The sequence below is a fragment of the Streptomyces sp. NPDC090127 genome (assembly GCF_044746945.1).
Classification (GTDB): Bacteria; Actinomycetota; Actinomycetes; order Streptomycetales; family Streptomycetaceae; genus Streptomyces.
Genome location: NZ_JBIVDE010000001.1, coordinates 861,262 through 916,598 on the forward strand (window position 1 = coordinate 861,262; position 55,337 = coordinate 916,598).

The 55,337-nt window shown below is 72.4% G+C and carries 54 protein-coding genes and 1 pseudogene; 24 read left to right on the forward strand and 31 right to left on the reverse strand.

The window, feature by feature from the left end:
• Window positions 1–169: 169 nt before the first annotated feature.
• Window positions 170–535, reverse strand: a complete 366-nt coding sequence (locus tag ACIPPS_RS03770) for a hypothetical protein (protein ID WP_401426389.1) — start codon at window positions 533–535, stop codon at window positions 170–172.
• 112 nt (window positions 536–647) lie between these two features.
• Between ACIPPS_RS03770 and ACIPPS_RS03775 the strand changes: the two genes are divergently transcribed.
• Window positions 648–1,643: an endonuclease domain-containing protein gene (locus tag ACIPPS_RS03775; RefSeq protein WP_401426391.1), complete on the forward strand. Its 996-nt coding sequence runs from the start codon at window positions 648–650 to the stop codon at window positions 1,641–1,643.
• 71 nt (window positions 1,644–1,714) lie between these two features.
• On the opposite strand, the gene ACIPPS_RS03780 is transcribed toward ACIPPS_RS03775, so the two are convergent.
• The 14 genes and pseudogenes from ACIPPS_RS03780 to ACIPPS_RS03845 all read right to left on the reverse strand — a co-directional run bounded on the left by ACIPPS_RS03780 (window position 1,715) and on the right by ACIPPS_RS03845 (window position 12,437).
• A complete protein-coding gene (locus tag ACIPPS_RS03780; protein ID WP_401426393.1) occupies window positions 1,715–2,326 on the reverse strand; it encodes an OmpA family protein in 612 nt (203 codons plus the stop codon).
• An 11-nt stretch (window positions 2,327–2,337) separates the two neighbouring features.
• Entirely contained in the window at window positions 2,338–2,877 is a 540-nt protein-coding gene (locus ACIPPS_RS03785; protein WP_401426395.1) for a hypothetical protein, read from the reverse strand.
• Between the two features lie 62 nt (window positions 2,878–2,939).
• Window positions 2,940–3,575 (reverse strand): annotated as a pseudogene (locus ACIPPS_RS03790) (pilus assembly protein TadG-related protein); the annotation flags it as partial.
• Between the two features lie 38 nt (window positions 3,576–3,613).
• Window positions 3,614–3,826, reverse strand: coding sequence for a Flp family type IVb pilin (locus tag ACIPPS_RS03795; RefSeq protein WP_401427199.1), 213 nt, complete (start codon window positions 3,824–3,826; stop codon window positions 3,614–3,616).
• Window positions 3,827–3,952: 126 nt separating this feature from the next.
• Entirely contained in the window at window positions 3,953–4,666 is a 714-nt protein-coding gene (locus tag ACIPPS_RS03800; RefSeq protein ID WP_401426398.1) for a response regulator, read from the reverse strand.
• A complete protein-coding gene (locus ACIPPS_RS03805) occupies window positions 4,663–4,836 on the reverse strand; it encodes a hypothetical protein (protein ID WP_401426401.1) in 174 nt (57 codons plus the stop codon). The genes ACIPPS_RS03800 and ACIPPS_RS03805 overlap by 4 nt, the downstream gene beginning before the upstream one ends.
• Window positions 4,837–4,857: 21 nt before the next feature.
• Complete coding sequence (locus ACIPPS_RS03810; RefSeq protein ID WP_401426403.1) at window positions 4,858–5,745, reverse strand: DUF5936 domain-containing protein; 888 nt, start codon at window positions 5,743–5,745, stop codon at window positions 4,858–4,860.
• Between the two features lie 10 nt (window positions 5,746–5,755).
• Entirely contained in the window at window positions 5,756–6,697 is a 942-nt protein-coding gene (locus tag ACIPPS_RS03815) for a type II secretion system F family protein (protein WP_401426405.1), read from the reverse strand.
• Between the two features lie 70 nt (window positions 6,698–6,767).
• Window positions 6,768–8,111, reverse strand: coding sequence for a CpaF family protein (locus ACIPPS_RS03820; RefSeq protein ID WP_401426408.1), 1,344 nt, complete (start codon window positions 8,109–8,111; stop codon window positions 6,768–6,770).
• A gap of 3 nt (window positions 8,112–8,114) precedes the next feature.
• On the reverse strand, window positions 8,115–8,774 hold the full coding sequence (locus tag ACIPPS_RS03825; protein ID WP_401426410.1) for a TadE family protein: 660 nt from the start codon (window positions 8,772–8,774) through the stop codon (window positions 8,115–8,117).
• Entirely contained in the window at window positions 8,771–9,169 is a 399-nt protein-coding gene (locus tag ACIPPS_RS03830) for a TadE/TadG family type IV pilus assembly protein (RefSeq protein WP_401426413.1), read from the reverse strand. Before ACIPPS_RS03830 ends, ACIPPS_RS03825 begins: the two co-directional genes overlap by 4 nt.
• 3 nt (window positions 9,170–9,172) lie before the next feature.
• Window positions 9,173–10,423, reverse strand: a complete 1,251-nt coding sequence (locus tag ACIPPS_RS03835) for a CpaE family protein (protein ID WP_401426415.1) — start codon at window positions 10,421–10,423, stop codon at window positions 9,173–9,175.
• Between the two features lie 7 nt (window positions 10,424–10,430).
• Complete coding sequence (cpaB, locus tag ACIPPS_RS03840; RefSeq protein ID WP_401426417.1) at window positions 10,431–11,135, reverse strand: Flp pilus assembly protein CpaB; 705 nt, start codon at window positions 11,133–11,135, stop codon at window positions 10,431–10,433.
• 33 nt (window positions 11,136–11,168) lie between these two features.
• The gene (locus ACIPPS_RS03845; RefSeq protein WP_401426420.1) at window positions 11,169–12,437 is read right to left on the reverse strand and encodes a hypothetical protein; all 1,269 of its coding nucleotides are present in this window, start codon (window positions 12,435–12,437) and stop codon (window positions 11,169–11,171) included.
• 423 nt (window positions 12,438–12,860) lie between these two features.
• Here ACIPPS_RS03845 and ACIPPS_RS03850 point away from each other — a divergent pair, with 423 nt between their 5' ends.
• Window positions 12,861–14,561, forward strand: a complete 1,701-nt coding sequence (locus tag ACIPPS_RS03850; RefSeq protein ID WP_401426423.1) for a chitinase — start codon at window positions 12,861–12,863, stop codon at window positions 14,559–14,561.
• A 185-nt stretch (window positions 14,562–14,746) separates the two neighbouring features.
• Here the strand turns inward: ACIPPS_RS03850 and ACIPPS_RS03855 are convergent, their stop codons facing one another.
• Complete coding sequence (locus tag ACIPPS_RS03855; RefSeq protein WP_401426425.1) at window positions 14,747–16,030, reverse strand: Nramp family divalent metal transporter; 1,284 nt, start codon at window positions 16,028–16,030, stop codon at window positions 14,747–14,749.
• A 189-nt stretch (window positions 16,031–16,219) separates the two neighbouring features.
• On the opposite strand from ACIPPS_RS03855, the gene ACIPPS_RS03860 reads away from it, so the two are divergent.
• Window positions 16,220–17,599, forward strand: a complete 1,380-nt coding sequence (locus tag ACIPPS_RS03860; protein WP_401426427.1) for a M14 family metallopeptidase — start codon at window positions 16,220–16,222, stop codon at window positions 17,597–17,599.
• A 97-nt stretch (window positions 17,600–17,696) separates the two neighbouring features.
• Here ACIPPS_RS03860 and ACIPPS_RS03865 read toward each other — a convergent pair whose 3' ends face one another.
• The 4 genes from ACIPPS_RS03865 to ACIPPS_RS03880 all read right to left on the reverse strand — a co-directional run bounded on the left by ACIPPS_RS03865 (window position 17,697) and on the right by ACIPPS_RS03880 (window position 21,590).
• The gene (locus tag ACIPPS_RS03865) at window positions 17,697–19,163 is read right to left on the reverse strand and encodes a GntP family permease (protein WP_401426429.1); all 1,467 of its coding nucleotides are present in this window, start codon (window positions 19,161–19,163) and stop codon (window positions 17,697–17,699) included.
• A gap of 98 nt (window positions 19,164–19,261) precedes the next feature.
• On the reverse strand, window positions 19,262–19,672 hold the full coding sequence (locus ACIPPS_RS03870; RefSeq protein WP_401426431.1) for a RidA family protein: 411 nt from the start codon (window positions 19,670–19,672) through the stop codon (window positions 19,262–19,264).
• On the reverse strand, window positions 19,669–20,430 hold the full coding sequence (locus ACIPPS_RS03875) for an IclR family transcriptional regulator (RefSeq protein ID WP_401426433.1): 762 nt from the start codon (window positions 20,428–20,430) through the stop codon (window positions 19,669–19,671). The genes ACIPPS_RS03870 and ACIPPS_RS03875 overlap by 4 nt, the downstream gene beginning before the upstream one ends.
• Entirely contained in the window at window positions 20,427–21,590 is a 1,164-nt protein-coding gene (locus ACIPPS_RS03880) for a sugar kinase (RefSeq protein WP_401427201.1), read from the reverse strand. The genes ACIPPS_RS03875 and ACIPPS_RS03880 overlap by 4 nt, the downstream gene beginning before the upstream one ends.
• A gap of 202 nt (window positions 21,591–21,792) precedes the next feature.
• Here ACIPPS_RS03880 and ACIPPS_RS03885 point away from each other — a divergent pair, with 202 nt between their 5' ends.
• Both ACIPPS_RS03885 and ACIPPS_RS03890 read left to right on the forward strand, forming a co-directional pair.
• Window positions 21,793–23,151 (forward strand): alanine racemase, encoded by a 1,359-nt coding sequence (locus tag ACIPPS_RS03885; protein WP_401426435.1) that lies wholly within the window; start codon window positions 21,793–21,795, stop codon window positions 23,149–23,151.
• Window positions 23,152–23,165: 14 nt separating this feature from the next.
• Window positions 23,166–24,770, forward strand: coding sequence for an amidohydrolase family protein (locus ACIPPS_RS03890; RefSeq protein ID WP_401426438.1), 1,605 nt, complete (start codon window positions 23,166–23,168; stop codon window positions 24,768–24,770).
• Between the two features lie 148 nt (window positions 24,771–24,918).
• Here the strand turns inward: ACIPPS_RS03890 and mptB are convergent, their stop codons facing one another.
• Window positions 24,919–26,490 carry a polyprenol phosphomannose-dependent alpha 1,6 mannosyltransferase MptB gene (gene mptB, locus ACIPPS_RS03895; protein ID WP_401426440.1) on the reverse strand — a complete coding sequence of 524 codons (1,572 nt, stop codon included), beginning with the start codon at window positions 26,488–26,490 and terminating at the stop codon, window positions 24,919–24,921.
• 98 nt (window positions 26,491–26,588) lie between these two features.
• Between mptB and ACIPPS_RS03900 the strand changes: the two genes are divergently transcribed.
• The 7 genes from ACIPPS_RS03900 (at window position 26,589) to ACIPPS_RS03930 (ending at window position 33,994) form a co-directional block, all read left to right on the forward strand.
• Complete coding sequence (locus ACIPPS_RS03900) at window positions 26,589–27,800, forward strand: pyridoxal phosphate-dependent aminotransferase (protein ID WP_401426443.1); 1,212 nt, start codon at window positions 26,589–26,591, stop codon at window positions 27,798–27,800.
• A gap of 115 nt (window positions 27,801–27,915) precedes the next feature.
• Window positions 27,916–28,311 carry a hypothetical protein gene (locus ACIPPS_RS03905; RefSeq protein WP_401426446.1) on the forward strand — a complete coding sequence of 132 codons (396 nt, stop codon included), beginning with the start codon at window positions 27,916–27,918 and terminating at the stop codon, window positions 28,309–28,311.
• A gap of 144 nt (window positions 28,312–28,455) precedes the next feature.
• Window positions 28,456–29,574 (forward strand): hypothetical protein, encoded by a 1,119-nt coding sequence (locus ACIPPS_RS03910; protein ID WP_401426448.1) that lies wholly within the window; start codon window positions 28,456–28,458, stop codon window positions 29,572–29,574.
• The gene (locus tag ACIPPS_RS03915; RefSeq protein WP_401426451.1) at window positions 29,571–30,749 is read left to right on the forward strand and encodes a toxic anion resistance protein; all 1,179 of its coding nucleotides are present in this window, start codon (window positions 29,571–29,573) and stop codon (window positions 30,747–30,749) included. The genes ACIPPS_RS03910 and ACIPPS_RS03915 overlap by 4 nt, the downstream gene beginning before the upstream one ends.
• Entirely contained in the window at window positions 30,746–32,389 is a 1,644-nt protein-coding gene (locus tag ACIPPS_RS03920; protein WP_401426453.1) for a substrate-binding domain-containing protein, read from the forward strand. The genes ACIPPS_RS03915 and ACIPPS_RS03920 overlap by 4 nt, the downstream gene beginning before the upstream one ends.
• Complete coding sequence (locus tag ACIPPS_RS03925) at window positions 32,376–32,969, forward strand: hypothetical protein (RefSeq protein ID WP_401426454.1); 594 nt, start codon at window positions 32,376–32,378, stop codon at window positions 32,967–32,969. The genes ACIPPS_RS03920 and ACIPPS_RS03925 overlap by 14 nt, the downstream gene beginning before the upstream one ends.
• 101 nt (window positions 32,970–33,070) lie before the next feature.
• Entirely contained in the window at window positions 33,071–33,994 is a 924-nt protein-coding gene (locus tag ACIPPS_RS03930; RefSeq protein ID WP_401426455.1) for a poly-gamma-glutamate hydrolase family protein, read from the forward strand.
• Window positions 33,995–34,129: 135 nt separating this feature from the next.
• Here the strand turns inward: ACIPPS_RS03930 and ACIPPS_RS03935 are convergent, their stop codons facing one another.
• The gene (locus tag ACIPPS_RS03935) at window positions 34,130–35,956 is read right to left on the reverse strand and encodes a phosphoenolpyruvate carboxykinase (GTP) (RefSeq protein ID WP_401426457.1); all 1,827 of its coding nucleotides are present in this window, start codon (window positions 35,954–35,956) and stop codon (window positions 34,130–34,132) included.
• Window positions 35,957–36,151: 195 nt separating this feature from the next.
• Between ACIPPS_RS03935 and ACIPPS_RS03940 the strand changes: the two genes are divergently transcribed.
• Window positions 36,152–36,823, forward strand: a complete 672-nt coding sequence (locus ACIPPS_RS03940; RefSeq protein ID WP_401426459.1) for a hemolysin III family protein — start codon at window positions 36,152–36,154, stop codon at window positions 36,821–36,823.
• Between the two features lie 22 nt (window positions 36,824–36,845).
• Here the strand turns inward: ACIPPS_RS03940 and ACIPPS_RS03945 are convergent, their stop codons facing one another.
• The 3 genes from ACIPPS_RS03945 to ACIPPS_RS03955 are packed head-to-tail and all read right to left on the reverse strand — an operon-like array spanning window position 36,846 to window position 39,077.
• On the reverse strand, window positions 36,846–37,874 hold the full coding sequence (locus ACIPPS_RS03945; RefSeq protein WP_401426461.1) for a glycoside hydrolase family 26 protein: 1,029 nt from the start codon (window positions 37,872–37,874) through the stop codon (window positions 36,846–36,848).
• A 1-nt stretch (window position 37,875) separates the two neighbouring features.
• The gene (locus ACIPPS_RS03950) at window positions 37,876–38,544 is read right to left on the reverse strand and encodes a vitamin K epoxide reductase family protein (RefSeq protein ID WP_401426464.1); all 669 of its coding nucleotides are present in this window, start codon (window positions 38,542–38,544) and stop codon (window positions 37,876–37,878) included.
• Window positions 38,545–38,573: 29 nt separating this feature from the next.
• Window positions 38,574–39,077: a DUF5949 family protein gene (locus ACIPPS_RS03955; RefSeq protein ID WP_401426467.1), complete on the reverse strand. Its 504-nt coding sequence runs from the start codon at window positions 39,075–39,077 to the stop codon at window positions 38,574–38,576.
• 150 nt (window positions 39,078–39,227) lie between these two features.
• On the opposite strand from ACIPPS_RS03955, the gene ACIPPS_RS03960 reads away from it, so the two are divergent.
• Both ACIPPS_RS03960 and ACIPPS_RS03965 read left to right on the forward strand, forming a co-directional pair.
• Complete coding sequence (locus ACIPPS_RS03960; protein WP_401426469.1) at window positions 39,228–39,626, forward strand: tyrosinase family oxidase copper chaperone; 399 nt, start codon at window positions 39,228–39,230, stop codon at window positions 39,624–39,626.
• Window positions 39,610–40,476, forward strand: coding sequence for a tyrosinase family protein (locus ACIPPS_RS03965; RefSeq protein ID WP_401426472.1), 867 nt, complete (start codon window positions 39,610–39,612; stop codon window positions 40,474–40,476). The genes ACIPPS_RS03960 and ACIPPS_RS03965 overlap by 17 nt, the downstream gene beginning before the upstream one ends.
• A gap of 55 nt (window positions 40,477–40,531) precedes the next feature.
• Here the strand turns inward: ACIPPS_RS03965 and ACIPPS_RS03970 are convergent, their stop codons facing one another.
• From ACIPPS_RS03970 to ACIPPS_RS03995, 6 genes are all read right to left on the reverse strand, one after another.
• Complete coding sequence (locus ACIPPS_RS03970) at window positions 40,532–40,813, reverse strand: chaplin (RefSeq protein WP_401426474.1); 282 nt, start codon at window positions 40,811–40,813, stop codon at window positions 40,532–40,534.
• Between the two features lie 289 nt (window positions 40,814–41,102).
• Window positions 41,103–41,576 carry a hypothetical protein gene (locus tag ACIPPS_RS03975; RefSeq protein WP_401426476.1) on the reverse strand — a complete coding sequence of 158 codons (474 nt, stop codon included), beginning with the start codon at window positions 41,574–41,576 and terminating at the stop codon, window positions 41,103–41,105.
• Between the two features lie 201 nt (window positions 41,577–41,777).
• Entirely contained in the window at window positions 41,778–42,725 is a 948-nt protein-coding gene (locus ACIPPS_RS03980; protein ID WP_401426478.1) for an LPXTG cell wall anchor domain-containing protein, read from the reverse strand.
• 392 nt (window positions 42,726–43,117) lie between these two features.
• Window positions 43,118–43,381: a hypothetical protein gene (locus tag ACIPPS_RS03985; RefSeq protein ID WP_401426480.1), complete on the reverse strand. Its 264-nt coding sequence runs from the start codon at window positions 43,379–43,381 to the stop codon at window positions 43,118–43,120.
• A gap of 248 nt (window positions 43,382–43,629) precedes the next feature.
• Window positions 43,630–44,253 carry a hypothetical protein gene (locus tag ACIPPS_RS03990; protein WP_401426482.1) on the reverse strand — a complete coding sequence of 208 codons (624 nt, stop codon included), beginning with the start codon at window positions 44,251–44,253 and terminating at the stop codon, window positions 43,630–43,632.
• Between the two features lie 258 nt (window positions 44,254–44,511).
• Window positions 44,512–44,751 (reverse strand): chaplin, encoded by a 240-nt coding sequence (locus ACIPPS_RS03995; protein WP_401426484.1) that lies wholly within the window; start codon window positions 44,749–44,751, stop codon window positions 44,512–44,514.
• A 535-nt stretch (window positions 44,752–45,286) separates the two neighbouring features.
• Here ACIPPS_RS03995 and ACIPPS_RS04000 point away from each other — a divergent pair.
• The 9 genes from ACIPPS_RS04000 to ACIPPS_RS04040 are packed head-to-tail and all read left to right on the forward strand — an operon-like array spanning window position 45,287 to window position 55,189.
• The gene (locus ACIPPS_RS04000; RefSeq protein ID WP_401426486.1) at window positions 45,287–45,598 is read left to right on the forward strand and encodes a hypothetical protein; all 312 of its coding nucleotides are present in this window, start codon (window positions 45,287–45,289) and stop codon (window positions 45,596–45,598) included.
• Window position 45,599: 1 nt separating this feature from the next.
• Window positions 45,600–46,757: a glycosyltransferase gene (locus ACIPPS_RS04005; protein WP_401426489.1), complete on the forward strand. Its 1,158-nt coding sequence runs from the start codon at window positions 45,600–45,602 to the stop codon at window positions 46,755–46,757.
• A complete protein-coding gene (locus ACIPPS_RS04010; protein WP_401426491.1) occupies window positions 46,754–48,193 on the forward strand; it encodes a sugar transferase in 1,440 nt (479 codons plus the stop codon). Before ACIPPS_RS04005 ends, ACIPPS_RS04010 begins: the two co-directional genes overlap by 4 nt.
• Window positions 48,194–48,195: 2 nt before the next feature.
• A complete protein-coding gene (locus ACIPPS_RS04015; protein ID WP_401427203.1) occupies window positions 48,196–49,500 on the forward strand; it encodes an O-antigen ligase family protein in 1,305 nt (434 codons plus the stop codon).
• A complete protein-coding gene (gene murJ / locus ACIPPS_RS04020) occupies window positions 49,493–51,526 on the forward strand; it encodes a murein biosynthesis integral membrane protein MurJ (RefSeq protein ID WP_401426494.1) in 2,034 nt (677 codons plus the stop codon). Before ACIPPS_RS04015 ends, murJ begins: the two co-directional genes overlap by 8 nt.
• Window positions 51,423–52,211, forward strand: coding sequence for a polysaccharide deacetylase family protein (locus ACIPPS_RS04025; RefSeq protein ID WP_401426496.1), 789 nt, complete (start codon window positions 51,423–51,425; stop codon window positions 52,209–52,211). The genes murJ and ACIPPS_RS04025 overlap by 104 nt, the downstream gene beginning before the upstream one ends.
• Window positions 52,208–53,341: a glycosyltransferase gene (locus tag ACIPPS_RS04030; RefSeq protein WP_401426499.1), complete on the forward strand. Its 1,134-nt coding sequence runs from the start codon at window positions 52,208–52,210 to the stop codon at window positions 53,339–53,341. Before ACIPPS_RS04025 ends, ACIPPS_RS04030 begins: the two co-directional genes overlap by 4 nt.
• Window positions 53,342–53,357: 16 nt before the next feature.
• Window positions 53,358–54,038 carry a lipopolysaccharide biosynthesis protein gene (locus tag ACIPPS_RS04035; protein WP_401426502.1) on the forward strand — a complete coding sequence of 227 codons (681 nt, stop codon included), beginning with the start codon at window positions 53,358–53,360 and terminating at the stop codon, window positions 54,036–54,038.
• Between the two features lie 11 nt (window positions 54,039–54,049).
• Window positions 54,050–55,189, forward strand: a complete 1,140-nt coding sequence (locus tag ACIPPS_RS04040; protein ID WP_401426505.1) for a GNAT family N-acetyltransferase — start codon at window positions 54,050–54,052, stop codon at window positions 55,187–55,189.
• Window positions 55,190–55,337: the final 148 nt, after the last annotated feature.

The window sequence follows — 55,337 nt, forward strand, 5'->3', positions numbered from 1 at the left end:
CGTGGGCCCGGGGGGAGCGAGGGCCCGGGGGGAGCGAGGGCCCGGGGGGAGCGAGGGCCCGGGGGGAGCGAGGGCCCGGGGGGAGCGAGGGCCCGGGGGGAGCGAGGGCCCGGGGAGAGGATGGGTCGGGGAGAGGATGGGTCGGGGGGGATGGGTCGGGAAGGGCGCCTCAGCCGCCGGGGCGGATGCGGACGAACCTCGCGGTCATGACCGGGCCGAGCTCCTGGACGATGGCGTGCCCGGGCTCGTGCGGGTACGGCAGGTCGTTGAGGAACGAGGTGACGATCACCTCGTCGACGCCGAGGTCGCCACGCGCGCTCTGCTCCTCCAGGAAGGCGAGCGTCCGGCGCCAGTCGGCGGCCGTCGGGTCCTCGCCGAGGAAGGACCGCACGGTGTTCTGGACGACGTCCCAGAAGAAGACGTGCGGCAGGACGCCACCCTGACAGAAGACGTGGTTCTCGTAGGCGCCCCGGAACTCGGGGATGTGCGACACGAGGTCGCTGACCAGCCGCACGCTGGGAGATGTCGTCGTCATCCGTAGTCCATTCCGGAACAGGCCCCGCGCCCGTTCGCACCAGGATGGGGCATGAAGGCATGAGTTATCCACAGGGGGTGCGAACCTTCGCCCGTTCGTGGATCGTTGAGCCATGGCGGAGGAGACGGAGGAGTTGGCGAGGGTCGCCCGGGGCGGGGTGCTCCTCACGGGGTGGGCGTACGAAGCGGGATGGCCACCGGGCCGCGTCGGGAGACGGCTGCGCACGGAGGGCTGGACACCAATCTGCCGGGGCGCGTGGGCGGCCCCCGGCAAGGACGTGGACTGGCGCGTCCGCGCCAGGGCGCACCAGCTGATGCACCCGACGTGGGTGTGCAGCCACGGCACGGCGGCGGCACTCCACCGCATCGAGGTACTGGGGACGGGGGCGCGGGGGGAGGGGGTGGGGGCGGGGGCGGGGCCCCCGGAGGGGCGGGGTGTGCCGGAGGTGCTGGACTTCACCGTGCGCCGTCCGCTGTCGTCCCGTACCGGCGAGGGCGTGCGGGTCCGCTCCACGGAGTACCTGGACGTCGGGGACTGCGTGATGCGCGGGGGGCTTCGGGCGACGGGCCCCGCGCGGACGGTCGGCGACCTTATACGGAGTTGCGGCACGCGCGAAGGCGCGGTCGTGGTGGCGGACTCGGCGTTGTCGCGGCGCACGGTCAGGGGCGTCCGCCGCGAGCCGCTCGTCCACCACGGACAACTGGCCGCCGAACTGGCCGCCGCGCGCCCGGGCGCGGCCCGTGCCCGCCGCGCGCTCCGGCTCGCGGACTCGGCGTGCGGCTCCCCGGCGGAGACGGTCGCCCGCCTCCACATGCGCGACGCCGGCCTCCGCCCGGAGTCCCAGCCCCTCCTGCGATCCCGCTCCGGACGCACCCTGCGCCCGGACTTCCTCTTCCGGGCGGTGGGCCTGGCTGTCGAGATCGAGGGTTACGCCTTTCACGGCAGCCGCCACGCCCACGACCGGGACATCCGCCGCTTCAACGACCTCGCGGACTGCCCGGAGGTCCGCCGGGTCCTGCGTTTCACGGCACGGGAAGTGTTCCGCCGCCCGGACGCCGTGGTCGCGACGATCCGGGCGGCGGTGGGGAACTTGGCGGCGGGGGGTTAGGGGGCGGGGCCGAGGGGCGCGGGCTGGCGGGGCTGGAACTAGGGAGCTGGGTGGGGCAAGGGGGTCGGGGGCTAGGGGGCCGTGCTGGTGGTGCGGGGGAAGGAGATCTCTACGCGGCGGTTCTTGGTCCGGCCTTCTTCGGTCGCGTTGTCGGCGATCGGGTAGTCCTCGCTGTATCCGCGGATGTCGAAGGTCTTCCCCGGTTCGAGCGTCTTCGCCAACTCCAGTTGCACGGCGTCGGCGCGCTGCTTGGAGAGCTTGAGGCCGTGCTCGTACGTCCCGAGGTTGTCGGTGAAGCCGAAGACGCGGACGCGGCTGGAGTCCTGGTTGTTGATCTCCACGGCGATGGCGGCGATACGGGCGGTGGCGGCGGGGCTGAGCTTGGCGCTGTCCTTCCCGAACAGCACTTCGGCCTGCAGCGCGAACGTCACGTCGACGTTGGTGTCCTCGCGCCGCTGCTCCCCGCCTTCCTCCTCGACGACCTGCTTGATGTCGAGCACCTTGGGCGCGGCGAGGGTGGCGCCGTCGGGAAGCATCAACTCGGGCGAGTTGGCGTCGATCTCGGGGGGCGGGGAGGCGCTGGAGGTGGAGTTGGGGGGATCGTCGGCGAGGACGGGGGTGGCGGGGAGGAGGGTGAGGAGGAGGGCGGTGGCGGCGAGAAGGGCGAGGCGGTGGGGAGTCATGGCGGCGTCCGTCAGGAGAGTTTGATGGTGCCGGGCTCGAAGGTGGGGAGCTGGAAGCTGACTTCGGCGGTGCCGGCGGCGGGCGCGGGGAATTGCATGAAGACTTCGGCCGAACTTTCGGCCGCCAGAATGCTGATGCCAGTCGTGGTGAGCGGACGGCCGTCGGTGTCCCGAAGCACGTAGTACCGCTTCTTTCCTGCCGAGTCCACGAGCGTTGCGCCCCCGAGGGAAGCACCGTGCTTCATCACCTCGGTTTCATTTCCGCTCGTCTGGGATGAGACGACAACCGAGGAGTCGGAGGTGTTCTTCAGGTTGCCCTTGACGGTCACAAATCCGCCTCCATCGCGCTCCGCCGAGCTGATGGTCAGCTCAAGGCCCTTCGCCCCCTTGAGGACGGCCAACGTCTCGGATGGGGCTTCCGACTGAGGCTCTTTACTGTCAGAGGCGCTTCGCGAGGAAACCGAACTTGCCGAAGGCGTCGGCCCTTCTGGTGCGTCGTCACTGCCACAGCCGGTAACACCGAGGACCAGGCCAGTCGCGAGTACGGCCACGACCCACAACTTGGGGGTCGCCGTTGCGTACCGAACAGTCATGAACGAGCTTCCTTCGCTTGTCAGTCGGCCAGTCGAACTGTGTAGAGCTTGGTTGGACTTGGGAGGTTCGGGGACAAGGGGTCGATCTCCCAAGGCACGCCGTCACATGTGAGACCGAGGAGCGGCGCCGCTTCCTCCCCCTCGGCTGGCTCCGGCGTGGCAGTCTCCGGCGGCATAGGGGGCGGCGACTCCGTCGACGTAGGAGGTGGCTGCTCCGGAGCTTCGAAGGTGCACCGAGGCTCAATCAGCGCCGTTGCTCGAGCGTTTGCGTGCCGACCCTCAGTACCCGGAATCACTGACCCGCCAACAGAGTCCAACGTGCGGATCTCGACCCGAAAGCCTTGCGCCCCGAAGGGCAGGGAGGCACATCCCCGATCCCAGAGTTGCGCACCATTCTTGGCCGCGAAGGAAGCAGCGCGCCCGCACGCGGCGTCCTCGTCATAGGCCCTGCCAGAGAGAAAGCCATCCCACTGCGCAGGATCGAGGATCACCTCCAGCCAGCCGTCCCGCAGCTGATCACGGGCGTCCTGAGCGGCAGCCAGGGCTGCGGCGTCGGCCGCTGTCTGAGCGCCGTTCCGGGTTGCTGCGGCCTGGCCGACAGCGAAATACGCAAACGCGAGAAACAGTAGGCCGGCCACAACCGTGATGTAGACCGGAAACGCTTGGCCCGCATCCCGGAACTTGAGGTTAAGCGTTACTTGGTCACTTCGGCGATCTTCTGTGTGATCGCGTCCTTGATGCTCTTGCCGATGTCCGTGCCCGTGATCGCGACCACGATCGCCACCACCACCACGATGATCCCCAGGTACTCGACCGCCGTCTGGCCCCGGTCGTTCGTCCTTGTGCGGGTCCAGGTGTCGAAGCGCAGCTTTGCCTTCGTCGCAGTCTTCAGCATGAGGTCGCTCATGGTGGTCCCCTCCGGATTCGTACATCCCCGTGCCGATGCCGAGTTCGGCACGCGCAGGGTACGCCCCGACCGCCTTCTCCCCACAGGGCCCGTAGGCCCAAACACGGGCCCATGGCGCATGTTCGGTCATGACGCCGCCCTTGTGCCCAGCCAGGCTGCTATCGCTTCGCTGCGGGACGTCGCGTGGAGTTTGGCGAAGATGCGGTTGATGTGGTTCTTGACCGTCTTCTCGCTGATGAAGCACGTGTCGGCGATCTGGCGGTTGTTCAGGCCCGACGCGATCAGGTCCATGACCTCCCCCTCCCTCACGCTCAGTCCAAACCGTGCCACATTTGGTTGCACCTGCGAAGCCCATCCATCAAATCGCAATGAAGTCGAGACGATTGGCCTCACCATGGCGTGTGCAGTCGCACCCAGTCCTCGACCCCGTACCGCTCCCACCAACGCGTTCGCCGCCGTCGGTGTGAAGCGGGCCCGGCCCGCTCGTACGTCGCGGACCGCCGTCACCAGTTCCTCCGCCGTGAACTCGCCGTGGACCAGGTAGCCCCCCGCTCCCAGCCGCAGCGCCTCCTGGACGACCTCCGTCTCCGCGCTGTACGTCAGCATCAGGACCGGAGCCACCTTGGCCAGGTGCGGCAGGGCCGTCAGGCCGTCGACGATCGGCATGCGGACGTCGAGGAGGACCACGTCCGGGCGGTGGCGGCGCGCTTCGTCCATCGCCGTCCGGCCGTCGGGGGCCTCCGCGACGACCCGGATCTCCGGGGTCGCCGCGTCCAGCAGCGCCCGCAGGCCCGCCCGGACCACCGGGTTGTCGTCGGCGACGAGCACCGTGAGCGTCATCGCGCCGCCACCCCCTCCGCCGCCGGGAGGGCCCGGTGCCGCCGTACCCGCTGCGACGCGTTCGGCTGGGGCGGCTGGGCCGGTTGGCCCGCCAGGGCCGCCTGGCCCGCCAGGGCCACTTGGTCCGCGAGGGCCGCCTGGCCCGCCAGGTCCGCCCGGTCCGCTGCCATCCGCCTGTCCCCACGCATCGTTCACTCCCCCGTGATCGAGCCGAGGTTCGTCCCCGTGCCCAGGAACAGGCCGGCGCCCAGCAGGATCATCGTCGCCGGGACCATCAGGGTCGTGATCACCATCGTCGCCTTGGGGACCGCCTTCGCCGCCTTCCTGCGGGCGTTCTGGGCGTCCGTCCGGCGCATGTCGTTGGCGATCTGTATCAGTGTCTCCACGATCGGCGCGCCCAGCTCCTCGCCCTGCTGGAGTGCGGTGACGAACTGGGCGACCTGTTCGCTGTCGTTGCGTCGGCGGAGTTCGTCGAAGGCCTGGCGTCTGCTGACGCCCATGTCCATCTGCCGCAGAGTGATGCGGAGTTCGTCGGCCCAGGGACCTTCGTACCGCTCCGCCACCCGGTCGAGCGCCTGCCTGAAGCCGAGGCCGGCGGAGACGACGACGGCGAGGACGTCGAGGAAGTCGGGCAGGGTGCGCTCGATCTGGTCCTTGCGGATCCGGATCGCCGACCAGATGCCGACCTCCGTCCAGAACGCGCCGAACGCGAGGAGCAGCAGCGCGACGAGGACGTCGCCGTTGGAGAGCATGACGAGGCCGCCGAGGCCGCCCAGGAAGCCGTAGACGGCGCGCCGGGCTCCGTAGCGGTCGATGGTCAGGCCGCCGGGGTTGCCGGCGAGGTCGATCCGGCGGCGGACGGCGCTGACCCGTTTGGGGCCCATCGCGCGCAGGACGGCGGCCGAGTAGCGCATGCCGAGGCGGTCGACGACGGAGTCGACGGCGCCGGTGCGTGTGGAGCCGACTTCCAGGGCGAGTTGGAGGTCGTCGGGGAGTTTGGCGTCGGCCCGGTAGAGGCGGATGCCGTAGAAAATGCCGGTGACCGACAGTGCGGCGGCCAGCGCGAGCAGAACGTTCATGTCCGGGCCCTCACACGTCGATCTTCGAGAAGCGGCGGATGATCACGAAGCCGACGACGTAGAGCGCGAACGCGGCGACGACGGCGAACTGGCCGAGGCCGGAGCCGGTCATCCGGTCCAGTGATCCGGGCTGCATGTTGTCGATGAGGAGGAGGGATCCGATGCCGATGACCGGGACCGCGTACGCCGTCAGGCTCACCTGGGACAGTTGCGTACGGACCTCCCTGCGGGTCTCCTTCCGCTCCTCCAGCGTCTCGGTGAGGTTGCGGAGCGAGGAGACGACGGTGCCGCCCGCCTTGTTGGCGAGGACGAGGGTGGTGACGAGGACGACGAGTTCGCGGGACGGGAGGCGTTCGGCGAGTTCGCCGAGTGCGTCGTCGATGGAGGTGCCGACGGCCAGTTGCTGGGCGACCTTCTCCAGTTCGTCGCCCGCGGGTGCGTCGAGCTCGTCGGCGGCCATGCTGAGGGCCATGCGCAGGGCGAGTCCGGCCTGGGTGGCGTTGGCGAGGATCCGGGAGAGTTCGGGCAGCTGGTTGATGAAGCGTTCGATGCGTTTCTGGCGCTGCCAGTTCAGGAATCCGAGGGCCACCCACAGGCCGAGGAAGCCGCAGATCGGGCCGAAGAACGGGGAGAGGACGGCCTGACCGGCGATCCACAGCACGGTCACGGCCGCGGCCATGGCGACGACGAACTCGCCGGGTGTCAGGTCGAGGCCGGTGGCGGAGATCCGGAGTTCCAGGCGGCGGCCGAAGGCGGTGCGCCGCACCCGGCGGTCGATGCCCCGGAAGCGGCGCCTGCGGCGGCCGGTGGGGGCGGGCTCGCCGCTCTGGGTGAGCCGGGCGACCAGGGCCGCGCGGTCGGCTGCTCCGCGGGCGTACGTGTGGACGCCGAGAACCCCGAGGACGCAGGCGAGCAGCACGACGCCGGTCACCGGCCACGTCGACGCGTTCATCTCCGGCCCCTCCTCTTCATGTCCGGCCGCTCCTCTTCATTCCGATTACTCCCGTCATCTCCGGCCGCCCCTATGTCGCTGTTCGGGTCGTGAGCTGCTCGTCCGTCGCGGCGACGCCGAAGGCCTGGGGGATCGGCTGGCCGGCCAGGTAGAGCCGGTCGGCGACCCGGCGCGGAAGCGGGTGGTACTCGTACACGCCGTACACCCGGCCGTCGGCGGAGAGCGGCTGGGCGCGGAAGGCGCAGACGGTGGCGAGGGTGAAGCGTTCGCGGGCGGTCGACGCGAGGACGGCGATCTCGGTGACCCGGCGGGTGCCGTCGGGGTGCCGGGTGAGTTGGACGAGGACGTCGACGGCGCTGTTGATCTGGTCCCTGAGGGCCTCGAAGGGGACCTTGACCTCGGACATCGACGCCAGGGTCTGGAGGCGCATCAGCGCGTCCTCGGCTGAGTTGGCGTGGACGGTGGCGAGCGACCCGTCGTGGCCGGTGGACATGGCCTGGAGCATGTCGAGGGTCTCGCCGCCGCGGACCTCGCCGACGATGATGCGGTCGGGGCGCATACGGAGGGAGTTGCGGACGAGGTCGCGGATGGTGACCTGGCCGCGGCCCTCGATGTTCGGCGGCCGGCTCTCCAGGCGGATGACGTGGGCCTGTTGGAGTTGGAGTTCGGCGGAGTCCTCGATGGTGATGACGCGTTCGCCGTCGGGGATCAGTTCGGAGAGCGCGTTGAGGAGGGTGGTCTTCCCGGTGCCGGTGGCGCCGGAGACGATCACGTTGAACTTGGCCTGGACGAGTCCGGCGAGCAGCAGGACCATCTGTTCGTCGAGCGAGCCGAGGCCGACCATCTCGCGGAGGGTGTAGGCCCGGGGGAAGCGGCGGATCGTCAGGGTCGCCCCGGTCAGGGAGAGCGGCGGGATGATCACGTTGACGCGTTCGCCGGACGGGAGGCGGGCGTCGACCATGGGGTTCGACTCGTCCACGCGGCGGTTGACGGTGGAGACGATCCGCTCGATGGTCTGCATGAGCTGTTCGTGGGAGGCGAAGCGGAGCGGTAGGAGCTCGACGCGGCCGGCTCGCTCGATGTAGATCTGGTCGGGTCCGTTGACCATGATCTCGGTGATCGAGGCGTCTTCGAGGAGCGGTTCGAGGACGCCGAGGCCGAGTGCCTCGTCGACGACGCGCCGGATCAGCTGCGCGCGTTCGGCGGTGGAGAGGACGGGGCCCTCGCGGCTGATGATGTGCCCGAGGACGCGTTCGAGCCGGGCGCGCCGCTCGGTGGCGACGAGCGCGGACATCTCGGTGAGGTCGATCTCCTCCAGGAGCTTGGCGCGGAAGGTGGCGACGAGGTGGCCGTCCTCCCGGGTGCCCGCTGCCCCGTTCTCGTCGGGGGCGGTGATGCGCGCGCGCAGACTCATGGCTTACTCGCCCTCCTCGGGCAGGGGCAGGGTGGCGCTCTTCGTGACGGATCCGAAGCCGTCCCAGAAGGGGACGACGGACGGGATCTGCACGGTGACGGTGGCCGTGAACTCGCCGGTTCCGGACTGGGGGCTGATCGTTGCGCGGTCGGCGATCCAGTCGCTCATCGCCGCGCGTCCGGCCTGGTCGTAGCCGAGGGTCGTCTCGTCGTGCGTGGCCGCCCGCGCCGCTGCTCGTGCCCCGGTGCCCGCCTGTTGGGCGGCGTACGCGGCGATGCCGAGCTGGATGCCCGCGAGGGCGACGAGCAGGAGGATGGGGAGGAAGCCGAGGTACTCGACGGCGACCTGGCCCCGGTCGCGCGCTCTCGTGGAGCGGCGTTCCGGCATGGTCGTACGTCGGTCCCCGTCTGCGCCGGGTGTGATTCCCGCGCCTGCGTCGGGTGTGATCCCCGCACCTGCGTCGGGGGCCGTCCCCGCGCCCGCGTCGGGGGCCGTCCCCGCGCCCGCGTCGGGGGCCGTCCCCGCGCCCGCGCCGAGGGTGATCCCCGCGCCCGCGTCGGTGGCCGTCCCCGCCCCTCCGGCCGGTGTCATCCCCGCGCCCGCGTCGGGGGCCGTCCCCGCGCCCGCGCCGGCGGCCGTCCCCCCGCCTCCGCCCGCTGTCATCCGCCCGCCCCCTCGTCTTCCCGTACGGCTCCGGCCTCGCCCGTCACGGGAAAGGGGAAGGCGATGGCGCCCGGGAAGAGGACCGGGACCCTGAGCCGCACCGTCGCCTTCGCCATCTCGCCGGCGCCGGGGCAGTTCACTTCCGCCGTCTCCGACCACGAAGCGCCCAGGTTGCGCCTCGCCGCCGCGTCGTAGTCGCCGTCCACCGCGCAGACCCGGGCCGCCTCGTCCGCCGCGTTGGCGGCGAGCGTGAACGTGTACCCGACCAGGACGCACTGCCACAGCAGGACGAGCGTGATCAGGATGAGCGGCACCATGCCGAGGAACTCGACGGCGACCTGCCCGCCGTCCCCGCCTGGTGGGGTGCCCGGCGCCGCGTCCCGGTGGGTGGGCATGGGTCAGCGTCCGCTCTTGCCGCGGGTCAGCCGGGCGAGCTGGCGGCCGGAGCCGAGTGCGGGGCGCTGGGCGGTGGTGGGCGGGGCGCCGACGAGGCCGAGTTCGCCGGCGAGGGACCACAGGGCCTGCTTGACGGTCGACCGGGCGTCGAGTTCGTGCAGGCGGCCCGCGTCGACGACGCCCTGGAGCTCCTTGAAGTGGGCGGGGACCACGACGCCCGCCAGGCGCGTCCCGGTGATCTTCTGGATGAGGGCGGGCTGGATCTCGGTGCCGCGCGTGTGGCGGTTCACGACGGTGGTCGTCTCCTCGGCCTTGCGGATCTGGAGGCGGTCCCACATCCGTACGGTCCGCTTGGCGGCCCGTACCGCGACCACGTCGGGGGTGGTGACCAGGAGTGCGATGTCGGCCATTTCGACGGCGGCGGCCTTGGCGCCGTCGAGGTACGTGCCGCAGTCGACGACCACGACGTCGTGGCGGGAGCGCAGGGCACCGATGATCTGGCGGGCGGAGCGGTCGGCGACGTCCTCGCCGCGTTCGCCCTCGGCGGGGGCGAGGAGGAGGGTGACGCCGGTCTCGTGGACGTACACGGCGTCCTGGAGGACGCGCGGCGAGATGTCGTCGACGGCGGCGAGGTCGGCGACGGAGCGGCGGAACTGGACGTCGAGGTAGGAGGCGATGTCGCCGCTCTGGAGGTCCATGTCGACAAGGGCGACGTGACGACCCGAGGCCTGGGAGGCGAGCGCGAGCTGGACGGCGGTGACGGTGGTCCCGACGCCGCCCTTGGCGCCGCTGACGGTGACGACGGTGCCGCCGGGCCCGGCCAGGACGTCCGCTCCGCCGCCGAGGTGGCGGCGGACGCCGACCGACCACTGGGCGGCCGCCTGGACGCGGCTGGCCAGCTCCTCGTACCCGAGCGGGAGGGTGACCAGGCCGCGGGCGCCGGAGTCCATGGCGGCGGAGAAGAGCACGGGGCTGGCGTCGGCGGTGATGAGGACGACGCCGACGGCGGGGAAGCGGAGGGCGACCTCGCGGACGAGTTCGAGGGCCGGGACCGGGCCGATCCGCTCGTGGACCAGGACGACTTCGGGGAGTTCGTCGAAGGAGTCGGCGGCGAGCCGGGCGAGCGTGTCGAGGAGTTGGGTGGAGTCGGCGACGGGCGGCGCGGGCTCGGCGCCGGGGAGCTGGCTGAGGAGGCTGATGACGGCGCGGACCGCGTCGGGGTCGGCGACGGCCGGCAGGATCCTGGTGGTCATACCGGCCTCACTTGTCCTTGTCGAGCGTGTAGGTGCGGTCGTCGGGGCTGAGGGTCGGCTCGCCGCCGGGAGCGACGAGGGCGAGCCGTACGTGCTCGGCGAAGGACTCGGCGTACGCGACGCGCTGGGTGTCGAGCGTGGAGAGCGCGAACGTGATCGGGACGGCTTCGGTGGGGCCGTCGCTGCGGTCGGTGGTGTCGGCGATGGGGGTGAGCTTGCCGACGTCGAGGACGCGGGCGTTGCTGACGATGACCTTGGACTGGGCGGCCTCGCCGCCCTTCTCGCCGGCGAACGTGGCGTAGATGTTGACCGTGGCACCGGCGGTGATCTTGCCCGCGACGCCCGTGGCGGCGTCGATCATGATGGCGATCTCCTGCTGGCCGGGCTTGAGCGCCGGCCGCTGGACGATCATGTCCGACTGGAGGAGGGAGCCCGCTTCGAGCGTGGTGACGGCGATCTTCCCCCTGATCTGGCCGAGGTCGGTGACGGCGGTGTTCGAGAGCCACCGCTTCGGCATCGAGATCTTCTCGAACTGCCGGTCGTTCAGCGGGGTGTAGGGGGCCACCTTGTCCTTGACGCGGTACGCCGTCACCTCGGGTCCGACCTTGGAGTTCACGTCGTCGATCACGGAGAGGACGCCGGCGAACGCGCCGAGGGCGCACAGGACGGACAGCAGCAAGAGGATGACGCCACGACGCTGGCGGGAGTTCATTGCCGGACAACCTCGATCGGGGGTACGTGTGGCTCAGCGGACGGGGAACGTGGCGGAGGCGGCGGGCGCGGAGGGGCCGGGGGGTGGGCCGGGCGTGGGCGTCGTCGGTGTCGTCGGTGGGGTCGGTGTCGTCGGTGTCGTCGGTGGGGTGAGCGCGTGCGGGGGTCGCGGCGGGCGGGCGGTCGCGGGGCCGCCCGGCGGGGCGGGCTGCGCCTGCGGGGCGGGCTGCGCGTCGGGCCGGGGCCCCGGGGCCGACTGCTCAGCAGGCCACGACTGCGGGGCCGGCTGCTCCACGGGCCAACTCCCCGGGGCCGACTGCCTGGCGGCCCACGGCTGCGGCGCCGGCTGCGTGGCGGGCTGGAGGGCCGGCTGCGCGGCGGGGCGCGCGGCGGCCGGCGGGGGCTCGACGGCCGGCGACGACGGCGGTGTCGGCTTCGACGTCGAAGCCGACGCCAACGTCGGTGTCGGTGTCGGCGTCGCCGGGGCGACCCATGGGGCGGCGCAGAAGCCGCAGCGGTCCCCGATGAGTTCCATCCGGCACCAGTGGCAGGTCTCGCGCCGTACGGAGGCGACCAGCCGGTGCAGGACGGCGATGTCGGAGAGGTACGCGGTGAACTCCACCAGTCGTCCGGTCCCCCACCAGCGGGGCGACCCGGCGGGCAGCGGGGCCTCGTGGACGGCCTGGACCTGCCAGGTCGGGGCGAGGGTGGTGGTGGGCCAGTCGGTCTGCAACTGGCCTCTGGCCAGGACGAGCTGGGTGGCGAACTCGGGCCCTGCGGGCGGCGCGACGCCCGAGCCGATCCGGGTGAGGTGCGGGGCGGGCCCGGCGAGCACGGCGAACTGGGCGCCGGGGAGCCACCCCTTGACGTGGGACTTCAGGCCGACGGGTACGCGGTCCAGTTTGGCGACCGTGCCGAGGACGGCCCCGGCGTAGATGTAGTGGGCGAGCAGCCGGGCGGCGGAGGCGACGACTCCGGGGCTGAAGTCGCAGACGGAGAGCTGCCGCAGTTGCCGGGCCAGTACGGCGCTGCCCAGCGGCGGCAGATCGGTCTTGACCAGGGCGATCCGGTCGCTCTCCAGGAGGGAGCGGACGGCGTGCAGCCGCTGTTCGGCCGGTTTCGGCAGGGAGGTCGGGACGACGACGACCACATGGCCGTAGCGGTCGAGGAGGAGCTGGAGATCGGCCACGGTGGCGCCGAGGGACTGGGTCTCGAGCGCGGGCAGGACGGCGGCGGTGGGTGTCTGCTGGTCGGTCGGTGGCAGTACCAGGTCGGCACTGGTGACCGCGATCGCTGTCGGCACGTCGGGCTCCCCGTCCCCATGTCCCCATGACTCACTGCGTTCACTGCGTTACTGCACAGCGCGATGCTGTGCACTTTATCCACCACCTGCGGGGTGGTGAACACACAATCCGGCAAGCACAACGAGAAATCTGGGCCCGGGTGGGTCTTGCTCTGGGTCCGGGTGGGTCTTGCTCTGGGCCCGGGTGTGGGTCTGGGCGTGGGCCCGGATGGGTCCTGGGGCCTACGCCGCCAACTCCCCTCTCCAGCCAGAGGTCTTGACAACTCGATTGGTCTGGACCAACTTGTTCCCCCAGCGGTGGCCACCGTTCCCGACCTCCCTCCTCACGCTCACCCCACCTCCCCCTCACCTCCCTCTCCTCCCCTCCCTCCCCTCCCTCCCCTCCCTTCCTTTCCCTCCCCCACTCCCCTCCGGAGGCAGCAAGTGGACCGCACCACCACACGCTCGCGCAGATGGATAGGCGGCGCCCTCGCGCTCGCCGTCGGCTCCGGGCTCGCCCTCGTCGGCGGCGCCGGCACCGCCCAGGCCGCGGACGTCAACGTGGCCAAGAACGCGGGCTTCGAGTCCGGCCTGGCCAACTGGAGCTGTTCGGCGGGCAGCGGCGCCGCCGTCTCCTCGCCGGTACGGACCGGGGCGGGCGCCCTCAAGGCGAGCCCGGCGGGCCAGGACAACGCCCGCTGCAGCCAGGTCGTCACGGTCAAGCCCAACTCGCGCTACACGCTGAGCGCCTGGGTGCAGGGCGGGTACGCCTACCTCGGCGCGACCGGCACCGGGACCACCGACGTCTCCACCTGGACGCCCGACAGCTCGTCCTGGAAGCAGCTGACCACCAGCTTCACCACCGGCGCGAGCACCACCCAGGTGACCGTGTACACCCACGGCTGGTACGGCCAGGCCGCCTACCACGTCGACGACGTCTCCGTGTTCGGTCCCGACGGGGGCGGCACCCCCGACCCCGACCCGGTCGTCCCGGCGACACCGGCGGGCCTCACCGCGGGCTCCGTCACCTCGTCCTCGGTGGCCCTGAGCTGGAACGCCGTCTCCGGCGCCACCGGCTACAAGGTCTACCGCGACGGATCCCTCGCGCAGACCGTCTCCGGCACCTCGGCGACCGTGACGGGCCTGGCGGCCGACACCACGTACCAGTTCCAGGTCGCCGCGACCAACACGGCGGGCGAGTCCGCCAAGTCGACGGCCGTCTCCGCGCGGACCGGCACCACCAACCCGGGCCCCGGCCCGTCCGTCCCCAAGCACGCCCTGACCGGCTACTGGCAGAACTTCAACAACGGGGCGACCGTCCAGAAGCTGCGGGACGTCCAGGCGCAGTACGACATCATCGCCGTCTCCTTCGCCGACTCGACGACCACGCCCGGCCAGATCGTCTTCAACCTCGACCCGGCCGTCGGCTACGCCTCCCTCGCCGACTTCAAGGCCGACGTCGCCGCGAAGAAGGCCGCGGGCAAGTCGGTCATCATCTCGGTCGGCGGCGAGAAGGGGAACGTCACGATCAACAGTGACGCCTCCGCGACCGCCTTCGCCAACAGCGCGTACGCCCTGATGCAGGAGTACGGCTTCAACGGGGTCGACATCGACCTGGAGCACGGCATCAACTCCACGTACCTGACGAAGGCGCTGCGCCAGCTCTCCGCCAAGGCGGGCTCGTCGATGGTCCTGACGATGGCGCCGCAGACCATCGACATGCAGAACACCGGCACCGAGTACTTCAAGACGGCGCTGGCCGTGAAGGACATCCTCACCGTCGTCAACATGCAGTACTACAACAGCGGTTCGATGCTGGGCTGTGACGGCAAGGTGTACAGCCAGGGCTCGGTGGACTTCCTGACCGCGCTCGCCTGCATCCAGCTCCAGGGCGGCCTCGACGCCTCCCAGGTCGGCCTCGGTGTTCCGGCCTCGACGCGGGGCGCGGGCAGCGGCTACGTCGACCCGTCGATCGTGAAGAACGCGCTCGACTGCCTGACCCGCGGCACGGGCTGCGGCACCTTCAAGCCCTCGCAGACCTGGCCGAACCTGCGCGGCGCGATGACCTGGTCCACCAACTGGGACGCGACGGCGGGCAACGCCTGGTCCAACGCGGTCGGCCCGCACGTCCACAACCTGCCGTAACCCGCACGTCCACAACCCGCCGCAACCCGCTCCACCCAACCGCGGCACACCGCACCCAAGCAACGCCGTCGCACACCGCACCCACGCAACGCCGTCGCACACCGCACCCGCGCAGCGCCGTCGCACACCGCGACGGCGCTGCGCCCGTGCCTCGGGCGGGTCGGTACCGGCGCGGGACCCGCCCCCTACCAGGGCAGGTCGCGCACCTGCTCGAAGCAGAGCACCACGAAGAGCAGCCCGGCGCCGGCCAGCATGACGTTGCTGAGCGGTCCGTTGCGCCATTCGGCGGGCGTACGGCTGGAGTTGAGGAGCCGGATCAGGGTCAGCGCCAGGAACGGCATGAAGAACGCGCCGATCACGCCGTAGACGATGACCAGGCCGAACGGCTGGTCCAGGAAGAGCAGCGCGATCGGTGGGAACGTCAGCCACAGCAGGTACGCGCGGAACGGCAACGACCTGTCGCGGGGGGTGCCGTCGGGGACGAGGGCGGGCCGGTAGTGGGCGACGAAGTCGGCGAACATCAGGCTGACGCCGTGCCAGACGCCGATGAGGGAGGTGAAGGAGGTGGCGAAGAAGCCGATCAGGAAGAGCTTGGCGGTGGCGTCCCCGTACCGCTCGGAGAGGACGCCGCCGAGGTCGAGCAGTCCCTTGTCGCCCTTGGCGAGCGCGACGCCGGAGGAGTGCAGCAGCTCGGCGCCGACGAAGAGCATGGCGACGACGAAGATGCCGGTGGTGAGGTAGGCGACGCGGTTGTCGAGCCGCATGACCTTCATCCAGCCGGTGTCGCGCCAGCCCTTGGCGTTGACCCAGTAGCCGTACGCGGCCAGGGTGATGGTGCCGCCGACGCCGCCGATCAGGCCGAGGGTGTAGACGAGGGAGCCGTCGGGGAGCACCGGGACGAGGCCGGCGAGTGCGTCGCCCAGGTGGGGCCCGACCCGGATCGCGAGGTAGACGGTGACGACGAACATGACGCCGACGAGGGCGGTCATGACCTTCTCGAAGACGGCGTACCGGTTGAACCAGACGAAGACCAGGCCCACCAGGCCGCACAGCACCGCCCAGACCTTGAGGTCCATGACGCCGGGGAAGAGGGCGCCGAGCGGCAGTGCGCTGGAGGACATGGCGGCCGCGCCGTAGACGAAGCCCCAGACGACGACGTAGCCGACGAAGTAGACGGTGGTCCAGGCGCCGAGGCTGCGCCAGCCGTCGAAGAGGGTGCGGCCGGTGGCCAGGTGCCAGCGGCCGGCGGCTTCGGCGAGGGAGATCTTGACGACGCAGCCGATGACGGCGGCCCAGAGCAGGGTGTAGCCGAACTTGGAGCCTGCGATCAGGGTCGCGACGAGGTCTCCGGCGCCGACGCCGGTGGCGGCGACGACGATGCCGGGGCCGATGTAGCGCCAGGAGGACTTACGGGGAGCGGTGGTCGCTCCGCGCTCTCCCGCGCCCTCCTCTTGAGCGATCTCCGCCATGTCCGCCCGCCTTTCGCCGTTCGTGTGTGATCTCCTGTGGAACCCGGTCACCCAAGCGGCTACGGCGCGTCGGCGCAAGAGGGCGTGGCCGAACCGCGCCCTTGACCCGTCCATGTCATAGCCGGACGATGTGGCCGGACACCCCGCACAGCCTGTCGCACCCCCCACACTCCCCACCCAGGAGACAGCATGCGACTTCGAACCCGCGGAACCCGCGGAAGAAGGCCCGCCACCCTCGCGGCCCTTCTGGCGCTCGCCCTCGCGGCGCCGCTCTCCCTCGGCGGCCAGCAGGCCGGAGCCGACTCCGAGCCGACCGCCGCCACCGCGTCCCGCTCCGCCTCCTCACCCGGCTCCGCCGAGGAAGTGATCCGCCAGTACGAGATCCACGGCCCGTCCACCGTCGCCGAGCGCACCGAGCTCGCCGCCACCGGCGTCTCGATCGACGAGGCCGACGACCACAGCGTCGTCGTCAGCGCCAACGCCGCCCAGCTGCGCAAGCTCCGCGCGCTCGGTCACCGCCCCGAGGCGCTGCCGGGGCCGCCGGACCGGTCGGCCAAGGACGTGGCCGTCAAGCCGTTCGACTTCCCCTCGGCCGACTCGAAGTACCACAACTTCGCCGAGATGAACGCGGAGATCGACCAGCGCATCGCCCAGTACCCGAACCTCATGACCAAGCGGGTCATCGGCAGGACGTACCAGGGCCGGGACATCGTCGCCGTCAAGATCAGCGACAACGTCGGGACGGACGAGGCCGAGCCCGAGGTCCTCTTCACCCACCACCAGCACGCGCGCGAGCACCTCACCGTCGAGATGGCGCTGTACCTGCTGCGCGAACTCGGCGCGGGGTACGGCTCCGACAGCCGCGTCACGGCCATGGTGAACAGCCGCGAGATCTGGATCGTGCCGGACCTCAACCCCGACGGCGGCGAGTACGACATCGCCTCCGGCTCCTACCGCAGCTGGCGCAAGAACCGGCAGCCCAACGCCGGCTCCTCGTACGTCGGTACGGACATGAACCGGAACTGGGACTACAAGTGGGGCTGCTGCGGCGGCTCCTCGGGCACCAAGAGCTCCGAGACCTACCGGGGCACGGCCCCCGAGTCGGCGCCCGAGGTGAAGGTCGTCGCCGACTTCGTCCGCTCGCGCGTGGTGGGCGGCAAGCAGCAGATCAGGGCGTCGATCGACTTCCACACGTACAGCGAACTGGTGCTCTGGCCCTTCGGCTGGACCACGGCCGACACCGCGACCGGCATGACCAGGGACGACCGGGACGCCTTCGCGGCGGTCGGCGGGAAGATGGGCGCGAGCAACGGCTACACCGCCGAGCAGTCCAGCGACCTGTACATCACGGACGGGTCGATCGACGACTACCTCTGGGGCGCGCAGAAGATCTTCGCGTACACCTTCGAGATGTACCCGGCCTCGTCCTGGAACGGCGGCTTCTACCCGCCCGACGAGGTGATCGAGCGGGAGACGAGCCGCAACAGGGACGCGGTCCTGCAGCTGTTGGAGAACGCGGACTGCATGTACCGCTCGATCGGCAAGCAGGCGCAGTACTGCACGAGCTGACGGTACGCGGGTTACGCGGGTTCCTCACGCGTACGGACGAGGAGGGCGCCCCCGGGAAGGTTCCGGGGGCGCCGGCCTCGTCGCTCCACCAGGCGCGCTACACCACCAGACTGAGCGCGGCCGCGACCGCGAAGCCGGCCAGGGAGAGGACGGACTCCAGGACGGTCCAGGACTTCAGGGTGTCCCGCTCGGAGATGCCGAAGTACTTGGAGACGATCCAGAACCCGCCGTCGTTGACGTGCGAGGCGAAGATCGAGCCGGCCGAGATCGCCATGATGACGAGGGCGAGGAAGGCCTGCGAGTGGCCGCCGCCCTCGACCAGGGGCAGGACGATGCCGGCGGTGGTGACGATCGCGACGGTCGCCGAGCCCTGGGCGACGCGCAGCACGAGCGAGATCAGGTAGGCGAGGACGATGACCGGCAGGCCGACGTCGTTGAAGGTGTCGGAGAGCGCCTGGGCGACCCCGCTGGCCTTCAGGATCGCGCCGAAGACGCCGCCGGCGCCGACCACGAGCAGGATGTTGCCGACCGGCTTCAGGGACGAGGTGGAGACCTGCTCCAGGGACTTGCGGGACCAGCCGCGCCGGATCCCGAGCAGGTAGTACCCGAGGAAGAGCGCGATCGTCAGGGCGACGAACGGGTTGCCGAAGAACTCGATCACGGAGCGCGGGGTCGACTCGTCCAGCGCGATGGAGGAGAACGTCGCGGCGAGGATGAGGATCAGCGGCGTACCGATGATGACGAGGACGGTGGCGAGGGAGACGGGGGCCTCGGAGGCGGAGTCCTCGCGCTCGGCGGCCACCTTCGCGCGGGCTTCCTCGGCGGCCTCCACCATGTCCTGCGGGACCTCGACGAAGATGCGCTTGCCGATCCAGGCGGCGTAGGCCCAGGCGGCGAGGACGGCGGGGATGCCGACGACGATGCCCATGAGGATGACCCAGCCGAGCGACACGTGGAACAGTCCGGCGGCGGCGACCGGGCCCGGGTGCGGCGGCAGGAAGGCGTGGGTCATCGACAGGCCCGCGAGCAGGGGCATGCAGTACAGCAGGATCGACTTGCCGGAGCGCTTGGCGGCGGCGTAGACGATCGGCGCGAGGACGAAGATGCCGACGTCGAAGAAGACCGGGATGCCGAAGATCAGGCCGGTGAGGCCCATCGCGAGCGGCGCGCGCTTCTCGCCGAACAGGCCGAGGAGGCGGGAGGAGAGCACTTCCGCTCCGCCGGAGACCTCCAGGATGGCGCCGAGCATGGTGCCCAGGCCGATGATGATCGCGACGTGGCCGAGGATGCCGCCCATACCGGTCTCGATGACCGAGGTGGCGGCGGACTTCTGGACCGTGCCGAAGAGTTCGGTGACGGAGAGCCCGGCGGCGAGGCCGACGCTGATGGAGACGGCGAGCAGCGCGACGAAGGGCTGGAGCCGGACCTTGATGATCAGGACGAGCAGCAGGGCGATGCCGAGGGCGGCGACGGTGAGCAGCCCGGCGGTGCCCGGTATGAGGAGGAGCAGTCCTCCGGTGTGGGGTGGTGCCTCGGCGGCGGGGGGTGCGGCGGCGAGCAGCATGCGGGGGCCTCGTTTTTGGGTAGGGGGGAGCGCGGCACGGCGTCCCGGGGGCGGACGCCGTGCCGTGGAGCGGCGGTTTCAGCAGAATCAGCTCAGGTTCAGCCGAGGACGGCGAGGGCGTCGATCTCGATGAGGAGACCGCGGGGCAGGCCGACGTAGACCGTCGTACGGGCGGAGGCGGGGGCCTTGAGGCCCTGCTCCTCGAAGTACGCGTTGTAGATCTCGTTCATCTCGGCGAAGTGGTCGACGTCGGTGAGGTAGACGCGCATCATCATCACGTCGTCCCAGCTCGCGCCGCCCTCCTCCAGGATCGCCTTGACGTTGGCGAAGGTCTGCAGGGTCTGCTCGCGCAGGGTCGGACCGGCGGGCGTGGGGGCCTTGCCCTCCTCGGCGGGCAGGAATCCGACCTGGCCGGCGACCTGGAGGATGTTGCCCTTCTTGACGCCGTGCGAGAACTTCGCGGGCGGGGCGGTGTGGGTGGCGGGGGTGAGCGCGATCTTCTCGGTCATGTCCGGTCCTTGGTAGGGGTGTTGCCTGAGTAGTCCCGGCTGATGGCGTCGGCGGTGCGGCGTACCAGCGGGAGCAGGGTGAGGAGTTCCTCGGCGGTCACGACCACATTGGGCGCCGAGACCGACATGGCGGCGACGACGCGGCCGTCGGCGCCGCGGATGGGCGCCCCGACGCAGTTGATGGACTCCTCGTGGCCACCGAGGTCGGTGGCCCAGCCCTGTTCGCGCACGGTCGCCAGCTCCTTGAGGAACGCGGCGGCGTGGGGGGTCGAACGGGGCGTGTACATGGGGTAGTCGAGCTTGGCGGCGAGGGCGCGCCGTTCGGGCTCGGGGAGGTCGCCGAGCAGCAGCTTGGCGACGGCGGCGACGGTGATCGCGACGGGCTTGCCGATGCGGGAGTACATCCGGACCGGGTAGCGGCTCTCGACCTTGTCGATGTACAGGACCTCGCTCTCCTCGTACACGGCGAGGTGGACGGTGTGCCCGATCTGCTCGTTGAGCGCCGCGAGGTGGGGGTGGGCGATCTCGCGGATGTCGAGGTTCTCGACGGCCTCCTGCGCGAGGGCGAAGAGGCGGGCGCCGAGGCGGTAGCGCTGGTCCTGCTGGCGGTAGACGAGGCCGTGCTCGTGCAGGGTGCGGAGCAGCCGCAGGGCGGTGGACTTGTGCACCCCGAGCCGGTCGGCGACCTGGCCGAGGTCGGCGGGTCCCTGGGCGAGCAGCGGCAGGATGCTCAGCGCGCGGTCGACGGTCTGGCTCATGGCGTACGTACCTCCTGGTCCTGGCCCGTCCAGCCGGGGCCGAGGTGCAGTGTCTCCCAGGCGGAGTCGTCGAGACCGACGAGCCGGTCGGCGAGGTCCCGCCGGGGCGGCGCGGCGAGGTCGCCGGCGACGGTGAGCGCGGCGGCGGCGGCCAGATGTCCGTGGCGGATCCGCTCCCGTACGGCCAGACCCCGCAGGGTCCCGGAGAGGAACCCGGCGGCGAACGCGTCCCCGGCCCCGACGGCCGCGACGACGTCGACGCGGGGGGCGGGGACGGCGGTGACGGTGTCGTGCGCCGGGGTGTGGGCGGCTGCAGGCGGGTGGGCGGCTGTGGACGCGTGGGCGACTGCGGGCGCGTGGGCGACTGCGGGCGCGTGGGCGACTGCGGGCGCGTGGGCGACTGCGGGCGCGTGGGCGACTGCGGGCGCGTGCGAGCTGCTGCACGGGTTGGGGCCGCAGCCGCACGGGATGGGGCCGCAGCGCTCGAAGACGACCGCCCCCGCCGCACCCCGCTTCACCACCAGCACGCCCGGCTCAGGCAGCACGGCACGCACCGCGCCCGGCCCCCCGGCAACCCCCCACGCCTCCTCCGCCTCGTCCTCCCCCACGAAGACGACGTCCGCCCCCCGCGCCAGCTCCAGCAGCGTGCGCCCTCCGGCCCGCGCGTCCTGCCACAGCCCCGCCCGGAAGTTGACGTCGAACGACACCATCGGTCGCCCCGCCCGTGGTGCGGTCAGCGCACGCATCAGCGCGAGGCAGTCCTCCGAGAGGGCGGCCGTGATCCCGGAGACGTGCAGGACGCGGCCGTCCCCGACCACCTCCCACGCCACCGTCACCGGCGACATCGCCGACGCCGCCGAGCCCGCCCGGTAGTACGCGACCTCGTGCGCCGCCGTCGCCCGGTCCGTGGCGGTGCGGAAGTAGATCCCGGTCGGACGTTCGGCGTCCCGCCCGACCGCCGACACGTCGACCCCGTACGCCCCGATCGCCTCCACCAGGTGGTCGCCGAAACCGTCCGCGCCCACCCGGCTCACCCACTTCGCGCGGTGTCCCGCCGAGGCGAGCGCGCAGGCCACGTTGGACTCGGCGCCGCCGATGGTCCGGGCGAACGCCGGTACGTCGGCGAGGCGGCCCGGCCGGGAGGGCAGAAAGGTGACCATGGACTCACCGAGGCAGACGACGTCCACGGGTGGCGCGTCCACGGTCGGGTGGTCTCCGGTCAGGGTCACCTGCGGGCTCCTCGTCGATCATGCGGGTCCATTGACCCGGCGTTGGCCCGGATGTTAGACACCATTAAGCGATATGCGCAATGACCGTTGCGCATAGTGCAACGCAATGACGCGACGCCCCCGGAGGAGCCCCGTGAGCCCCAAGAGCCCGACGACGCCCACCCCTCACCCCACCCCTCAGGCCACCCCCACCCCCGCCGGCTGGCTCGCGGACGAACGCGTCGACCACCGCTTCAAGGCCCTCCCGCCCGACGCTAACGGGCTGACCGTCGGCGAGCTGGCCGCCCAGCGCCGCAACCTCTTCACCGGCGGCTTCACCACCCCCGTCCTCGCCCTCTCCGCCGAGTCCGTCGAGCACAACCTGCGCCTCCTGGAGACGTACGCCGAGCGCCACGGCCTCGCCTTCGCCCCGCACGGCAAGACCTCCATGGCCCCACAGCTCTTCGACCGCCAGCTGGAGCACGGCGCCTGGGGCATCACCGCCGCCGTCCCGCACCAGGCCCGCGTCTACCGCGCCCACGGCATCGCCCGGATCTTCCTCGCCAACGAGCTCGTCGACGCCCCCGCCCTGCGCTGGCTGGCCGCCGAGCTCGACACCGACCGCGACTTCCGCTTCATCTGCTACGTCGACTCCGTGCGCGGCGTCGAGCTGATGGACGCCGCCCTCACCGAGGCCCGGGCGGCCCGCCCCGAGCCCGCCCGGGCACTGCCCGCCCGCCCGGTCGACGTCGTCGTCGAGCTCGGCGCCGGCGAGGGTGCCCGTACCGGAGCCCGTACCGAGGCCGACTGCGTCGCCGTCGCCGACGCGGTCGCCGCGACGGACACCCTGCGTTTGGTCGGCGTGGCGGGCTACGAGGGCGAGGTCCCGCAGGCGGACACCGACCGCGTCCACGCCTGGCTGCGCCGGCTGACGGCCCTGGCGGCCGACTTCGACAAGGCGGGCCGCTTCGCCCCCGAGCTCGACGAGATCGTCGTCAGCGCGGGCGGCAGCGCCTGGTTCGACGCGGTCGCCGACGTCTTCGCGGAGATCCCCGCGCTCTCCCGCCCCGTACTGAAGCTGCTCCGCTCCGGCGCGTACGTCTCGCACGACGACGGCCACTACCGCCACCTCACCCCCTTCAACCGGGTCCCCGAAGAGGGCGGGCTGCAGCCCGCGTTCCGGCTCTGGGCGCAGGTCGTCTCCCGCCCGAGCCCCGAGCAGGCGTTCACCAACGCCGGCAAGCGGGACGCGGCGTACGACCTCGACCTGCCGGAGGCGCAGGTCGTCCGGGACGCCCGCACCGGCGCCGAACGCCCCGCGACCGGCATCACCGTCACCGGCCTCTCCGACCAGCACGGCTGGGTCCGCACCGAACCGGGCGCGGCGATCGAGGTCGGCGACTGGCTCGGCATGGGCCTCTCCCACCCCTGCACGTCCTTCGACAAGTGGCAGCTGATCCCGCTGGTCGAGGCGGACGGCACGGTCGTCGACTACATCCGTACCTTCTTCTAGAGGAGCCGGTCACCATGGACCTCGTCATCCGCGACGTGGACGTCGTCGACGGCTCCGGCGGCGACGCGTACCGCGCCGACGTCGCCGTCGACGGCGGCCGTATCGCCGCCATCGTCAAGGAGGGGGCGGCGGCGGGCTGCCGGCGCCCCACCGCCCGCCGCGTCCTGGACGCCGAGGGCCTCGCCCTGTCCCCCGGCTTCATCGACATGCACGCCCACTCCGACCTCGCGCTGCTGCGCGACCCGGAGCACACCGCGAAGGCCGCGCAGGGCGTGACCCTCGAAGTGCTCGGCCAGGACGGTCTCTCGTACGCCCCGGTGGACGACCGCACGCTCGCCGAGGTACGCCGGGCGATCACCGGCTGGAACGGCGACGGCTCCGACATCGACTTCGACTGGCGCACGGTCGGCGAGTACCTGGACCGGCTGGACCGGGGCATCGCGGTCAACGCGGCCTACCTCGTCCCCCAGGGCACGGTCCGGATGCACGCGGTCGGCTGGGACGACCGCCCGGCGACGGAGGCCGAGACGGACCGGATGCGGCAGCTGGTCGCCGAGGGCCTGGAGCAGGGCGCGGTCGGCATGTCGTCGGGCCTCACGTACACGCCCGGTATGTACGCGAAGGACGCCGAACTCGCCGAGCTCTGCAAGGTCGTGGCCCGGTACGACGGCTACTACTGCCCGCACCACCGCTCGTACGGCGCCGGTGCGCTGGAGGCGTACGAGGAGATGGTCGCCCTGACCCGCGACGCGGGCTGCGCGCTGCACCTGGCGCACGCGACGATGAACTTCGGCGTGAACAAGGGCAGGGCCCCGGACCTGCTGGCGCTCCTCGACGGAGCGCTGGCGGCGGGCGCGGACATCACCCTGGACACGTACCCCTACACACCGGGCTGTACGACGCTGGCCGCGGTGCTCCCGAGCTGGGCGGCGGAGGGCGGCCCGGAGGCGCTGCTCGCGCGCCTCCGGGACGACGCGACGGCCGAGCGGATCCGCCACCATCTGGAGGAGATCGGCTCGGACGGCTGCCACGGGGTGCCGATGGAGTGGGACACGATCGAGATCTCGGGCGTGAGCGACCCGGGCCTGGCGTCCTGCGTGGGCAGGACGATCGCCCAGTCCGCGCGGATGCGCGGCGAGGCGCCGTGGGTGACGGCCCGCCGTCTGCTGATCGACGACCGGCTGGGCTCGACGATCCTCCAGCACGTCGGCCACGAGGAGAACGTCCGCGCGATCATGCGCCACCGGGTGCACACGGGCGGCTCGGACGGCATCCTCCAGGGCTTCAAACCGCACCCGAGGGCGTACGGGACGTTCCCGCAGTACCTGGGGAAGTACGTACGGGAGGAGGGCGTCCTCTCCCTGGAGGAGTGCGTGGCCCACCTGACATCCCGCCCGGCGGCCCGCCTCCGCCTCCCGGACCGGGGCCTGGTCCGCGAGGGCTACGCGGCGGACCTGGTCCTCTTCGACCCGAAGACGGTGGCGGCGGGCTCCACGTACGACTCCCCACGCACCCTCCCGGTGGGCATCCCGCACGTCCTGATCGACGGCCGCTTCGTCATCGAGGACGGCAGACGTACCTCGACCCTGGCCGGCAGATCGATCCGCCGAACCCCCTGACCGGTCCAGCCGACGGCGGCGGGCACTCCGTCCAGGAGCGCCCGCCCGCCCCGCCTCCGTGTGTGCACGGAGATCCGCCCAGGGGTTGCCCCCGTGGTGGGCGATCGTCCCGGGGGGGCGGGACGGGTGGGCACACGGGACGGCGCCCTTACGGGCGGGTCCGCTCCCTGCGCCCGCCCACCAGGGGTACGGCTCCCCCGAGGACGTGCCCTTCCCGAGGGGCCCGCCGCACCCCCACAAGCCCCGCCCCCACGAGCCCGACCCCCGCCACGGCCCCCGCCATCACGAACCCGTACCACGGCGTCGCGCCCGACAGCGCCGTCTCGTAGACCAGCGCCCCCGAGAGCACCGCCAGCACCTGCCCCCACCGGCCGTCCCACCCCACCACCGCCACCACGCACACGCCCCACAGCAGGTACCACGGCTGGACCATCGGTGAGAGCGCCACCAGCGCCACGAGCGCCAGCCCCAGCCCCCGCACCGGATCGATCCGCCCCTGCCACGACCGCCACGCGAGCGCCAGGACGAGCGCCACCGCCACCGCGAGGCCCAGCTTCTGCACGAGGCCCTTCACCGGGTCCGGGTCGTCCGCGAGCAGCAGCCCGAGCCCCTGGCCCACGTCGCTCGTCACCGACAGCGCGGTGTGGATCGCCCCGGCGACGCTCTGCGTCCGCAGCCACCCGAACCCGGTCCCGGCGGCCACCGTCGCGCCGACGGCCACCGCGCCCGCCACGAGCCCCGGCAGCACCAGCCCCTTCACCACACCCCGTACGCCGCCCTGCGCCCGCGCGACCATCACTCCGATGAACAGCAGCGCCACCGCCGCGGGCGACTTGATCATCATCGCCAGCCCGACCAGCACGCACCCGAGCACCCACCGCCCCCGCGTGGCCAGCAGCACCCCGCCCAGCATGAGCCCGATCATCAGCCCGTCGTTGTGCATCCCGCCCACGACGTGGATCAGGAGCAACGGATTGAGCGCCGCGAGCCACAGGGCCCCCGCCACCCCCGCATCCGAGCCCGCACCCCCGGCCGCGTCCCCGCCCCCGAAACCCCCACGCCCGCCCGCGAGCCCCCGCACCGCCCACACGATCAGCGCAAGCGCGGCGAGCGCGATCAGCCGCATCCCGAACACCGCCGGAACGATCTCCCCGCCCGTCACCTTCACCACGGCCTGCGCGAGGACCAGGAAGACCGGACCGTACGGCGCCGGGGTGTCCGTCCAATGCCCGCCGACGCTCGCCGCCGCGTCCACGCCGAGGTCCCCGGGGCCCAGGACCGACGGTCCCGCGCCGTACACGTCGTACCCCTCCAGGACCATGGCGCCCTGGGCGATGTAGCTGTAGACGTCCGCGCTGTACAGCGGAGGCGCGAGCACCAGCGGCGCGGTCCACCACCCGAGGGTCACCACCACGGCCCGCGCCCGCGCGTCCCGCACGCCGGTCGCCCCGCCCACCCGGCGCGCCGCCTCCCGGTCCTCCCCGTCCGACCGCCCCGCACGCCTCAGCAGCACCCCGTACCGCCACCACGCCGCCACGAGCACGGTCAGCCCCAGGTACGCCAGGGCGGCGCCGGCCGTCGTCAGGGCCGAGCCCCGGGGCGCCCACAGCCCCCACGGCTCGCGCTCCGGCAGCGACCCGGCCGCGTACCCGCCCACGGCGATCGCGAGCGCCCCGACGGCACCCGCCCACCGGCAGCCGGCGGCACTGAGAATCCACATGACGCGCCAACCTACCCGCCCGCCCTCCCCACCCCGATTCCGCCCGACGTGTCCCAAAACACGAGGCGCCCCGCGCGACCCGGCCGTAAGCTCTCGACATGCAGGTGATCCAGTCCACGAAGCTCGCCAACGTCTGTTACGAAATCCGGGGCCCGGTGCTCGAAGAGGCGATGCGGCTGGAGGCTGCGGGCCACCGCATCCTCAAGCTCAACACCGGCAACCCGGCCGCCTTCGGCTTCGAGTGCCCGCCGGCGATCCTCGAGGACGTCCTGCGCAACCTCGCCGACGCGCACGGCTACGGCGACGCGAAGGGGCTGCTCGCGGCCCGGCGCGCGGTGATGAGCCACTACGAGACCAAGGGCATCCCGCTCTCCGTCGAGGACATCTACCTCGGCAACGGCGTCTCCGAGCTGATCCAGATGTCGATGCAGGCGCTGCTCGACGACGGTGACGAGGTGCTGGTCCCCGCTCCGGACTATCCCCTGTGGACCGCCTCGGTCTCCCTGGCCGGCGGCACGGCCGTGCACTACCGCTGCGACGAGCAGGCCGACTGGATGCCGGACCTCGCCGACATCGAGCGGAAGATCACCGACCGCACCAAGGCGATCGTGATCATCAACCCGAACAACCCGACGGGCGCCGTCTACGACGACGAGATGCTCCGTTCGCTCACCGAGATCGCCCGCCGCCACAACCTGGTCGTCTGCTCGGACGAGATCTACGACAGGATCCTCTACGACGGGGCCACGCACACCCCCACCGCCGCCCTCGCGCCCGACCTCCTCGTCCTCACCTTCAACGGGATGAGCAAGAACTACCGGGTGGCCGGCTTCCGCTCCGGCTGGCTCGCGGTCTGCGGACCGAAGGCGCACGCCTCCTCGTACATCGAGGGCCTCACGATCCTCGCCAACATGCGGCTGTGCGCCAACATGCCGGCGCAGCACGCGGTGGCAGCCGCCCTCCAGGGCCGGCAGTCGATCGAGGACCTGGTGCTGCCGGGCGGGCGGCTCCTGGAGCAGCGGGACGTGGCGTACGACCTGCTGACGCAGATCCCGGGCGTGACCTGTGTGAAGCCGAAGGGCGCGCTGTACCTCTTCCCCCGGCTCGACCCGAGCGTCTACAAGGTCAAGGACGACCGTCAGATGGTCCTGGACCTGCTGCGGGCCGAGAAGATCATGGTGGTGCACGGCACCGGGTTCAATTGGCACGAGCCGGACCACTTCCGGATCGTGACGCTGCCGAACGCGGCGGACCTGGCGGACGCGGTCACCCGGATCGGCACGTTCCTGGACGGCTACAGCCAGCCCTGAAGGGGTGTCCCGCCGATCAGGCCGGGCCCCTGACCGCGGCGACCTTCAGACCGCACTCAACTTTAGATTGAATCTAAGCTAGGATGGATCCAGAGATACTCAGGAGGCCATCCCCATGTACGAGCCGATCCGCACGAAGTCGGTCCACCGGATGGCCGACGACGACCAGCACGCGTACCCGCACCGCTCCCGCGAGGAGGAGCTGGACATCCAGCTCGCCGGACACCTCGCCGCGCTCCTCGCCGTCACGGACGAGCTGGGCGACACGGAGGCGGGCGATCTCATCGCCCGGCAGGTCGCGCGGCTGCGTGGAGCGCCGCCCGCCCGGCACGCGGGGCTGAGCGGTTCGAACACCCCCGCACTCCATGAGCGCGCCCACGCCCTCGCGGGCCGCGCCCTGGTCGTCGCCGCCTCCCGGGCCGACACGGCCGCCGCGATCCTCGCCGCCGAGCGCATGGACGCGCACACCGAGGCGCTGACCTCGCCCGACCGGCTGGTCAGCACCCCCTGACGGCCTCGGCCCGCGCGCGTGACCGCCGCGCGGGCCGGGTGCCACCCCCTTCCGGGCCCCGCACATCCTCCCCACACCCCCCGTACTCCGGTTCCGTACCGGGATCACCCCTTCACCCCTCGTCCACCCAACTCCCCCAGGAATGTGGGCTTCCGCGAGCAATCTGCCCGCGTGAGACGCATCCTGGGAATCGTCCTGGCCGTCCTGCTCCTGGGCGGCGTGGCCGCCGTCCTCGTGGCGGGCGGCGACAAGGACAAGGGCACGGCAACGAAGACCGTGCGAGGAGTGATCGGGTCGGAGAAGGCGGAGTTCTTCGCCGACCCCAAGGTGGTGCAGGCCCTGGCCGACGAGGGCTTCACCGTGCGGACGGAGACCTCCGGGTCCTGGGACATGGAGGAACTGCCCCTCAAGGGCTACGACTTCGCGTTCCCGTCCTCCAAGGCCCCCGCCGACGAGCTGCGCGCCAAGAACGGCGTGAAAGCCGCCGCGCCGCGGCCCTTCTACTCGCCCCTGGTCGTCGTCGCCCACCGGGGCGCCGCCGAGGTCCTCGCCGACAACGGCCTGGTCGCGTTCCGGCCGGGGGGCCAGACCGGCACCCTGCGCATGGAGCCGTTCCTGAAGGCCGCGAAGGCCGACCGGACCTGGCAGCAGCTGAAGGGCTCGGCGGGACGGCCTGAGCTGAGCGGGACGGTGTTCATCACCTCGACCGACCCCATCGCCTCGAACTCCGGCGCGCTGTACCTCGCCGCCGCGAGCTTCGTCGCCGACGGCGGCAAGGTGGCGGGCGACACGGCGGGCGTCGACCGCACGGCGCCGCTGATGCGCAAGCTGATCGAGGTCCAGGGGGCCCAGCAGTCCAGCTCCGACGCCCCGTTCCGCGACTTCATCAGCGGCGTCGGCAACCAGCTGGTGCTCGTCTACGAGTCCCAGGTCACCTCCCAGCTCCTCGCCAAGCGGCAACTGGGTGACCTCGTGGTGCTCTACCCGGACACCACGGTGATCAGCGACCACACCGTCGTCCCGCTCACCGACGCCGGCCGCGAGCTGGGTGAACTCCTCACCTCAGACAAGGAGTTGCGTGAGCTCGCGGTGCGCCACGGCTTCCGTCCGCAGGGCGCCGCCGCCGAGTTCACGGCCGCGACCGCGGACCTCGCCGACCGCATCAACCAGAATCTGACCGGGGTCCGCCAGGCACCCGTGCCCACCAGTGAGGTGCTGCACGAGATGGCACGGCGGGCCCGCAACCAGGGGGACACCGCATGACCACGCCCGACCCTGCCACCGCCCAGCTGGTCCTGACCCCGCCGGAGCCGGTGCCCCCGGTCCGCGCCGAGCAGGCCTCGGGTCTGGTGCCGCTGGACGAGACGGTCCGTACGGAGATGGGCCGGCGCGCGGTCGAGTACGTCGACTCGCTGGCCGGGCTCGACACCCGCTCGCCGGAGTTCGCGGGCCGCATCGGGGAGATCGCGGCCCTCGGGGCCGGCGAGATGCGCAGCGCGGCCGCCCAGTCGAACCGGATGCTGGACCGCACGGTCCGCTCGCTGAGCGAGGGCGGCGGCGACGCGCAGTCCCGGGTCGGCTCCTCGCTCGTCGAGCTGCGTCGCACCGTCGAGGACCTCGACCCGCGTGACACCCCCGGCAAGGGTGCCCGGCGGTTCCTGTCCAAGCTGCCCGGCGGCAACAGGCTGCGTGACCATGTCGCCAGGTACGCCTCCTCGCAGGGCACGTTGACGAAGATCGTCAGCACGCTCCGCGGCGGACAGGACGAACTGCGCCGTGACAACGCGGCGTTGCAGACCGAGCGAGCGCGGCTGTGGGAGACCATGGGCAAGCTCCAGGAGTACGCGGTGCTCACCGAGGCCCTCGACGCGGCCGTCGAGGAGCGCGTCGCGCTGACCGTCGACCCGGCCGCGGCGGACGCCCTGCGCTCGGACGTGCTGTTCCCCGTCCGCCAGAAACACCAGGACCTGTTGACCCAACTCGCGGTCTGCGCGCAGGGATACCTGGCGATGGACGTGGTTCGCCGCAACAACGACGAGCTGATCAAGGGCGTCGACCGGGCGGCGACGACCACGGTCTCGGCGCTGCGCATCGCGGTCATGCTCTCCTCGGCCCTGGAGAACCAGCGCAAGGTGGCCGAGCAGGTCGACGTGTTGCGCTCGACGACCGAGGACCTGATTCGCGGCAACGCGGAGATGCTGGCGACCCAGAGCGGCGAGATCCAGCGGATCGCCGCCGACCCCGCGGTGGGCGCGGAGACCCTGCGGTCGGCGTTCCAGCAGATCTACCGGACGCTCGACGCGATCGACACGTACAAGGTGCAGGCGACCGAGTCCATGGCGGCGACGGTGGCGTCCCTGACCGACGAACTCCACACGGCGAGCGCCTACCTGGCCCGCACCCGCCGTACGAGCGCGCTGGAAGGCGGCCTCACATGAGACCCCGACAGACGCGAACCCGGGGCACCGGCTCCCTCCCCCGTCGCGCGACCGCCTCCGCCCTCGCCCTCGCCCTCCTGGCCGCCCTGACCCTCGCCGCCTGCACCGACAGCGGCGGCAACGGCAGCGGCAGCAGCGGGGGTACGGGTGACGACGGAGCCGGCTCCCCCCACACCCTGCGCGTCCTCGCCTCCTCCGAGCTCTCCGACATGGAGCCCGTCCTCGAAGAGGCCCGAAAGGCCACCGGGGTCACGGTCGAGCCGACCTACGTCGGCACGCTCGACGCCGTCGAGCAGATCGCGTCCGGCGCGGCGGAGAAGTCGTACGACGCGGTCTGGCTCTCCTCCAACGACTATCTGCGGCTGCGCCCCGACACCGCGAGGAAGATCACAGCCGAGACCCCGATCATGACCTCGCCGGTCGCGCTCGGCCTGCGCCCGCAGACGGTGAAGGCGCTCGGCTGGGATCCGGCCGAGGTGACCTGGTCGCAGATCCACCGGGCCGTCGTGGAGAAGAAGCTCGGCTACGGCATGACCGACCCGGCCCGCTCCAACTCCGGTTTCACCGCGCTCGTCTCGATCGCCTCCGGCCTCTCCGGCGCGCAGTCGGCGCTCACCGAGAAGGACGTCGCCGCGGCCACCCCGAAGCTCAAGGAGTTCTTCGGCGGGCAGCACCTGACCTCCGGCTCCTCCGGCTGGCTGGCCACCGCGTGGGCCCGCCGTACGGACGTCGACGCGCTGATCAACTACGAGTCGGTGCTGCTCAGTACGGGCAAGGAACTCACCGTCGTCCGCCCGGTCGACGGTGTCGTCACCGCCGACTACCCCTTCACGCTGCTCACCGCGGCGGGCCCGGACGCCAAGCAGGCGGCCGCGCGCCTCACCGCCCATCTCCGTACCCCGGTCGCCCAGCGGATGATCACCAACCGGACGCTGCGCCGCCCGGTCGTCCCCGGGGTGGAGCCGGCGAAGCCGCTCACCACCGACCAGCGCCGCGAACTGCCCTTCCCGGGCAGCCGCGCCGTCGCCGACGGCCTCCTCGACGCGTACGAGAACAAGCTCCGGCGGCCCTCGCGCACCGTCTACGTCCTCGACACCTCGGGCTCCATGGAGGGCGAGCGGCTCGCCCGGCTCAGGTCGGCCCTCGCCGAGCTGACCGGGGACTTCCGGGACCGTGAGACGGTCACCCTGATGCCCTTCGGTTCGGCGGTGAAGCAGCGCGAGGTCCGGACGTACACGGTCGATCCGGCCGCCCCGACGAAGGCCATCGACGCGATGCGCGCCCAGGCGGGCGGGCTCTCCGCCTCGGGCGGTACGGCGATCTACTCCAGTCTCGAAGAGGCGTACGGCCATCTCGGCGCCGCCACCGGCGCCCAGGGGCGCGGCGACGGCGGCACCTTCACGTCGATCGTGCTGATGACGGACGGCGAGAACACCGACGGCGAGCCGGCCGGCGCCTTCGACGCCTTCTACCGGGAGCTGCCGCCCGCCCAGCAGCGGACGCCGGTCTTCCCGATCGTCTTCGGGGACTCCGACCGCGCCGCCCTCGGCCACATCGCGAGCCTCACCGGCGGCCGGCTCTTCGACGCCACCCAGGGCTCGCTCGACGGAGCATTCGAGGAGATCCGTGGCTACCAGTAATCCGGTCGTGCGGTACCTGGAGTCCCGCAAGAACCTCACCGGCAGCGCCTGCGGCATCGCCGGCATCGCCCTCTCCTTCACCGGCGCGGCGGGCTCGCTCTGGTCCGTGGTCGTGGTGGCGCTGTACGCGGCGGGGGCGCTGATCGCCCCGCCGGAGCGGCCGCCCGCCCCCGCGTTCCCGAACGCCGAGGAGCAACTGGACGCGCTGCGCGCGGACTTCGCGACGCTGCGCGCGTACCTCGCCGAGGTCGAGCTGCCCCCGGCCGCGGCCGAGCGCCTCACCGAGTGGGACACGCTCGTCGAGGCGCTCCTCGAACCGGGCTGGGTCACCGACCCGGAGCACCTGCGCGTGCTGGCCCGCGCGGTGCGCCAGGACGTTCCGGAGGCCGTGGACACCTTCGTACGGACCCGGTGGTGGAGCCGCGTCACGCCGGGGGCGGAGCCGCCCGAGCGTCATCTCGGACGTCAGCTGGCGGCGCTGCGCGAGGAGGCGGGGCGGATCGCCGCCGCCCTCCAGGACGCGGAGGCGATCCGGCAGGAGGCGCACACCCGGTATCTGGAGGAGCGCGGCAGGTCCTGACCTGACGGGCCGTGGGGCGCGATGTCCGGACGTCACCGGGCCGCACCGCTTCTGCCCGAAAAGATCCACCGGCCACGATCACCATCGGTTATGTTCCGGCCATGACCACGGATCACTCTGACGCCTCGCGTTCCGCCTCCCGCCGTACGGTGCTCACCGCGTTCGCCGCGGCGGCCGCGGTGGGCTCGCCGCTCCTCGCCCAACTGGCCGCCGCCACGCCCGCCCACGCGACGCTGGCCACCCCCGGGGTCGAGTACACCTCGAACACCGCCCTGTACCGGGAACTGGCCGGACAGGAGGGCACCACCTTCAGCCGCCGCTTCCGCCGGCACGAGCAGTTCGACACCTCGATGACCACCGCCGCCCCGGTCCGGCGCACCGCGATCCTCGCGCTGCACGGTGGCGGCATCGAGATCGGTACCAGCGAACTCTGTCTGGGCATCGCCGGATACAGCCCCGGCGACGCGGCGGGCGCCCCGATCCTGCCGACCGTGCACGACTACTGGATGTTCGAGGGCCTGCTCTCCAGCGGCAACAAGGAACTGCACGTCACCTCGAAGAACTGCGACGACCATGTCGCCCTGTCGACGGCGGCGAGCCACCTCAACGTCCTCAGTCTGCACGGCTGCAAGTTCGACCAGCTGAGACTGCCCACTGCCACCTACCCGCCGACCGGCGACCGCCGGGTGGCCGTGGTCGGCGGCCTCAACAAGGCCTTCCGCACGGCGCTGGTGCAGGAGCTGAACGCGGCGGGCTTCCCGGCGATCGACTCCCTCGCCCCGGCGTGGGCCACGCTGCTCTCGGAGTTCAACGGCGACCACGCCACGAACCCGTGCAACAGGACGATGCTCGGCGCGGGCGCGCAGCTGGAGCTCACCACCGAGCTGCGCGAGAGCCTGTTCGGGGACCCGAGCAGCCGGGGCGGCCGGGCGGAGACCTGGGACAGCAACGGCGAGTTCGTGAAGTTCCGCGACGCGTGCCGCCGGGCGATCGCCACCGTCGAGGCGGGCCAGCCGCTGCTCTGAGGTGGCGAACGCACCGGCCCCCGGAGCCGTGAGGGGGCTCCGGGGGCCGGTATGCATCGTGGCGGGCCGTTCGTGACCCCACTGGTCAGGGCGGTGTTCGGGGCGCCCCGCCACGAGTCTTCGGGGGTACGGGGCTCAGCCCAGGCGCTCGACCAGCGCGCGGTACTCGTCCCACAGCTCCTTCGGCGTGTGGTCACCGAAGGTGTTCAGGTGCTCGGGAACCAGGGCGGCCTCCTCGCGCCAGACGTCACGGTCGACCTTGAGCAGGAACTCCAGGTCCTCCGCCGGCAGGTCCAGGCCCTCGGTGTCGAGCGCGTCGGCGGTCGGCAGGATGCCGATCGGCGTCTCGACGCCCTCGGCCTTGCCCTCCAGGCGCTCCACGATCCACTTCAGGACCCGGCTGTTCTCGCCGAAGCCGGGCCAGACGAACGTGCCGGCCTCGTTCTTGCGGAACCAGTTGACGTAGTAGATCTTCGGCAGCTTGGCCTGGTCCGCCTCGGCGCCGACCTTGATCCAGTGGGCCATGTAGTCGCCCATGTTGTAGCCGCAGAACGGCAGCATGGCGAACGGGTCGCGGCGCAGCTCGCCGACCTTGCCCTCGGCGGCGGCGGTCTTCTCTGAGGCGACGTTCGCGCCGAGGAAGACACCGTGCTGCCAGGTGAAGGACTCGGTGACCAGCGGCACGGCGGAGGCGCGGCGGCCGCCGAAGAGGATCGCCGAGATCGGCACGCCCTTCGGGTCCTCCCACTCCGGCGCGATGGTCGGGCACTGGCCGGCCGGGACGGTGAAGCGGGCGTTGGGGTGGGCGGCCGGGGTCTCGGACTCCGGCGTCCAGTCGTTGCCCTTCCAGTCGGTGAGGTGCTTGGGCAGTTCCTCGGTCATGCCCTCCCACCACACGTCGCCGTCGTCGGTGAGCGCGACGTTGGTGAAGACGGAGTTGCCCCACAGGGTCTTCATGGCGTTGGCGTTGGTGTGCTCGCCGGTGCCGGGCGCGACGCCGAAGAAGCCGGCCTCGGGGTTGATCGCGTAGAGGCGGCCGTCCTCGCCGAAGCGCATCCAGGCGATGTCGTCGCCGATGGTCTCGACCGTCCAGCCGGAGATCGTGGGCTCCAGCATGGCGAGGTTGGTCTTGCCACAGGCGGACGGGAAGGCGGCGGCGACGTACTTCGCCTCGCCCTGCGGCGGGGTGAGCTTCAGGACGAGCATGTGCTCGGCGAGCCAGCCCTCGTCACGCGCCATGACGGAGGCGATGCGCAGCGCGTAGCACTTCTTGCCGAGCAGGGCGTTGCCGCCGTAACCGGAGCCGTAGGACCAGATCTCGCGGCTCTCGGGGAAGTGCGAGATGTACTTCGTGGAGTTGCACGGCCACGGCACGTCCTCCTCGCCCTCCGCGAGCGGCGCGCCGAGGGTGTGGACGGCCTTGACGAAGAAGCCGTCGGTGCCGAGCTCGTCCAGGACGGCCTGTCCCATGCGGGTCATGGTGCGCATGGAGGCGGCGACGTACGCGGAGTCGGTGATCTCGACACCGATCGCGGAGAGCGGGGAGCCGACGGGCCCCATGCAGAAGGGCACGACGTACAGGGTGCGTCCGCGCATCGCGCCGCGGAAGATCCCGTCCTCACCGGCGAAGAGGGCCTTCATCTCGGCCGGGGCCTTCCAGTGGTTGGTCGGGCCCGCGTCCTCCTCCTTCTCGGAGCAGATGAAGGTCCGGTCCTCGACACGCGCGACGTCGGACGGGTCAGAGGCGGCGTAGTAGGAGTTCGGGCGCAGCGTCGGGTCGAGCTTCGTGAACGTTCCCTTGGCGACGAGCTCCTCGCACAGGCGCTCGTACTCGGCCTCGGATCCGTCGCACCAGACCACCCGGTCCGGCTGCGTGATCTCGGCGATCTCGTTCACCCAGGCGACCAGTTCCTGGTGCTGGGTGGGGACGGCGGTGGTGGGAGCCGCGTTGTCGCGCGCCACGATTGCTCCTTGATGAGGGGTTTTTTGATGTCTGCCCCGTGGGGGCTGCGACCCGGATGCGTCGTAGCTGCTCATCCGGTGCCGACCACACTCATTTGATCATCCGACGCATGCGCCCATATGTCCAGAGGGCCGCACACGTGAGCATCGCCACTCGTATCCGGGACCTACGGGGGCGTAGGTAGCATTCGGTTCATGACTTCTGCGATGCCCTCGGTGAACGAGATCGAGCAGTTCGTGAAGCCCCGGCTCAGGGGCTGGCTGCATGCCGGGATGTTCCCCGCCGTGATCATCGCGGGGCTGGTCCTGGTCGCCCTCGCGGACTCGCCGCGTGCCCGGATCGCCTGTGGCGTGTACGTCCTCACCGCCTGCCTGCTCTTCGGCATCAGCGCGCTCTACCACCGGGGCGAGTGGGGACCGCGTGGCGAGGCGATCCTGCGGCGTCTGGATCACGCCAACATCTTCCTGATCATCGCGGGCACCTACACCCCGCTGACCCTGCTGCTCCTGCCGGACTCGACCGGGCGCCCGCTCATGTGGGCGGTCTGGGTCGCCGCGGCGGCGGGCATCGCCTTCCGGGTCTTCTGGGTCGGCGCCCCTCGCTGGCTGTACACGCCCTGCTACATCGCGATGGGCTGGGCCGCCGTCTTCTTCCTGCCCGACTTCATGCGGGCCGGCGGCATAGCCGTCCTGGTCCTGGTGGTCGTCGGCGGACTGCTCTACAGCGCGGGCGGGGTCATCTACGGCATCAAGCGCCCGAACCCGTCCCCCCGCTGGTTCGGCTTCCACGAGGTCTTCCACTCCCTGACCCTCGCGGCCTTCATCGTCCACTACGTGGGCATCTCGCTGGTCGCCTACAAGGCCTGACCCGGCGCACCGGCCGCTGTGCTCACGGGCCGCCCGGCACTCCGAGCGCGCCCCTGACGACCTCGCCGGACTCCGGATTGTCCGCGCACCCCCACACTCCGTGAGGGCAGTAGTCCGTGAACGTCTGGTAGACGGGCCGGTGCCGGGCGAACCAGTCGAGCATCCCCCGCACGTACGCCGGGTTGTCCCCGTTGCGGAAGAGCCCCCACTCCGGATACGAGACGGGCTTGCCGTGCGCCGCCGCGAACGCGACATGGTGCGCGAGCCCGAACTCCTCCGTCACCTGCTCCTCGAAGCCGAGCCCCTCGGGCTGGTCGTAGGCGTCGAGCCCGATGATGTCGACGTACGCGTCGCCCGGGTAGCAGCGCGGCCACTCCACGGCGTCCCGCCCCCGGCTCGCGGTGAAGTCGAAGCGGAACCGCTGCCCCGGCACCCCCCGCAGCACCCCCACGACCCGCTGCCAGTACGCCTTCCAGGCCTCGGGGTCGGGCCCGCAGCGGTGGCTGTAGGTGGTGCCGTTCATCTCCCAGCCCAGGACCAGGACCGCGTCGGAGAGCCGGTGCGCGACGAGCCGCTCCCCCAGCGTGCGGAAGTGCCCGTCGTACGCCCCCGTCGCCCCGCGCCGCAGACCGGCCCTGACCTCCTCGTCCGGCAGCCCCGCCTCGCTGCGGTCGAGCAGCGGCACGTTCAGGACGAAGAGCCGCCCGGGCCGCTCCTCCTTCCACCGCGCCCACGGCTCGAAGAGCTCGGGGTGGCCCTCGATGTTCGACCACCGGTCGCCGGGGAGGTAGGTGTGCCCGACGGTCAGCGAACCGCCGCCGAGCCAGCGCTGCACGTCCGCGATCCGGGCCACCCCGGTCGCGTCGGAGCCGGTGAAGAACCCGGACGGAACGTTCCAGCGCTCGGGAACGGACCCGACGCCGGGCTCGGCGGTCCCGGGCCCCGGCTCGGAGCCGTCCGGCGCGAGCCGCCCACCTGGCAGGACGACCAGCGCGAGAACGGCCGCGAGCAGCACGGTCAGTGCGGCCCGCGGCCAGGAGAGGAGGGTCACGTCAGCTGGTCCAGAAGTCCCACCAGCGCGTCAGGATCAGCATGCCGATGATCCCGATGTGCAGCACCGGCAGGGCGAAGGTGAACTCCTCGAAGAACCCCTTCACGGCCGCCGGCGCCGGCAGCACGCCGGTCCGGACGTTGTGCGAGGTCACGTACCAGAACATGACGAGCGTGGCCGTCCAGGCGAGACAGCACCAGAGGCAGAGCGCGTTGATCTCGTACAGCGACTGGTACATCAGCCAGGTGCAGAACCCGACGCCGAAGAGCATCCCGGCGTTCAGGCCGAGCCAGAACCAGCCCTGGTAGCGGGCCCCGGCGAGCACGCCGGCGCCGATCGCGACGACCATCGCGTACGTCACCAGACCGAGCATCGGGTTCGGGAAGCCGAACACCGCCGCCTGCTCGCTCTTCATGATGTTGCCGCAGGACACCACCGGGTTGAGGCTGCAGCCCGGCTGGAAGTTCGGGTCCTCGAGGAGCTTGAACTTGTCGATCGTGATCACCCAGCCGGCCAGCACGCCGGCCGCCCCGGTGATCACGAGGAGCAGGCCGAGCGCCCGGCTCGCGCCGACCGTCCCGGCCGCCTCCGGCAGCGCGTCCCGGCGCTGCCCCGGCACCGATCCCGGTCCCGGTCCCGATCCCGGTCCCCGTACGTTCACCGTCGCCATGCCGCCACCCCCTCTCCCTCGTTCTCCGCTCAGCCCTGCAGGCGCCGGACCGGCAGCAGGACGTGTGCGGCGGCCGCCACGACCTCGTCGTCGGTGACGAAGGACTTCAGCTTCTCCTCGGTGACCGCCTCGCCGGGCACCGCGTCCGGCCAGGGGCGTACCGAGCAGATCAGGTAGGCGTGCCCGTTCTCCTTGACGGCCGCCTCCCACTCCGCGGGAACCGGGCACTGCGCCTTCATGAACGGCAGCGTGAGCACCGCGCGCTGTGCCTCGACGAGCAGGTGCGCGCCGGTCCCGCGCTCCTGGGAGGCGTCGACGACACGGTCGCCGATCGGCAGGCCCATCCCCTCCAGGGCGGCCCGCATCGCCTCCTCGCCGGCCTCGGGGCCGTCACGGCCGTCGCCGAGCGAATACACCATCAGAAAGGGGGTGACGGGGGTGTCGGCGGTGGGGCCGATGGTCCACGGAACGACGGTGAGCGTTCCCAGCGGATTGTCGCTGCGCGCCGCGGAGACGACGTTTGGAGTGGTCATGCATCGGGATGCTAGTGGTCGAACGACCGGCGACCGGCGCCGAATTCACTCGATCGGCCGACATTCCACCGTCTGACATTTCACTCGGAACGAAGTCGGGATTCCATCGTTGTGCCCTGAGGGCATTCTCCGACCACTTGGAGATCATTCATGATCGTCCCGCGCCGTGTCGCCTTGCGGTCCCTCTTCACCGTGGCCGTCGCCGCCTTCACCGGCGGCGCCCTGGCCCGCATCGTCACCACCCCGCGCGAGCGCTCCGCCCGCGCCGCCTCGGACACCTCCTTCGACGAGATGTACCGCGGCCGGCACATCCGGGGCCTGGCCGGCCCCTCGGGCGAGCAGCTCGTCCTCGTCGACGGCCGGCCGCTCCATGTGATGCGCCGCGCCGACGGCGGCTTTCTGACCCCCATCGACCACTACGAGTCCCATACGACACCGCTGGCGGCCACCCGCGCGGCCGTGGACGAGCTGGGGTCCGCCCCGCTGACCCGGTACGCCGCCGCCCACGGCGTCCGTCCGGGAGGGAGCCCGCGTGGCGTACACACGTAAGAACCAGCACGATCTGACCAGAGCCGAGCGGCGGACGTTCGTCTCCGCCGTCCTGGAGCTCAAGCGCCGGGGGACGTACGACGAGTTCGTCAGGACGCACATCGACTACTACGTCGCCGACGGGGACGACCGTCTGCGCGTGGCCCACATGACGCCCAGCTTCCTGCCCTGGCACCGCAAGTTCCTGCTGGAGTTCGAGCGGGCGCTGCGCTCCGTCGACCCGAGCGTCACCGTCCCGTACTGGGACTGGACCCAGGACAACACCCCCGCCGCCTCCCTGTGGAACGAGGACTTCATGGGCGGCAACGGCCGCCGGGCCGACCTCCAGGTGACGACCGGGCCCTTCGCGTTCGCGGCCGGACGCTGGACGGTCAAGCACAACATGACCGAAGGACAGTTCCTGACCAGGGACTTCGGCCGCCCGCAGGACCCGATCACGCTGCCGACGAAGGCGCAGCTCGACACCGTGATGCGGGAGACCGTGTACGACGAGGAGCCGTGGAACTCCACCAGCCGGGCGGGGTTCCGCAACGCGCTGGAGGGCTGGTCCCCGGGCCGGGGCAACGACCGCTTCCGGATCCACAACCGGGTGCACCGCTGGGTCGGCGGCATGATGCTCGGCGGCGCCTCCGTCAACGATCCGGTCTTCTGGCTCCACCACTCCTTCGTCGACCGGCTCTGGTCGCTCTGGCAGGCCCGCAACCCCCGGGCCGGCTACCTCCCGACGGAGCCGCCGCGACTGGGCGAGTCGCAGTACCGACGGATCGCGGCCCGCGACGAGAAGATGGGCCCCTGGGGCGTCACGCCGGCCTCGATGCTCGACCACAGCGCGATCTACCGGTACGCATGACGCGAACGTCCCCCCGGCCGGTCGGCCGGGGGGACGTCAGGACACGAGCGGAACGTCAGGCGCCGTAGCCACCGTCGCGGTGGTGGTCGCCCTGACCGTCGATGTTCGCGCACTGGTTGCCGAACGCCGGGTTGATCAGCCCGATGACGGTGACGGTGTTGCCGCACAGGTTGACCGGCACGTGGACCGGGACCTGGACGAGGTTGCCCGAGGCGACACCGGGCGAGTGGGCGGCGACGGCGCCGGCGCCGGAGTCGGCGACGGCCAGGCCGGCTCCGCTGAGGGCAACGGCACCCGTGCCGGCGAGGACAGCGGCAGCCTTCGCGATGCGAGACATCAAGAACTCCTTGGACGTGGAAAGGCGACCGCGAGATTCACGGCCGACGTTCCCGTTCAACGCCGAATTGGCGTACGGGTCACGGCCTTTAGGCCGGACGGGAGAAAATGGCGAGGGAAGGCCCGCAGAACCGGTGGGCCGCCCGCCGTCGGATACGACGGAACGGACCCGGATCTGCGGGCCACGGCCATGCGACCAGCCTTCAGTTGTAACGAGCAACGACCCCTCGGGTGGCGGGGAAGAATCGTGTCTTCACCCGCCGGGTCATTGGTCGTACAAACGAACGCCGTCAGGCCGTCGGCTGCGCCAGGCCCAACTGCGAGCCCAGCGCTCCGCGCAGTGCCGGAGTGACGACTCCGACCTCCGGCACGGCGAGGTCCGGCAGCCCGAGCCGGTCACCGCGCGGCGTGACGACCGGGTTGCCGACCACGGCGCCGGGGGTGGTGGCCGCCATCTCCGAACGCGGGGTGGTGAACAGGGCCTCGCCGGGCTCGCTGCCCTCGACGACCTCGGGCAGCGGAGCCGCGAGGACGGTCTGCGGGAGGGTGCTGGTGAACGGCACGCGCGGCAGGCTGACGTCCGGCAGCCCGGACCGGCCCTTCTGGAAGCCGGTCGGCCCTCCGGGCACGGGCAGCGGGACACCACTGGCCACCGTGGGGGCGTCCATCGGGATCAACGGCTCCAGCCCCTGGAGCGGGACGACGACCGGCGCGTCGGCGGCGACGGCGGGAGAGGCCATGGCCGCGGAGGCGAGAGCGGTCATGAGGATTCCCATGCCGGCGTGAGAGCGCAGATTCATGACTGCGTAGGCCCTTCAGAGCAGGTGTCGACGGTACTGAGGTACTGCGCCCTGACAACGAGCCCGGCGGAGGGAACGTCGCGAAATTCGCCTGTGTGCAGCAACGCGGAAGGCCCCCACCGGTGACGGCGGGGACCTTCGTTGACGTGACGTCGGTACGGCGGGTCAGCCCTGCGGCTCGCCCCGCCTGATCCGCCCGGCACGCAACCGGAGCGCCGAGCCGCCGACGAGCAGCGCGGCACTGACGGCGGCCAGGCCCGTCGTCGAGGCCTCACTCCCGGTCTCGGGCAACTGCGGCGCACCGGGCCCACCGGGAGCGGACGGCGGCGTGGAAGAAGCAGGGGGCCCCTCCGGCCCACCGGGCACGTGAGGCGTACCGGGCCCCTCGGACGGAGGCGTACCGGGGGTCTCGGGGTTGCCGGGGGTCTCGGGGTTGCCGGGGGTGCCGGGAGTCTCTGGGGTACTGGGGGTCTCGGGGGTACTGGGGGTCTCGGGGGTACTGGGCTCACCGGGGGTGCCGGGGTTCTCAGGGTTGCCCGGGTTGCCGGGGTTCTCGGGGTTCTCCGGGTTGCCGGGGTTCTCCGGGTGACCGGGGTTGCCAGGGTTCTCGGGGTGACCCGGGTTACCGGGCTGCTCGGGGTTCTCCGGGTTGCCGGGGCTCTCCGGGTGACCAGGCTGCTCGGGGTTCTCCGGATTCTCCGGGTGACCCGGGTTCCCGGGATTCTCCGGCTGGTCCGGGTTCCCGGGGTTCCCAGGCTGATCCGGGTTCCCCGGGTTCCCCGGCTGGTCCGGGTTGTTGGGCTGGTCCGGGTTGTTGGGCGGGGTGGGGGGTTCGCCGTCCGGGGTGGCGTCGTCGCCGTAGCCGCCGGGCTCCTCGTCGTCCGCCTCGGCGCAGACGTCGCCGTCCGGCGCCGCGGCGCTCGCCGCGAGGCGGCCGGGGTCGCCGCACAGGCTCTCGGGAAGGGGGACCTGAAGGTGCCGGCCCGTGCCGGGTGCCGGGGAAGCGCCCACGGCGCTCGGGGAGTTCGCCGCCATCGCGGCGCCCCCGGTCAGCGACAGGATGCCCGCCGTGGCCGCGACGGTGAACAGTTTGCGGCTGATGGTGGATCGCATACCGCTCTTCCTTCCAGGAAAGGGAGAGACCGGAGGGGATCCCCCCTCGCTCCGACCGGCCTGTTCCGCGCACGCAGTGCGTCAGTGACTGACGGACTGGTTACGGAACGTCAGGCTCAGGGACACCGGGGCAGCTGCGCCGCTTCGCCAAGGGCCGACCTTCCGTGGGGGGTCGGCGAGAGCCTAGGGAGCGGCACACTTCGGGAGCCGGGACCACACGGCGGCCGATGCGAGAATCATTCGATCAGCCGATCACTGTGGGTGACGGCGTGCGCCCGGTCAGAACGTCCGCTCGGGACAGGCGGAGCGAGGGGTCCATCCAGGAGGGTCGGGACCGCGTGCGCGGTCCGCCGCGCCAGGGACGTGCGCGGTGGGGCGATGCCGCGTGTGCGTCAGCCGCCGAGGGGGAGGCCGCCGAGCAGCGGGGCCTTCTCGGTCGTCTTGTTCAGCTGGTTCGCGGTGTCCCCGACGGTCTTGACCACGGAGCCGTCCGTGGTGCTGCTCAGCGCGTCCGTCTTCAGGCCCTCACTGGCGAGCGTCGCGAGGCCACCGTTCAGGCTGGTGGGGGTCAGCGCCTCGGCGGCCATGGCGGGCGCGGCCGCACCCAGGGCCATCACAGAACCGGCGACGACCGCGGCAACCTTGGTGGGCTTCATGAAACAAGTCCTTCCTCTGTGGCGTCACTGTGCAAGCAAGTCGCTTGCCGTACAGGCCTCTTGGCCGATTCCTGTACGTCGTACTGCCTTCTGTAACGAGAGGTGCGCTCGCCGGAAACTCCGGGAGGAAGGATTTCTCTCCACTGCACTCGAATGATGAACGCGGTCCTATTTGCGCACCGGACAGCCGAACGCCGTGCCGTCCGGCGGGAGGCCGGGCGGCACGGCGTGGGTGGTGCGGACGGCGACTACCCGGCAGGCAGCGGCGTCGCCGGCAGCCCGGGGGTCGTGACCGTCGGCGTCGCCGGCACCTCGGCAGCGGCAGGCAGCGAGGGCGCCGCCGGGAGGGCCGGGGTGGCGGGCAGTCCGCCGCCGAGGAGGCCCAGGACCAGGTCGATCAGCGAGGTCAGGGTCCCGGTGACCGTCGGGATGACCCCGAGGGGGTTGCCGGAGGTGACCGAGGCGAGCAGGTCGGCGACCGCCTTCTCGATGGCGGCGAGGGCGTCGGTGACGACGTCCGCCGGTGCCGCCCTGGACGCGGGCGACGTCGCCGGGGCAGCGGCCTTGGCGGCCTCCACGGCCGTCTCGACCTCGGCCCTGAGGGCCTCCGCGTCGGCGACGGGGATCTGGCCCCCGTCCGCCCGAAGGACCGTTTCGAGGAGGTCCGTGACCGGTGCGGGCACCGAGCTCACCTGACCCAGGGCCTCGGTCCGGGCGAGCAGCGCCGCGGCGCCCGGCAGGGGCGCCTGCACCGACGGGGCGGTGGTACGGGGCGTGTGGTGGTCGTCGGCGAGGGCGGGTCCCGCCGCGCCGAGGGTGATGGCGGCGGATATCGCCAGGGCAGTGATGCGGCTCAGAGCCAGGGGACGCATATTTGTTCCTTTTCCGTATGCGTCGGACAACAGCTCCCCCACCGTGCCCAGCACCCATAGCGGTACGCAACCGAAAGACTACGGAGCGCCACCCCCTCCGTTCGGGTGAATCCACACCTCTGACCTGGTCCCCCGAGGGGCGTACGCCGTTGCACCGGGCGGCGCACGTGGGTGCGTCCGAACGAGCAGAAGGCCGGCGCGCCACCCCGAACGGGGGGGCGCGCCGGCCTCGGAAGGAACACGATCCGGCGTGCGAGATCAGGCGTTGACGCAGGTGTTGCCGAAGCTCGGGTTCAGGGCGCCGATGACGTTGACGGTGTTGCCGCACAGGTTGACCGGCACGTGGATCGGGGCCTGGACCAGGTTGCCGGAGAGGACGCCCGGGGAGTGCAGGGCCGCGCCCTCGGCGCCGGAGTCGGCGGTGGCGACGCCGGCGGCACCCGCGACGGACGCGGCGACACCCACGGACAGGACTACAGCCTTCGCGATACGGGACATGGAGAAGCACTCCTCGATAGTTGGCAGACCACTGGGACGGCACGGACGGTTTCGTCCGACTCCCTCAACAACGCAGCGGCAATTCATCGGTTGCTCTCCCGAACGGGTGACGTTCAACCGATCTTTGGGCCATAAGAGGGCCATTCGAGCAGGTGGCCAAGGAATGGCGCAACACGCACAACGACGAAACTGCCGAGCGGATACGGGAGTTAGCGTTGGCGAGCATCTAATGCTTACTATCGCCCGGCATCGGGGTTATAACGTTCCCGAGCGTTGCTTCCGGTCCAGCCGCGCGTTCACTCATTTCGCACGGTCGACATCTCCCACTCCCCCGGTCTTCACGGGTGTTCCCTTGCTTCTCTCATCAAAGCGGAGAACCTGTATGCGGAATTCAGCGGTTCGTGCTGTGCGCCGCGGCCTGTCGTGTGCGGCCCTGCCGGCCGCCGCCGCGCCCCACACCTACAACTCCAGCAGCGCGGAGGTCCGGGTCCCCGGGGGCTCCCGGGTCGGCCGGGTGCTGTCGGGACAACGGGGAGTGGTCGCCTATGACGGCGACAGGGGCACTTCCCGGGATTACCTCGTGGTGGAAACGGGCCGGTCGAATGCCCTGCTCTCGGATTCCGCCAATTCCACGAACGACGTGATGAACTCCAGCATCACCGATTTCGGAGCCGGTCGGATCGAACGACTTCCGGCTCATCGGAACACCCTGGGGTACGACTCCGACGTCTTCGATCTGGGGGGTGCGCCGCGCCATGGAGCCGACCGATTCCACGTCCGCCTCGGCGCCCGCCAGGGCGGCGTCCGGCTCGGGGCGCTCTTCCTCCAGGCGGACGTCCGGCGCTGACGTGCTGTCCTTCTCCGTTCTGCACGCGGTCCAGCCCGGTGACGGCGGGGTCGCGCGGGTCGTCGTCGACCTGGTGCGCGCCCAGCTCGGCGCGGGACTGCGGGTCGCCGTCGCCTGCCCGCCCGACACCCCGCTCGCCGAGGCCGTACGCGCGGAGGGCGCCGGGCTCTTCCCGTGGCGGGCCGGGCGCGACCCGGGTCCCCGGCTGGTCCGCGAGACCCGCGAGCTGGCGCGGGTGATCCGTACGGTCGATCCCGTACTGGTCCACGCGCACAGCGCCAAGGCCGGGCTGTGCGCGCGACTCGCCCTTCGGGGACGGGTTCCGACGGTCTATCAGCCGCACGCCTGGTCCTTCGAGGCGGTCGGCGGCACGGTCGGCGCGCTCGCCCGCCGCTGGGAGGTGTGGGCGTCGCGCTGGACGCACCGGATCGTCTGTGTCAGCGCGGCGGAACGCCGTACCGGCGAGGCGGCGGGTGTCCGGGCGCCGTGGTCGGTCATCCACAACGGTGTCGACGTGGCGCGGTTCGCCCCGTCCGGCACGGACGAACCCGAACCCGACCCCGACACCGACCCCGACGCCGACACCGGGGACGCCGCCGGGCCGATCGTCGTCTGTGTCGGGCGGCTCTGCCGGCAGAAGGGGCAGGACGTCCTGCTCGCCGCCTGGCCCGCCGTCCTGGACCAGGTGCCCACCGCCCGGCTCGTGCTGGTCGGCGAGGGGCCCGACGGGGAGCGGCTGCGGGCCGCCGCTCCCCCGTCCGTGCGCTTCACCGGCAATGTCGACGACACCGCGCCCTGGTACCGGGCTGCCGATCTCGTCGTGCTGCCGTCCCGTTGGGAGGGCATGGCGCTCGCGCCCCTGGAGGCGATGGCGAGCGGCCGGCCCGTCGTGGTCAGTGACGTGGACGGGGCTCGCGAGAGCCTCCCGCCCGGCCACGAACCGCTGTGCCTGGTCCCCTCCGAGGACCCGGCCGCCCTCGCCGCCGCCGTCGGCCATCTGCTCGGCCGGCCGGAGCAGCGGCGAGCCCTGGGCCACGAGGCCCACGAACACGTACTCAGCAGATTCGATGTGCGGCGCACCGGCGCGGCCGTGGCGGACGTGTACCGCGAGCTGGCCGGAGTGCAGTGCACCGAGCACAGAGAGCCGATTTCGCCGTGACTACGGAAAGCACCAGCGTTCCTCCTTCACCGGGCCCCTGGCCCCCGGCGACCCGGGGCAAGCTCCCCGGGCTCGCCCCCCTCGCACCGTGGCGCGGTGGGTCGGACCGGCTGGCGCTGCCACCGCGCCGCCGTGCTCCGAAACGGCTCGCCGCCGTACCGCTGATCGCGGCCGACGCGCTGGCGGTGCTGCTCGCCGTCGGGCTGCTGCCCGAACCACAGCGCGGGCCGAAGCTGTTCCTGCTGGTCGCCGTCTGCGTCGTGGTCCTGGACGCCCGGGCGGGGCTGCACCGGCCGGCCGGTGCGCGGGCCGTCGTACTGGACGAACTGCCCGCGCTCGCCGCGCGGGCCGGGGTCGCCTGGTGCGTGGCGGCGGCGGCCGTCGCCGCGTTCGCCCCGACCCGTGCCATCGGCCCGGGCGCGCTCTGCACCGCGTACGCGACGCAGCTCGTCGCGGTGTGCCTGGCCCGTGCCGTGGTGCACGCCCGGCGGCGGCGTACGGCCCGGGCGCATCCGCGCTCGGCGCTGGTCGTCGGTGCGCCGGCGGCCGCCCGCAGGTTCGCGGCGGCGCTCGCGCAGCACCCTGAGTACGGCATCCGGCCGGTCGGGATCGTCGGTGCGCGGCCGGACGCGGAGCCCGGTCTACCGGTCCTCTCCTCGGCCGAGGAGATCCACCGCGCGGTCATCCAGAACACCGTGCGCGACGCGGTGTTCCTGACCGACGACGACGACATGGTGACGCTCTTCCAGCACTACGGCTGCGCCACCTGGCGGGTGGGCGGCGAGGGGCGCGGCGGCGCGATGGGCGACCACCTGTGGGGGTACGCCTGTCGGCGTCTGGTCCCGTTGGGCGAGCGTCCCGGGCTGACCGCGAAGCGGGCGCTCGACGTGGTCCTGGCCGGTCCGGCGCTGGCCCTGGCGCTGCCGGTGCTGCTGCTGTGCGCGCTGGCGGTCCGGCTCACCGACGGGCCCGGGGTGCTGTTCCGGCAGGAGCGGGTGGGGCAGAACGGGCGGCTGTTCACGCTGCTGAAGTTCCGTACGCTGCGCCCTGCCGACGAGACCGAGTCGGCGACGCGGTGGAGCGTCGCCAACGACCGGCGGATGAGCGTGGTCGGCGGCTTCCTGCGGAAGTCCTCGCTCGACGAGCTGCCGCAGCTGTGGAACGTCCTGCGCGGGGACATGAGCCTCGTCGGGCCGCGGCCCGAACGGCCGTACTTCGTCGCCCAGTTCAGCCGGATCCACGAGGGGTACGCGGACCGGCACCGGATGCCGGTCGGGCTGACGGGTCTGGCGCAGGTGCACGGGCTGCGCGGGGACACCTCGATCGAGGACCGCTGCCGTTTCGACAACCACTACATCGAGCACTGGTCGCTCTGGCAGGACGTGCGGATCCTGCTGCGCACCGCGGCGGGCCTGGTCCGGCCGGCGGGGAGCTGATGATGACGACCGCGGCGGTGGCCGGGGCGCTGCCCCTGGCCCCCGGGTTCGACGTTCGGGACTGGGCACGCCGGGCCGGGGCGCTGTCGCCGGTCCTGGCGGTGATCGCGCTGCTGCTCGTCCCCGGCGGGGGCGGCGCGGACGGCGGCACGGGTGGTACGGGAACGGTCGCGGACGCGGCCTCCGGGCTGCTCGTGCTCGTCTGCCTGGTCCGGGTCGTGCGCAGCGGGGCCCGGCCGCTCAGCCGTGCGGCGGCGGTCGTGCTCGGGCTGCCCGTGCTGGGGATCTGTCTGGCGGCGATCACCTCCGGTGACCCGGCGGCGAGCCTGCCGGGCGTGGCGCGGTACGTGCAGGTCTTCGTGCTGGTGCCGGCCGCCGTGCTGCTGATGATCCGTGACCGGCGGGACTTCGCCGTGGTCGCGTGGGCCCTGGTGGCGCTGGCCCTGGTGCAGGGCGCGGTCGGGGTCACGCAGTACCTGACCGGGACGGGTGCGTCGTACCAGGGCGAGGACGTCCGGGCGGTGGGGACGTTCGGCCCGACGGACGTGATGGGGATGGCAACGGTCGTCTCGTACGGCCTGGTCGTCGTCACCGGGTTCGCGCTGGGGAGCGGGCGGGGGCGGGCGCGGACCGCCGCGCTCGTCTGCGCGGGCCTGCTCCTGCTGCCTCTGGTGCTCTCCTTCAGCCGGGGCGCGTGGATCGCGACGGTGCTCGCGATCGCGATCCAGCTGGTCCTGTCGGGGCTGCGGCGGGCGGGGCGGGTGACGCTCGTGGCGGGCGCCCTGGCGGTGGTCCTGGTCGGCGGGCTCGGGGTGGGCTCGGCGATGGTGGAGGAGCGGGTGGCCAGCATCACGCGCGTGGCGGGGGCGCCGGACCAGTCGGTGACGGACCGGTACACGATGTGGGCGGCGGCCGGGGAGATGTGGCGGTCGGATCCGCTGACCGGGGTCGGCCTGAAGGGTTTCCCCGCGTACCGGGACTCGCACGCCTCGCTCGCGCTGTCGTCGGGCAGTGACACGGCGGGCGCGGGCGCCGCGTTCCACAGGCAGCCGCTGCTCTCGCCGCACAACATGTACCTGCTCGTCCTGAGCGAGCAGGGTCTTGTGGGGCTGCTCGCGCTGGTGGGGAGCTGGCTGGCGCTGCTGGTGGGCGCGGTGCGGCGGCTCGGCCTCGTCGCGATCGGGCTGCTGTCCTGGCAGCTCATCGACTTCTTCTACGCGGACATCGGCGGCCCTTCGACGGTCCTGCTGTCGGTCGTGCTCGGGCTCGCGGCCTGGTGGTCGCTGGCGGAGGTGGAGCGTGCGTGACCCGTGGGGCGGGGAGTCCGAGGCCACGGACCGGGTGCCGTCTGCGGCCCCCGCGGGGGAGCCCGGCAGGCCGGTGTGGGCGGACCCGTGGACGGCGGGCGGGCCGCGCTGGGTGGGCACGACGGCCCACGTCCCGCCCGGTGACTCCGGGCCGGTACGGCTCCCCCCGGTGCCGGCGCCCTCCGGCCCGCCCGCGTCCGGCGGGGCGGCCGGGCCCGGGGGGGCCGAGGCCGACGCGCCCTCGGGCGGTCGGCTGCCGCCCCCCGTGGAGTACCCGGACGACTGGCGGCCGCGCGGCCGGCGGGGCGACGGCCCGGGGCGCGGGCCCGCCGCCCGCACGCCGACCGCGCCCGCCGCGACGCCCGCCCCCGGCCGGACCGGTGCGCCGAAGTCCACCGGGGGCGGGGGGTTTCTCGCGCGGGCCGCCGCCGTGACGGCCGGGCTCACGGCCGCCGGGGCGGTGCTCGGGCTCGTACGGGACCAGAGCCTCGCGCACTACTTCGGCGCCGGGGCCGAGACCGACGCGTTCCTGGTCGCCTGGACCGTGCCGGAGTTCGCGTCGACGCTCCTCATCGAGGACGCGATGGCGCTCATCCTCGTGCCCGCGTTCAGCCGCGCCCTGACCCGCCGGGGCGGCGCCGTCCGGGCCCTGGTGCGCTCCACGCTGCCCCGGCTCGTGCTCGCCATGTCCGCCCTCGCCGGGATCCTGATCCTCGCCGCGCCGCTCCTCGTCGCCGCGCTCGCGCCCGGCCTGCCCGACCCGCGGCTCGCCGTCGACTGCACGCGGCTCACCGCGACCTGCGTGCTGACCTTCGCGCTGGCCGGCTACTGCTCCGCCGCCCTGCGCGCCCACGGCTCCTTCCTGCCCCCGGCCGCCATCTACGTCGCGTACAACATCGGCATCATCGGCACGATCGTGGTGCTCCGCGAACCCTTCGGCGTACGGGCGGCGGCGGCCGGGGTCGCCGTCGGCGGCGCGCTGATGGTGGCGGTCCAGGCGCCGTACCTGATCAGGGAGTTGCGCGGCAGGCCGGCCGGCGCGCAGGGCGAGGGCGGCGGCGACGGCGGCCGGCTCGTCCTCCTCGGTCTGATCGCCCCCGTCATCGCCTTCACCGTCTTCCGCCAGTCGCAGATCCTGATCGAGCGCTTCCTCGCCGCTCCGCTGCCCTCCGGCGCGATCTCGCATCTGAACTACGCGCAGAAGGTCGCGCAGATGCCGATGATGCTCTCGCTGATGCTGTGCACGGTCAGCTTCCCCGTCGTCGCGCGGGCCATGGCGGCGGGCGACACGGACGGCGCCCGGCGCCGCGTCGAGCGCGACCTCCTGCTCGCCGCGGTCGTCGTCCTCGTGGGCGCCTCGATCGTCATCGCCGCCGCCCCCCAGATCGTCGAAGTCCTCTTCCAGCGCGGCGCCTTCGACGCCGGCGACACCGCCGCGACCGCCGCCGTGATGCGGGTCTACGCCCTCGGACTGCTCGGCCAGACCATGGTCGGCACGCTCGTCCGCTGCTACTTCTCCGCCGCCCGCCCGCTCTGGTACCCGGCCGCCGCCATGGCCGCCGGTCTCGCCGTCACCGCCGTCGCCGGAGTCGTCGGCGCCGGGCTGTGGGGGGCCGTCGGCATCGCCGGTGCCAACGCCCTCGGGATCACCCTGACCGCCGTGCTCATGCTGCTCGGCGCCCGCCGCCAGGCCATCCCCGTCCGTATCCGCTACCTCGGCGTGGGGCTGCTGCGGCTCGCGGCCGCCGCCGTCTGGGCCACCGCGGCCGGCTGGCTCTGCTCGTTCCTGATCACCCCCGCGTTGCTCTCCCTCACCGTCGCGAGCGTGGTCTGCGCCGGCGTCTTCCTGCTCCTGGTCGCCTGCGCCCCCCGTGCGCCGGACATCCCACCCCTCACCCGCATCGCATCCCGAAGGCTCGCCCATGCCCGCTGCCACGGCGCCCCCCGCCGCCGCGATCCGTCGACTGCTGCCCCCACCACCGCCGTGGGTGGTGATGTACCACTCGATCGCCGACACCACGGATGATCCGTACCGGGTGACCGTCTCCCCCGTACGGTTCGCCCGACAACTGCACTGGCTGCGCGACCGCGGGCTGCGCGGCGTCTCCGTCCGCGAGCTGCTCGCCGCGCGCGCCGAGGGCCGCGCGAAGGGGCTCGTGGGCCTCACCTTCGACGACGGGTACGCCGACTTCGTCGAATCGGCGCTGCCGCTGCTGCGCCGGCACGACTTCACGGCCACCGTCTACGTCCTGCCCGGCCGCATCGGCGGCGAGAACGCCTGGGACGGCAACGGCCCGCGCAAGCCGCTGCTGTCCGAGGACGGCATCCTGCGGGTCGCCGACGCGGGCATGGAGATCGGTTCGCACGGCCTGCGGCACGTCTCACTGCCCACCCTGGACGCGGCGGCGCTCGCCCGGGAGACCCGCCGCAGCCGCGAACTCCTCCAGGAGATCACGGGCGCGCCGGTGGACGGCTTCTGCTACCCGTACGGAGACGTCGACGACCGCGCGGTCCGGGCCGTACGGGAGGCCGGCTACCGCTACGGCTGCGCCATCGACCCCGGCCCGCTGACCTGCGCGCACGCGCTGCCCCGGGTCCACATCGGCGAGCAGGACACCTCCTGGCGGCTCACCGTCAAGCGCGTCCTGCACCCGCTGCGCCGCCGCCATCCGGAGGATCTCGGCCGCGTCGAGCTCCAGGAGACGTCATGAAGGTCCTGCACATCATCACCGGCCTCGGGATCGGTGGCGCCGAGCAGCAACTCCGGCTGATGCTGCGTCACCTTCCGGTGCGCAGCGAGGTCGTCACGCTCACCAACCCCGGCACGGTCGCCCGCGGCATCGAGTCCGACGGTGTCCCGGTCACCCATCTCGGGATGGCCGGCAACCGGGACCTCGGCGCGCTCCCCCGACTGGCCGGGATCGTCCGCCGCGGCGGGTACGACCTCGTCCACACGCATCTGTACCGGGCGTGCGTGTACGGCAGGCTCGCCGCCCGCCTCGGCGGGGTCCGTACCGTCCTCGCCACCGAACACTCCCTCGGCGACACCCAGATCGAGGGTCGGCCGCTCTCCGCCGGCACCCGCGCGCTCTATCTGGCGACCGAGCGGCTCGGCACGGCGACGGTCGCCGTCTCGCCCAGCGTCGCCCGCCGCCTGGCGGCCTGGGGCGTGCCGGCCCCGCGGATCGAGGTGGTGCCCAACGGCATCGACCGGGCGCGCTTCGCGTACGACGAGGACGCCCGCCGGACGACGCGCGAGCTGCTCGACCTGCCGGAGGACGCGTTCGTCGTCGGCGGGGTCGGCCGCCTCGCGCCGGGCAAGCGCTTCGACCGTCTCGTACAAGCGGTGGCGCGGGTGCCGCAGGCGCGGCTGCTGCTCGTCGGGGAGGGCCCCGAGCGCGAGCGGCTGCTCGCCGAGGCCCGCGCGTGCGGGGCCGCCGACCGGGTGCTGCTCGCGGGCGCCTGCGAGGACCCGCCGGCCGCGGACCCGTCCGGCCCCGATCTGCCGTCGCTGCTCGCGGCGATGGACGTCTTCGTCTCCACCTCCCCCGACGAGGCCTTCGGCCTCGCGGTCGTCGAGGCGCTGGCCGCCGGGCTGCCGGCGCTGTACGTGGCCTGCCCGGCGATCGACGACCTGGCGCCGGACGAGGCTCCGGGGGCCCGGCGGGTCGGCCGGTCCGTACCCGAACTCGTCTCGGCGCTGCGCGGCATCCGCGACGCCCGGCTCGCGCGGCTGCCGCAGCCCGCCGCCGCGCGCCGCTACGACATCGCGCACAGCGCCCAGCAGTTGCTGTCCCTCTACGAGCAGGCCGTCCACGGCACCCCTCCCCTCGCGAAGTGAGTCACCGATGTCACCGATGAGCCCCCCGAGTCCCCGACGCGCCCGGCTCGCCGCCGCCCTGCGCACCCCCCGCCGGTCCCTCGTGCTGCCCGCGTCCGTGCTGGTCGGCGCGGCGCTCGGCGCGGGCTACGGGGTCGTGAAGACCCCGGAGTACGCGGCCACGAGCTACGTCATCGTGGTCCCCGGCGAGAAGTCGGACCCGTCCGCCGCGCTCGGTTTCGCCCAGGCGTACGGGCGGGTCGCCACCGACATCGCGGTGACCGGCGACGCGCAGGTGTGGGCGGGCGTCCCCGTGGCGACCCTGCGGGAGAACGTGCGGGCGGAGACCTCCCCCGACGCGCCGATGATCTCCATCACCGCGCGCTCCGCCACCCCGGGCAAGGCCGTCTCGATGGCGGACGGCGTCGCCCGCGCCCTGATCGTCAACAGCGGGCAGGTCTCGGGGAGCACCGGCGTGAAGGTGGTGCAGTTCTCCCGGGCGACCAAGCCGGTGAAGCCCGTCTCGCCGTCCGCCCCGCTCTCGGCGCTCGTCGGCGGCTGCGCGGGCGGTCTGCTCGGCGGCCTCGCGCTGCTGGTACGCCCGGGCCGGCCCGGGCGTGCGGTGCGCGCGGAGGCCCGGCATTCCCGGCCGGCCGGCACGGCCGCCGTCCCCGGCCCGACGGCCGCCCAGCCCCAGCCGGAACCGGAGGCGGTGTGACGGGGACCGGGGTGAGAGCCGAGGTCTGCCGGGACGACGCGGAGTTCGGGCGGCTCGCCGAGCGGTGGGCCTCGCTGTGCGCCCGGTGCTCCACGGCCACCCCGTTCCAGTCGCACTCCTGGCTGCACTCCTGGTGGGTGTCGTACGGCACGCCGGGCGCGCTGCGGGTGGTGCTCGTACGGCGGGAGGACGGCGAGCTGGTCGCCGCGGCGCCGCTGATGCGCGCCCGGGGCCCGTTCCCGGTCCTCACCCCTCTCGGGGGCGCGATCACCGACTTCACCGACGTCCTGCTCGACGACGCGTGCCCGGAGGCGGCGCCCGCGCTGGCCCGGGCGGTGGCGGGGGCGGCGCGGGGCGCGATGGTCGATCTGCGCGAGGTCCGGCCCGGAGCGGCGGCGGAGCAGCTCCTCGCGCACTGGCGGGGGCCGCGCCGCCGGCTGACGGACTCGCTCTGTCTGGAGCTGCCCGCCGTGCCGATGGACGCCCTGCTCGCCCGGATCCCGTCGGGCAAGGCCCAGCAGCGGGTGCGGGCGAAGCTGCGGAAGCTGGACGCGCTCGGGATCGACGAGCGGATCGTGCCGGAGGACGAGGTGCCGGCCGCGCTGGAACGTCTCCTCAAACTGCACCAGCTGCAATGGCAGGGGCGGGCGGTGACCGTCGAGCACACCAGCGACCGGTTCGCCCAGCATCTCGCCCGGGCCGTGCGGCCGATGGTCGAGCACGGGGACGCCCGGGTGACGGAGTTCCGGCTCGGCGGGGACGTCGTCGCGGCGGACCTCACCCTGATGTCACCCCGCCTGGCGGGCGGATACCTGTACGGCGCGGATCCCGTGCTGCGCGCGCGGAAGGTCGACGTGGCGACGATGCTGCTGCGGCACGGGGCCCGGGAGACCAGTGCGAGCGGGCGGGCCACGCTGAGCCTGCTGCGGGGCACCGAACCGTACAAGCGGCACTGGCGGCCGGAGACGGTGCCCAATCAGCGGCTGATGCTGGCGGGGCGCGGTACGGCTCCGCTGCTGTGGCTGCGCGCGGGCGCGGCGGGCGCCCGGCGCTGGGCGGCCCGGCAGGCGCGGGAGCGGGCGTGGGTGGGGCGGGCGGTCGGGCGTGCGCTCGGGCGGCTGCCCGGACGGCCGCGCGGCGGCGGAGGATGATCTCCTCCACCGCCGCGCGGGGGTGCCTCGGAAGGGTCAGAAGGGCCAGGTGTCGCTGTCCAGGACAGCTTCCCAGGCGTCGTTGACCTCGGCCTCGACCTCGTCGTCCCAGTTCATCTCGACCTTGGGGACGCAGACCTGGCCGCCG

What these genes read in the sequence shown, in the direction of transcription:
- ACIPPS_RS03860 (WP_401426427.1), top strand. Translation starts at nt 16,220, where the DNA reads ATGCGACTTCGAACCCGCGGAACCCGCGGAAGAAGGCCCGCCACCCTC.
- ACIPPS_RS03915 (WP_401426451.1), top strand. Translation starts at nt 29,571, where the DNA reads ATGACCACGCCCGACCCTGCCACCGCCCAGCTGGTCCTGACCCCGCCG.
- ACIPPS_RS03880 (WP_401427201.1), bottom strand. Translation starts at nt 21,590, where the DNA reads ATGGTCACCTTTCTGCCCTCCCGGCCGGGCCGCCTCGCCGACGTACCG.
- ACIPPS_RS03955 (WP_401426467.1), bottom strand. Translation starts at nt 39,077, where the DNA reads ATGACCACTCCAAACGTCGTCTCCGCGGCGCGCAGCGACAATCCGCTG.
- ACIPPS_RS03940 (WP_401426459.1), top strand. Translation starts at nt 36,152, where the DNA reads ATGACTTCTGCGATGCCCTCGGTGAACGAGATCGAGCAGTTCGTGAAG.
- ACIPPS_RS03830 (WP_401426413.1), bottom strand. Translation starts at nt 9,169, where the DNA reads ATGCCCACCCACCGGGACGCGGCGCCGGGCACCCCACCAGGCGGGGAC.
- ACIPPS_RS04015 (WP_401427203.1), top strand. Translation starts at nt 48,196, where the DNA reads ATGACGACCGCGGCGGTGGCCGGGGCGCTGCCCCTGGCCCCCGGGTTC.
- ACIPPS_RS03980 (WP_401426478.1), bottom strand. Translation starts at nt 42,725, where the DNA reads ATGCGATCCACCATCAGCCGCAAACTGTTCACCGTCGCGGCCACGGCG.
- ACIPPS_RS03890 (WP_401426438.1), top strand. Translation starts at nt 23,166, where the DNA reads ATGGACCTCGTCATCCGCGACGTGGACGTCGTCGACGGCTCCGGCGGC.
- ACIPPS_RS03985 (WP_401426480.1), bottom strand. Translation starts at nt 43,381, where the DNA reads ATGAAGCCCACCAAGGTTGCCGCGGTCGTCGCCGGTTCTGTGATGGCC.
- ACIPPS_RS03805 (WP_401426401.1), bottom strand. Translation starts at nt 4,836, where the DNA reads ATGGCAGCGGACCGGGCGGACCTGGCGGGCCAGGCGGCCCTCGCGGAC.
- ACIPPS_RS03775 (WP_401426391.1), top strand. Translation starts at nt 648, where the DNA reads ATGGCGGAGGAGACGGAGGAGTTGGCGAGGGTCGCCCGGGGCGGGGTG.
- ACIPPS_RS03865 (WP_401426429.1), bottom strand. Translation starts at nt 19,163, where the DNA reads ATGCTGCTCGCCGCCGCACCCCCCGCCGCCGAGGCACCACCCCACACC.
- ACIPPS_RS03800 (WP_401426398.1), bottom strand. Translation starts at nt 4,666, where the DNA reads ATGACGCTCACGGTGCTCGTCGCCGACGACAACCCGGTGGTCCGGGCG.
- ACIPPS_RS03810 (WP_401426403.1), bottom strand. Translation starts at nt 5,745, where the DNA reads ATGAACGTTCTGCTCGCGCTGGCCGCCGCACTGTCGGTCACCGGCATT.
- ACIPPS_RS03970 (WP_401426474.1), bottom strand. Translation starts at nt 40,813, where the DNA reads ATGTCTCGCATCGCGAAGGCTGCCGCTGTCCTCGCCGGCACGGGTGCC.
- ACIPPS_RS03930 (WP_401426455.1), top strand. Translation starts at nt 33,071, where the DNA reads ATGACCACGGATCACTCTGACGCCTCGCGTTCCGCCTCCCGCCGTACG.
- ACIPPS_RS03905 (WP_401426446.1), top strand. Translation starts at nt 27,916, where the DNA reads ATGTACGAGCCGATCCGCACGAAGTCGGTCCACCGGATGGCCGACGAC.
- ACIPPS_RS03920 (WP_401426453.1), top strand. Translation starts at nt 30,746, where the DNA reads ATGAGACCCCGACAGACGCGAACCCGGGGCACCGGCTCCCTCCCCCGT.
- ACIPPS_RS03825 (WP_401426410.1), bottom strand. Translation starts at nt 8,774, where the DNA reads ATGACAGCGGGCGGAGGCGGGGGGACGGCCGCCGGCGCGGGCGCGGGG.
- ACIPPS_RS03815 (WP_401426405.1), bottom strand. Translation starts at nt 6,697, where the DNA reads ATGAACGCGTCGACGTGGCCGGTGACCGGCGTCGTGCTGCTCGCCTGC.
- ACIPPS_RS03870 (WP_401426431.1), bottom strand. Translation starts at nt 19,672, where the DNA reads ATGACCGAGAAGATCGCGCTCACCCCCGCCACCCACACCGCCCCGCCC.
- mptB (WP_401426440.1), bottom strand. Translation starts at nt 26,490, where the DNA reads ATGTGGATTCTCAGTGCCGCCGGCTGCCGGTGGGCGGGTGCCGTCGGG.
- ACIPPS_RS03960 (WP_401426469.1), top strand. Translation starts at nt 39,228, where the DNA reads ATGATCGTCCCGCGCCGTGTCGCCTTGCGGTCCCTCTTCACCGTGGCC.
- ACIPPS_RS03855 (WP_401426425.1), bottom strand. Translation starts at nt 16,030, where the DNA reads ATGGCGGAGATCGCTCAAGAGGAGGGCGCGGGAGAGCGCGGAGCGACC.
- ACIPPS_RS03990 (WP_401426482.1), bottom strand. Translation starts at nt 44,253, where the DNA reads ATGCGTCCCCTGGCTCTGAGCCGCATCACTGCCCTGGCGATATCCGCC.
- ACIPPS_RS03820 (WP_401426408.1), bottom strand. Translation starts at nt 8,111, where the DNA reads ATGAGTCTGCGCGCGCGCATCACCGCCCCCGACGAGAACGGGGCAGCG.
- ACIPPS_RS03975 (WP_401426476.1), bottom strand. Translation starts at nt 41,576, where the DNA reads ATGACCGCTCTCGCCTCCGCGGCCATGGCCTCTCCCGCCGTCGCCGCC.
- ACIPPS_RS03835 (WP_401426415.1), bottom strand. Translation starts at nt 10,423, where the DNA reads ATGACCACCAGGATCCTGCCGGCCGTCGCCGACCCCGACGCGGTCCGC.
- ACIPPS_RS04030 (WP_401426499.1), top strand. Translation starts at nt 52,208, where the DNA reads ATGAAGGTCCTGCACATCATCACCGGCCTCGGGATCGGTGGCGCCGAG.
- ACIPPS_RS03875 (WP_401426433.1), bottom strand. Translation starts at nt 20,430, where the DNA reads ATGAGCCAGACCGTCGACCGCGCGCTGAGCATCCTGCCGCTGCTCGCC.
- ACIPPS_RS03950 (WP_401426464.1), bottom strand. Translation starts at nt 38,544, where the DNA reads ATGGCGACGGTGAACGTACGGGGACCGGGATCGGGACCGGGACCGGGA.
- ACIPPS_RS04035 (WP_401426502.1), top strand. Translation starts at nt 53,358, where the DNA reads ATGAGCCCCCCGAGTCCCCGACGCGCCCGGCTCGCCGCCGCCCTGCGC.
- ACIPPS_RS03795 (WP_401427199.1), bottom strand. Translation starts at nt 3,826, where the DNA reads ATGAGCGACCTCATGCTGAAGACTGCGACGAAGGCAAAGCTGCGCTTC.
- ACIPPS_RS03770 (WP_401426389.1), bottom strand. Translation starts at nt 535, where the DNA reads ATGACGACGACATCTCCCAGCGTGCGGCTGGTCAGCGACCTCGTGTCG.
- ACIPPS_RS03900 (WP_401426443.1), top strand. Translation starts at nt 26,589, where the DNA reads ATGCAGGTGATCCAGTCCACGAAGCTCGCCAACGTCTGTTACGAAATC.
- ACIPPS_RS03995 (WP_401426484.1), bottom strand. Translation starts at nt 44,751, where the DNA reads ATGTCCCGTATCGCGAAGGCTGTAGTCCTGTCCGTGGGTGTCGCCGCG.
- ACIPPS_RS04025 (WP_401426496.1), top strand. Translation starts at nt 51,423, where the DNA reads ATGCCCGCTGCCACGGCGCCCCCCGCCGCCGCGATCCGTCGACTGCTG.
- cpaB (WP_401426417.1), bottom strand. Translation starts at nt 11,135, where the DNA reads ATGAACTCCCGCCAGCGTCGTGGCGTCATCCTCTTGCTGCTGTCCGTC.
- ACIPPS_RS03780 (WP_401426393.1), bottom strand. Translation starts at nt 2,326, where the DNA reads ATGACTCCCCACCGCCTCGCCCTTCTCGCCGCCACCGCCCTCCTCCTC.